The organism is Streptomyces sp. NPDC014656, from assembly GCF_043084305.1.
In the GTDB taxonomy this organism is placed as follows: Bacteria; Actinomycetota; Actinomycetes; order Streptomycetales; family Streptomycetaceae; genus Streptomyces.
This window is the reverse complement of record NZ_JBIBZN010000012.1, coordinates 164,697-222,367: the sequence shown is the minus strand read 5'-3', so window position 1 is coordinate 222,367 and position 57,671 is coordinate 164,697. Positions and strand designations below refer to the sequence as shown.

Genomic DNA, 57,671 nt, shown 5'->3' with positions numbered 1-57,671 from the left:
TTCGCCGAACGGACGGTCGTCAGGGCCGTACAGGCCGTGAAGATCCCCGAGGACGTGCCGTTCCCCTCCGCCGCCCTCCTCGGCTGCGGCGTGCTCACCGGCGTCGGAGCCGTGCTGAACCGGGCGAAGGTGGCGCGCGGCGACACCGTCGTCGTCATCGGCACCGGCGGCATCGGCCTCAACGTCCTCCAGGGCGCCCGGCTCGCCGGCGCGCTCACGATCGTCGCCGTGGACACCAACCCGGCCAAGGAGGAGACGGCCCGCCTCTTCGGCGCCACCCACTTCCTGCCCTCCGCCGACGGCGTGAGGGACGTCCTGCCCACCGGCGCCGACCACGTCTTCGAGTGCGTCGGGCACACCGGACTCGTGCGCACCGCGATCGACCTCCTCGACCGGCACGGCCAGGCCGTCCTCCTCGGGATGACCGCGCCCACGGCGGAGGCGAGCTTCCCGCCCGCCGCGATGTTCCTCGACAAGGCGGTCCTCGGCTGCCGGTACGGCTCCTCCCGCCCGCAGAAGGACATCCCGCTCTACGCCGAGCTGTACCGCACCGGCGCCCTCCTCCTCGACGAACTCGTCACCGCCTCCTACCCGGTGGAGGAGTTCGACCGGGCGCGCGAGGACGCCGGGGCGGGGAAGGTGGCCCGGGGCGTGCTGGTCTTCTAGGGACGGCCCGCCCCGCGGGGCCCGCGCCCTCCGCAAACCCGATCGCCCCCCGGCCGGTCCGCCAGTACGGTCGGCCGCATGGCGTACCGCGAACTCCTCACCCGGCCCGTCCTCACCTGGTGCGCCGTCACCGCCGCGGCCCGGCTGCCGGTCGCCATGGCGCCGCTGGCGCTGGTCTTCCTGGTGCGGGAGCGGCCCGGCGGGTACAGCCTCGGGGCGGTGCTCGCCGCCGTGTACGTGATCGGGGAGATCGTCGCCGCGCCGGTGCTCGGACTGCGGATGCGGGCCGAGCGGGCACGGCCGCAGATGGCGGCCGGACTGGGCGTGGGGGCCGCCGCGTTCACCGGCCTCGGCCTCGCGCAGGGCGCCCACCCCCTGTTCCTGGGGACCCTGGCGGTCCTGGCGGGGGCGGGGCCCGTCGCCGTCTCGGCCGGGCTGCGGGCGCTGCTCACCGCCATGGTGCCCGAGCGGTCCGTGACCCAGGCGCTGAGCCTGGAGTCCATGCTGACCTTCGGGATCTGGGCCGCCGCGCCCGCCCTCACCACCGGGCTCGCGCTCGGCGCCGGGCCCGGGGCGCCGCTCCTCCTCCAGGGCGCCCTCATGGCCCTCGGGCTCGCCGGACTGTGGCTGCTGCCCGCCGGATGGGCGGCGGAGCGGCAGGAGAAGGACGGCACGGCCCGGCGGGCGCTGCTCGCGGCCTGGCCGGTGTACGTCCTCGGGGCGGCGTCGCTGACGCTCCTCGCGCTCGCCGAGCTGATCCTGCCCGCCCTCCTCGAACAGCGCGGGATCGGCATCGGCTGGGCGGGCCCGCTGCTCGCCGGCTTCTCGCTCGGCTCGGTCGCCGGCTCCTTCCTGTACGGGCTCCGCCCCTCCTGGCCCGGGCCGCTCCCGGCGCAATCGCTCCTGCTCGTCCTCGGGGTGACCGCCGGGGTGGCGCTGGTGGCGCTGCTGCCGGGACCCCTCGCCCTCGGCACCGCCCTCGCCCTGGCCGGCCTGCTCCAGGCACCCGCCATGCTCACCCGGAACCTGGCCCTGCGGCAGGTGCTGCCGCCGTCCGCGCTGGCCGCCGGGTACTCGATGATGTACGCCGCCGTCGGCGCCGGTTACGCCGCGAGCGGCACCCTCGCGGGCGGCCTGCTGAGGGTCGTCGCCCCCTCGACGGCGATCCTGTGCGGCGTGGGCCTCACCCTGCTGCTCGTCACCGTCGCGGCCCTCGGCGAGCGGGGCCTCGTACGGAACCGGGAGCCTCGGGAGCCGCGTCTGGGGACCGGGAGCGCACCGGCGCCCGAGGAGCGGAGGAACCGCAGATGACGACCCGCAGGCCCCTGGTCCCGGCCGTTTCCCTGACCCTCGTGTCCCTGCTCGTGACGGGGTGCGGCGGGGCGTCGGCGCCACCGGCCGCGCAGGAGCCGGAGCCGGACCGGACCGCGGCGGGGGCGAGCGGGGCGGAGCGGGGGGACGAGTGGGAGCGGCGGGCCGTGGAGGCCGTCGACGCGGTCGCGGCGGAGGACGTCGGCTACGCCGAGGCCGGGGCCGGGCCGGTCGCCCGGGGCGTGCGCGTCCGGGTCGTGCCGCTGGAGGGGGAGGCGCACACGGTCTTCGTGGCGTGTGCCGGTGCGGGGGCCGTGAAGGTCGTCATCGGCGGCGCGGCCCCGTCGGCCGTGCCGTGCGACGCGACCGCCGTGCACCACCGGGTGCCGAGCGCCCCGGCCCAACTGCCGATCCAGGTCACGGCGGTGGGCGGGGCGACCGGCGCGATCGCCTGGCGGATCGAGTCCGTGGCCCTCGACGACGGCACGACCGGCTCGGCTTCCCCGGGCCCGGCGGCCGACCCGCACGAGGACGACGACGACACCGGTCACCCGGCGGGCAGGCCCGGGCGGAAGGTGCGCCGGTAGGCGGTCGGGGTGACGCCGATCGCGGCCATCAGGTGGACCCGCAGCGACTGGGCGGTGCCGAAGCCGGAGTCCTGGGCGACCCGGTCGACGGGCAGGTCGCTGGTCTCCAGGAGGTGACGGGCCCGCTCCACGCGCTGCTGGGTGAGCCACTGGCCGGGACTGACGCCGACCTCGTCGCGGAAGCGGCGGGTGAAGGTCCGGACGCTCATCGCCTCCCGCTCGGCGAGGTCCCGCAGCTGGATCGGCTCGTGGAGGTGGGCGAGCGCCCAGGCGCGGGCGGCGGTCGTGGCGCGGGCGGAGGCGTCCGGGACGGGGCGGGCGATGTACTGCGCCTGCCCGCCGTCCCGGTGCGGCGGGACGACCGTGCGGCGGGCCACGTCGTTGGCGACCGCCGCGCCGTGGTCGCGGCGCACGATGTGCAGGCAGAGGTCGAGCCCGGCGGCGACGCCCGCCGAGGTGAGCACGTCGCCGTCGTCCACGAACAGGACGTCGGCGTCGACCCGGACGCTCGGGAAGAGCCGCTGGAAGTGGTCGGCGGACGCCCAGTGGGTGGTGGCCGGGCGGCCGTCGAGATGACCGGCGGCGGCGAGGACGTACCCGCCCGTGCAGATCGCGACGAGCCGGGTGCCGGGCCTGATGTGCGCGAGGGCGGCGGCCAGTTCGGCGGGGAGCCTGCCCTCCTCGTAGACCGGGCCCAGCTCGTACGAGGCGGGGACCACGACCGTGTCCGCCGTGGCCAGCGCCTCCGGGCCGTGCTCCACGTACACGGCGAAGTCGGCGTCGGTCTGCACCGGGCCGGCGGCCACCGCACACGTCACGATCTCGTACAGCGGCCTTCCCCCGGAGTCCTTGGCGCGGCCGAAGATCCGGTGCGGGATGCCCAGCTCGAAGGGGAGCAGCCCGGGCAGGGCGAGGACGACGACGCGGTGGGGCTGCGGCGGCACGGGCACTCCCTCGGCAAAATCAGTGGTGGTCCAGACCACTCGGTGGTACGACTGGCTGTCCGTGACGGACAACACGTACAAGCCTGAGGCCGACGCGCTGATTCCCGTGCCCCTCGCGCCGCCCGCCCTCTGGAACCGTAACTTCCGGCTCTTCTTCACCGCGCGCGCCGCCGCCGTCCTGGGCGAGGGCATGGTCCCCGTCGCCTTCGCCGCGGGACTCCTCGGCGCCGGCCGGCCCGGCTCCTCCGTCGGCTACGCCCTCGGTCTGTGGACCGCCGCCTTCGCCGTCTTCGTCCTCTTCGGCGGCGTCCTCGCCGACCGCTTCACCGCCCGCCGCATGATGATCACCGCCGATCTGCTGCGGCTGCCCGGCGCCGCGCTGCTCGCCGTCGCCTTCGCGGTCGGCAGCCCCCCGCTGTGGGCGGTGTACGCGCTCTCCGTCGTCGCCGGCGTCGGCGCCGCGCTCTTCCAGCCGGGCGTCGCCTCCACCATCCCGCGCATCGCCCCCGACGTGCAGCGCGCCAACGCCGTCCTGCGGGTGGTGGAGGCGCTGATGACGATGGCGGGCCCGGCGCTCGCGGGCCTCCTCGTCGCCGTCTGGAACGCGGGCGCGGCCTTCGCCGCCAACGCCGCCACCTTCGCCGTCAGCGCCGTCTGCTTCCTGCTGATGCGGATCCCGCCCGCACCCCCCGGCGGGCGGGAGCGCGGCTCCTTCGCCTCCGAACTGGCCCTCGGGTGGCGGGAGTTCCGCTCGCGCAGCTGGCTGTGGGGAGTCATCTCCATCTGGACCGTGTACGGCCTGACCGTCGCCGGCCCGATGGTGCCGCTCACCGCGAGCCTGGTCACCGGCGCGCACGGCTCGGCCGTGTACGGCACGCTGATGGCCGTCAACGGCGCGGGCAGCGCCCTCGGCGGCCTCCTCGCCCTCCGGATCCGCCCCCGCCGCCCCCTGGCCTCCGGCGCCGTCGCCCTCCTCGGCCTGCCGGTGAACCTGGCGCTCCTCGGCCTCGGCGCGCCGGTCCCGGTGCTGGCGGCCGGGCAGTTCGTGGCGGGCACGGCCTTCGCGTACTGGCTCGTCATGTGGTCCACGGCCGTCCAGACGCACGTCCCGCAGGAGGCCCTGAACCGCATGCACGCCTACGACGTGGCCGGATCCCTGCTGATGATGGGCGTCGGACGCGCCCTGTCCGGCCCGGTCGCGGGCCTCGTGGGCACGGAGGCGGTGCTGCTCGCGGGGGCGGGCATCGCGGTCCTCGTGGTGGCGGCCCTGCTGTCGGTCCGGCCGATCAGAAACCTGCCGCGGGTGGGGTAGAGCGGGGGCGGGGTAGGGCGCGGGCGGGGCGGCGAGGGCCGGTGGGGAGACGGCGAGGGCCGGTGGCCGGGCCGTCGGCGGGTCCATCGGTCCGAACCATCGGTCCGAACCATCAGTCCGAACCATCAGTCCGAACCATCAGTCCGAACCATCGGTCCGAACCATCGGTCCGAACCATCGGTCCGAACCGCCGGTCCGATCCGTCGGCCGGGTCCACTGGCCGGATCCGTCGGCCCGATTCGCCGGCTGGGTCCACTGGCCCGATCCGCCGGTCCGATCCGTCGGCCGGGTCCGGTGGCCCGACCCGCTGGCCCGATCCGTTGGAAACGTGGCAGCCGGGCCAATGGCGGGGGGCGGGTCGTGGCCGGGATGCTCGGTGGCATGGCCCAGACAACGGAGCACCGCCCCTCCACCCCCGCCCGCGCACCCCGCGCACCCCGCTTCCACCGTGCCTGGTCCGTCGCCGCGGTCACCTTCGTCACGATCATCGGCGCGGCCGCCTTCGCCTCCCTGCCGGGCCTGCTCATCGAACCGCTCCACGACGAGTTCGACTGGTCGCGCGGCACGATCGGCTTCGCGGTCTCCGTGAACCTCGCCCTCTACGGCCTCACCGCCCCCTTCGCCGCCGCCCTCATGGACCGCTTCGGCATCCGCCGGGTCGTCGCCGTGGCCCTGACGGTGATCGCGCTCGGCTCCGTGCTCACGGTCTGGATGACGGCGGCCTGGCAGCTCGTCCTCTTCTGGGGGGTCCTCGTCGGCCTCGGCAGCGGCTCCATGGCGCTCGCCTTCGCCGCGACCGTCACCAACCGCTGGTTCACCGCCCGCCGCGGCCTCGTCACCGGCATCCTCACGGCGGCCGGCGCCTCCGGGCAGCTGGTCTTCCTGCCGCTCCTGTCCTGGCTGGTCGAGCACCACGGCTGGCGCCCGGCGGCCGTGACGGTCGCCCTCTCCGCGATCGCCGTCGTCCCGTTCGTCTGGCTGCTGCTCCGCGACCACCCGGCGGACGTCGGCCTCGCCCCGTACGGCGGGGAGTACGCCGAGAAGCCCGCCCCCGTCACGGGCGCGGCCCGCCGCGCCGTCACCGTCCTGGCCAAGGCCGCGAGGACGGGGCCCTTCTGGCTCCTCGCCGGCACCTTCGCGATCTGCGGCGCCTCCACGAACGGCCTGGTCAAGACGCACTTCGTGCCCGCCGCCCACGACCACGGCATGCCGGTCACGGCCGCCGCCGGGCTCCTCGCCGTCATCGGCGTCTTCGACGTCGTCGGCACGATCGCCTCCGGCTGGTTCACCGACCGCTTCGAGGCCCGCCGGCTGCTCGCCGTCTACTACGCCCTGCGCGGGATCTCGCTCCTCTTCCTCCCCGTGCTCCTGGCCCCCTCCGTCCACCCGCCGATGCTGTTCTTCATCGTCTTCTACGGCCTCGACTGGGTGGCGACCGTCCCGCCCACGATCGCCCTGTGCCGCGAGCACTACGGCGAGGACTCCGCGATCGTCTTCGGCTGGGTCCTCGCCTCCCACCAGGTCGGCGCGGCGGCCGTCGCCTTCGCGGGCGGCGTCGCCCGGGACGTCTTCGGCTCCTACGACCCCGTCTGGTACGCCTCCGGCGCGCTCTGCGCCGCGGCCGCCCTGATGGCCCTCGTCATCCGCCGCCCCGGCAAGGAGCGGGGTCTGCCGCTCACGGCGTGAACCGCCCGAACCGCCCCCGGTGGAACAGCAGCGGCTCCCCCTCGCCCTCCTCCGCGCCCAGCGCCTCCACCCGGCCCACCACGATCAGGTGGTCGCCGCCCGTGTGGACGGCGGTGACCGCGCAGTCGATCCAGGCGGGGACGCCGGGCAGGCGGGGGGCGCCGGTGACGGGGGCGGGGGTCCAGTCGACGCCCGCGAACTTGTCGGCGCCGCTGACCGCGAAGGCCCGGCAGAGGGGGCCCTGCTCCGCCCCCAGGACGTTGACGCAGAAGGTCCCGGCGGCGGCGATGCGGGGCCAGGTGGTGGACGTCCTGGCGACCATGAAGGCGACCAGGGGCGGGTCGAGGGAGAGGGAGGCGAAGGACTGGCAGGCGAAGCCGGTCGGACCGGCCCCGTCGAGCGTCGTCACGAGGGTGACGCCGCTCGCGAAGTGGCCCAGTACGCGGCGGAACTCCGCCGGGTCCACCGGCGCCCGCTCGTCCTCGCGCACGGCCCGCAGCGCGGGCCGGGGGAGGGGTTCGACGGCCGTGGGCGCCCCGGCCGCTCTCAGGTGTCGGACGGCGGTGGCCGCCATCCCCGCGTGTCCCATCATGTCCGCCATTGAAACTGACGGATCGTCAGATGGGAATGGCCGCGACGCCCTCCCTTGCCGCCCCTCCCTCACCGGCCCGCGCGCTCACCGGCCCGCGCGCTCACCGGCCGTCGAGCTCACCGGCCGTCGAGCCCACCGGCCGTCGAGCCCACCGGCCGCGCGCTCACCGTCCCTCGTACCGCGCCTCCCGGCGCTCCACGAAGCTCGCCACGCCCTCCTGGGCGTCGCGCGTCGTCATGTTCAGCTCCTGGGCGAGGGCCTCCGCCGCGAAGGCGGTCGCGCGGTCCACGTCCAGGGAGGCGTTGACCAGCTGCTTCGTCAGCATGAGCGCCCGGGTCGGGCCCTGGGCCAGGCGTTCCGCCCAGGCGCGGGCCGTCTTCTCCAGGTCGGCCGCCGGGACCACCCGGTTGACCAGCCCCATCGCGTGCGCCTCCGCCGCCGGCAGCGCGTCGCCGAAGTACATCAGCTCCTTCGCCCGCTGCGGCCCGATCAGGCGGGGGAGGAGGTACGCGCCGCCGCCGTCGGGGACCAGGCCCCGGCGGGCGAAGACCTCCACGAAGCGGGCGGATTCGGCGGCGAGCACCAGGTCGCAGGCGAAGGCCAGGTGCGCGCCGATGCCCGCCGCCGTGCCGTTCACCGCCGCGACCACCGGCTTCTCGCAGTCCATGACGGCGGCGACGAACCGCTGCGCGCCCCGCCGGATCATGCGGGCCGCGTCCCCGGCGGCCCTGTCCCCCGTCGGGGGGGAGCCCCGCAGGTCCGCGCCCGCGCAGAAGCCGCGCCCGGTGGCGGTGACGACCACGGCCCGTACGGCGGGGTCGGCGGAGGCGTCGGCCAGCAGGGCGATGATCCGCTCCCGCTGGTCCCAGGTGACGGCGTTCATCGCCTCGGGGCGGTTGAGCGTGATCCACGAGACGCCGTTCTCGACGGAGTGGAGGACGTCGGGCGCGTCGGGTACGTCGGGTACGTCGGGCACGGCACGGGCTCCTATCGGCAGACGGCCAGCGCGTCGAGGGCCACCGCGCCCTGGCCGCGCGGCAGCACCATCAGCGGGTTGATGTCGAGTTCGGAGAGGTCGCCGTCGAGTTCGAGGGCCATCCGCTGGACCCGGAGCACGACCTCGACGAGCGCGTCGACGTCGGCGGGCGGCGCGCCGCGCACGCCGTCGAGGAGGGCCCGGCCGCGGAGTTCGTCCAGCATCGAGCGGGCCTCGCGCTCGCCGAAGGGCGGCACGCGGACGGCCGTGTCGTTCAGGACCTCCACCAGGACCCCGCCGAGGCCGACGGTGACCGTCGGGCCGAACAGCTCGTCGCGGGTCACCCCGACGACCATCTCGACGCCCTTGCCCACCATCTGGCAGACCAGGACGCCGTCGAGGTCGATCCCCTCGTAGCGGGCGATGTCGGTGAGGTCGCGGTACGCGTCGCGGACCTGGCTGGCCGAGGTCAGGCCGACCTTGACCAGGCCCAGCTCGGTCTTGTGGGCGAGCTGCCCGCCGGACGCCTTCATCACCACCGGGTAGCCGACGAGCCCGGCGGCCCGGACGGCCGCCGCCGCGCTCGTCACCAGCTGCTCGCGCGGGACGCGGATGCCGTACGCGCGCAGCAGTTGCTTGGCGGCGTGCTCGCTGAGCCGCTGCCCGGGGCGCATCAGGGCCTGGGCCTTGCGGAAGGACGGGGAGGGGGTGCGGGGGGCCTCGTCGAAGGGGGAGCGGTAGCCGGTGGTGAAGCGGTGGTGGTCGAGGTAGGCCTTCACGGCGCCGATGCAGTTGGCGAAGGTGCGGAAGGTGGCGACGCGGGAGGAGCCGAGGAGGGTGGTGCGGTAGGCGTCCTCGGTGCCGACGGGCGAGCCCCACACCACGCACACCAGCTTGTCGGTGGCCTCGGCCGCCTCCACCAGGTCCTGGGCGAGCTTGTCGCTCATGGGCGGGAAGGGGCCGGTGATGGGACAGATGAGGACGCCGACGGAGGGGTCGGCGAGGATCGCGTCGATGATCTTCCGGCCGCGCCAGTCGCCGACCGGGTGGCCGCCGTTGTCGACGGGGTTGGCGACGTTCAGGTACTCCGGGATCCACTGGTGCAGCTCGTCCTGCCTGGCCTGCGGGAGGGTGGGCAGGGTGAGCCCGGCGGCCGTCGCGAGGTCGGCGAAGTGGGCGCCGGTGCCGCCGGAGATCGAGTAGACGACGACGCCGTCCGCGAGCGGCTTGCGGGCGCGGGCGAGCAGGGCCGCGGTGTCCTGGAGCTGGTCGAGGCCGTCGACGCGGATGACGCCGAACTGCCGCATGGCCGCGTCCACGACCCGGTCCGCGCCGGTCAGCTTCCCGGTGTGGGAGGCGGCGGTGCGCGCGCCGGTCTCGGTCCTGCCGACCTTCACGGCCACCACGGGCACGCCCTCGCGGGCCGCGCGGTCGGCGGCGAGGAGGAAGGACCGGCCGTCCTTGAGCCCTTCCACGTAGGCGGCGATGGCGCCGACCTCGGGGAGGGAGGCGAAGTAGGAGAGGAAGTCGGCGGTCTCCAGGTCGGCCTCGTTGCCGGTGGGCGCCCAGTGGGAGAGGCGGACGCCCAGCTCCTGGAGGGTGAAGACGGGCCGGCCCTGGTGCCCGGACTGGGTGATGAGGGCGACGGCGGGGCCTTCGAGGTCGTCGCGGAAGCGCTCGAAGGCGTTGAGGTTGGTGTTGGGCCCGAGGAGGCGGACGCCGGTGCGGCGCACGGCCTCGGCGAGCCGTTCCTGCGCGGCGGCCCCGGTGGCGCCGGTCTCGGCGAAGCCGGAGGCGAAGGCGACGGCGAAGCGCACCTTGGCCTCGCCCAGCTCCTCGATGACGGGCAGCGGGTCGGCGACCAGGAGGACGGCGAGGTCCACGGGTCCGGCCAGGTCGCGGACGGACCGCACGCAGGGGAGGCCGAAGACGCCGGCGCGGGTCGGGTGGACGGGTACGAGCTCCGCGCCGACCCGCTCGGCCCAGGCGAGCAGCTGCCGGGTGATGCCGGTGTTGGGCCGTCCCTCGGTGTCGGAGGCGCCGACGACGGCGACGGACCGGGGCCGGAAGAAGCGGCCGAGGTCGGGGACCTCGGCGTACAGCGCCCGCCCGCTGACGTCCCGGTCGCCGGGCGCGGCGGCGTGCCCGTGGACGGCGGTGCGGGGGGATTCCCCGCAGGCGTCCACCCGGGCGCGCAGACCGGTGGTGAAGGTGCCGTGAGTCGATCCAAGCATCGTTCCGCTCCGCCCTTCCGTGCAGGACGCGTCCCGGACAAGTGACCTGACGCCTAGTCAGATTACAGAACTGACACCCAGTCAGGAATGGGGCGGGCCGCAGGAAGCGCGAAGGCCCCGCCGGAAGGGGCGGGGCCGTGCGCGTCGCTGTCCGGAATGGTCCCTACTTCCGCTTCTGTTCCCGTCCGGGCCTGGTGCGGGCGATCCGGCGGGCGATCCGGTGCGCGTCCCGGGAGAGTTCGCGCAGCATGCCGCTGATGGGGTTGGTGAAGCCGGTGAAGTAGAGCCCGGGGGCCTGCCGGGAGCAGCGGGGGCCGCTGACGCGGGGCCGGCCGTGGGGGTCGAGGACGTCGAGGTGGCCGACGAGGGGTTCGAGGGCGCGGCGGTAGCCGGTGGCGGCGATCACCGCGTCCGGGGTGATCCGGGTGCCATCGGCGAGGAGCACCTCGCGGCCCTCCAGGGCCTCGACGGCCGCGACGACCTCGACCTTCCCGGAGCGGACGGCGTCGACGAGGCCGACGTCCTGGACCGGGATGGCCCCGGCACGCGCGCGCGTGGCGAGGCCGGTGTCCGGGCGGGGCAGGCCGTGGGCGGAGAGGTCGGGGACGGCGAGCCGGTTCATGCCGGTGCCGAGGAGGTCCACCAGGGCGGGCGGGAGGCGCCGGATCAGGATGCCGGTGCGCTGGGCGGGCCAGCCGGCCGTGGTGCGGCGGACGATGTGCGGGACGGTCCTGACGGCGATCCGGACCCGCGCCGCGCCGCCCTCGGCGAGGTCGGCGGCGATCTCGGCGCCGGTGTTGCCGACGCCGACGACGAGCACGTCCCTGCCCGCGTACGGCTCCGGGTTCCGGTACTCCCGCGCGTGGACGAGGTCCCCCTCGTACGTGCCGAGGCCCGGCCAGTCCGGCAGCCTCGGGGTGTGGTTGAAGCCGGTGGCGACGACCACGGCCCGGCCGGTCAGCCGCCGCCCGCCGGTCGCGTGCAGCACCCAGCCCCCGGTCCCGTCCTGCGCGCGCTCGATCCGGTGCACCTCGACGCCGGTGACGACGTCCAGCTCGTGCTTCTCGGCGTACGCCTCCAGGTAGCGGACCACGTCGGCGCGGGCGACCCAGCGGCCGTACGCGCGGGGTATCCGCAGTCCGGGCAGGGCGGAGAGGCGGCGGGTGGTGTGCAGGCGCAGCCGGTCGTAGTGGCCGCGCCAGGAGGTGCCGACGGCCCCGGACTTCTCCAGGACGACGGCGCGGACGCCCCGGGCGCGCAGGGTGGCGGCGACCGCGAGCCCGCCGGGGCCGGCGCCGATGACGTACACCGGTTCTTGGGGGGTGGTGACCATGACTGCTGAGCGTAATGACGTGTACACGTAGTGGGTCTCGGTCAAGAGGGGTTTCGGTTGCGAAACGGTCACGCGCTCCGACCCCTTGCGGAGGGCGGGGGCGCTGCGCTGAACTGACGTGCCGTCAGATATCGAGGTCCATCGAGGAGGACCACGCATGCAGACCGTCTGGCTCACCGGCGCCGAATGGCTCGCCGTCCTCCGCATCGGCCTCGGCCTGTGGTGGCTGGAGAGCTGGCGCCACAAGGACAAGAAGGGCTGGTTCGAGCGCGGCACCGGCATCGCCTGGGCCGCCGAGGTCGCCGGCAAGCACCGGTGGCCGCAGGTCGGGAAGGGCTTCGACGCGGTCGTCGCCCCCCGCCCCAAGCTCATGGCCCACGTCGTCGTCCACGCCGAACTCGCCCTCGGCCTCGGCCTGGTCACCGGCTTCCTCACCCCGATCGCCCTCGTCGGCGGCCTCCTCCTCAACCTCCTCTACCTCGTCCTGATGATCCACGACTGGGCCGAGCAGGGGCAGAACGCGATGATGGCGCTGATCTCCCTGGTCGCCCTGTTCGCGATGGCCTGGCAGACCTGGTCCCTGGACTCCGCGATCGGACTCTTCCTGTGACGGCCACCCCCGACATCGACGCCTTCACCCGCCCCTACTGGGACGCCGCCGCCGAGGGCCGCCTGCTGATCCGCCGCTGCCGGGCCTGTGCGCGCCCCCACCACTACCCGCGCGAGTTCTGCCCCCACTGCTGGAGCGAGGACGTCGTCTGGGAGACGGCGAGCGGCCGCGCCACGCTCTACACCTGGTCCGTCGTCCACCGCAACGACCTGCCGCCCTTCGGGGAGCGGGTGCCGTACGTGGCGGCGGTCGTCGACCTGGCGGAGGGGCCGCGCATGATGACGGAGGTCGTGGACGTGGCGGAGGGCGACCTCCGGGTGGACATGGGGCTGGAGGTCGCCTTCCGGACGGGCGCCGACGGGGTGACGGTGCCGGTGTTCACGGCGCCGGGCCGGGCGGGCGGCGCCTAGGACGTGTCCGGTCGATCATGACGGGCTGCTCGGCGATCAAGGTGGTTCGATCATCGGCCGGCCTGTCCATGCTCCCCCGCTGATGCGCGAGAACAGGCTTAGGGTGACGGGCGTGGACATGCGAACGGTCATCGAGGACCTGGTAGAAGAAGCCGAACGACAGCTCCGCGATCGGACCTGGATCCCGGAACCCGCCGACCGCACCGTCGCCGCGAAGGCCGCCGCCGACCTGGGCGCCACCGTCGGCGACCCGGAAGACCAGCAGGCCCTGCCCACGGTCGACCGGCTGGCACACCTGCGGGAGGCGCTCGCCAATCTGGCCATCGCCCTCGCCCACGTCCACGGACGCCTGGCCTGGTTCCTCGGCGCGGCCGCCACCGCGCTCACGCCCATCCTGCACTGGCGCGCCCTGCCCGCCGAGGACGGCACCACCTTCGGCGCCGTCCGCCCGACCCTCCAGCAGTACATGGAGGCCGAAGAAGCGGTCCGCCGCCTCCAGAGCACCCTCACCGACATCAGCACCGCCTGACATCACCCGGCTCGGCTGGGGAGGGACATGAACGTCCGGACAAGTCCTAGAGGGCGCCGATGTTGCGCCAGAACTGCTGCGCGTAGGTGCTGCTGCACGCGAAGGACGACACGGCGCCCGGGTTGGCGGTCAGGCACTGGCCGTTGCCCGCGTTCTTGAACTGCCGGCCCGCCGACGTGGAGGACGCGACCTTCCAGGACTGGGAGCTCGCGCCGTTGCACGGGGCGACCGTGACGGCGATGCCGCTGCCGGGCTGGAGGCACTGGTCGGACCTCTTGCTGACCAGCCGGAAGGAGCCGTCGGAGTTGGCCCGGTACGTCCAGGAGTAGTTTCCGGCGCTCGGGTTGGAGCCGCACTCCATCGCGTTGACCGTGACCACCCCGTACGGCTGCTTGTACTCCGTCAGGCAGTTGCCGGTGTTCCCGTTCTCCAGCGCGTACGTCCCCGAGGGCCCCGACCCGCCCCCGCCGGAGGTGGGCTTCGGCGTGGGCTGCGGGGCGGCCGTGGTGGGGCGCGGGGCGGCGGTCGTCGGACGGGTGGTGGTGCCCCCGGAGGACGAGCCGCCGGAGGACGTACCCCCGGAGGACGAGCCGCCGGAGGTGGACGAGCCGCCCGAGGAGCCGTCGCCGGATCCTCCGACGGAGCCGCCGGTGGACCCTCCGGTGGACCCGCCGGAGGACGTCGAACCGCCCCCGCCGCCCCCGCTCCCGCCCCCCGGGCCGTCCCCGGGGGGCGGCAGCTGGCCCGGCGGCACCGCCGTCGTGCTCGCCGCGCCGGACGGCGTCCCGGACGACGGTTTCGCGGACCCGGACGCCGAGCCGGACGGCGTCCCGGAGGACGGCTTCGCGCCCGGCGCCGCCGAGGACGTGCCCGGCCCCGCCGGGGAGGCGACCTCCGTCGGGGACCCGGAGGGCCGTCCCTGCGCGCCGGCCCGCCCGAGCTCGTACGGCCCCAGGGTCAGCGTCAGCGTCGTACCGGTGGTGATCACGACGGGCACGGCCAGCATGACCAGCCGGTTCCGCCGCCTGCGGTCGTTCCCGCCCGCCGGCTTCCCCGTGAGGGCGTACGCCGGGTCCGTCGCCGGTGCCTGCGGGGTCAGGGGAGCGGTGGCCACGTCCTGGGAGGGGTCGACGGCCTCCAGCTCGGCCAGCGCCTCGGCGGTCGGCGCCCCGGCCGCGAAGGCCGACCGCTCCGCGATCCGCGCGGCGACCGGCTCCGGCCACTCCACGCCCGCCGCGCGCGCGTCCGCGTGCCCGACGAGCTCGGTGGCGGACGGCCGGTCCTCCGGGTCCTTGGCGAGACACGTCCGGACGAGGTCGGCGAGGCCGGGGTCGGCGTCCGTCAGGCGGCCGAAGTCCGGCTCGCCGTGCACGACCCGGTAGAGCAGGTCGTGCCCGGAGCCGTCGCCGAACGGCGGCCGTCCGTTGGCCGCGTAGAGGACGAGGCTGCCGAGCGCGAAGACGTCCGCGGCCCCGGTCAGCACCTTGTCGGCGACGGCCTGCTCGGGCGCCATGTAGGCGGGGGTACCGATGATCATGCCGGTCTTCGTCAGCCGGCTCTGGTCGGCGGCCCGCGCCACCCCGAAGTCGATGAGGGAGAGCCCGTCGCCGGTGAGCATCACGTTGGACGGCTTGAGGTCCCGGTGCACCATCTCGGCGGCGTGCACGGTCCGCAGCCCGGCCGCCGCCTCCCGCAGCAGCCGCCACAGCGCGTCCACCGGCAGCGGCCCGCCGTTGAGCCGCAGCGCGTCGTTGAGCGTCACGCCGGGGATGAAGGCGGTGGCGAACCACGGCGGCTTCGCGAGCCGGTCGCTCGCCAGCAGCCGGGTGCTGGCCCCGGCGGGCAGCCGCGCCAGGTTGTCCAGCTCGTGCCCGAAGTGACTGAGGAAGTCCTTGTCCTCGGCGAGCGCCGGCAGCACCCTCTTCACGGCGGCGTACGTCCCCGGGACCGCGCCCAGGTACACCCGCCCCATCCCGCCGGAGCCGAGCACGCCGAGCAGGCGGAAGGCGCCGATGCGGCGCGGGTCGTCCGCGTCGAGCGGGATCGCCCCGCTCCCGGTCAAATTAGAGTCGTTTTCCAATTCCCCCTGCATGGGCCACAGGGTAGCCCAGTGCGATCAGCATCTGAACGGCCGTCAAGCCGTCGTTACCGTGCTGTGGTTGAAGGTTGTGTGAAGGGGCGCGGCGTACGCCCGGAGTTCTTCCCTCCGTCACCGCCGGGCCCGACCCTGGCCCCATGCGACCCGCACCCGGCGACATCGTCCACGCCTACCGCAAGACGAAACCCCCCTCCCGCCGCCGCCTCAGCCTCCGCCTCGGCGTCCAGCACCCCGTGCTGCGACTCTCCCCCATGTCCTTCACGGACGAGCACGGCCACGACTGGATCGAGGTCCTCCCCGTCCCGTACGGCGCCCTGGAGACCCGCCTCGACCCGGAAGCGGTCGTCCTGATCCCCGTCCTCGACGTCGTGAGCCACAAGGAGTCCCTGGCGCCCGAGGCGCCGGCCGTCATCCTGGAGGTCATGGAAGACGGAGAGCCTCCCTGGCCGACGCTCAGGGAGGCTCTCCGGAGGGGACGGGGCGGCTCTACGCCCGCGCGGTGACCCCGACGAACGCGGCCCAGGCCGCCGGCGCGATGGCGAGCTGCGGCCCGTGGGGGACCTTGGAGTCACGGACGTGGACGAGGGTGGGGTGGGCGGCGACCTCTACGCAGTTGCCGCCTTCGGCGTCGCTGTAGCTGGACTTGCGCCAGTTGTAGGCGACCTCGATGCAATTGCCGCCCTCGGGGCCGCTGTAGCTGCTCTTGAACCAGGCAAGATCCGCGGTGCTCATCGTTCTCCCAGCAGTTTCTCGATCCAGGTCAGGGACTCCCGCTTGGTGAGTGCCTGTGAGCGCAGGATTCCATAGCGCTCGGAGTGCTGGCGAACCTCTTCCGGGTCGGTGATCAGCCGCGAGTGTCCGTACAGCTCGGTGTACGCGACCTCTCGCCGTCCCGGGGGCGTTAGCAGGGTGAATGCTCCGCCCAGATAAGGGTGTTCCTCGCTTTCCAGGGGAAGGATCTGCAGCTCTACGGTCCGCCGTTGGCCGATCTCCAGGATGCGACGCAACTGCTCCCGGTGGATCTCCCATCCGCCGAAGGGCCGGAGAAGGGCACCAGCCTCCAGTAGGAAGGTGAGCGTCGGGGCGGGCCAGCGTTCGAAGATCACCTGTCGTGAGATCCGCCCGGCGAGGCGCTTCTCGATGGTCTCCTCGTCCAGCATGGGTCGACTGTGCTCGAACAGCGAGCGCGCGTACGCAGGCGTCTGCAGAATGCCCGGCACCGCCTGCACCTCGTAATAGTGCGCCGCCAGCGCCCGCGCCTCCTCGTTCGCGAAACTCTGGAACCAGTCCGGATGCCGCACCCGCGCCCGCGAGATCGCCCGCTCCGTTTCCTCCACGGCCGCCGCCAGCACACCCCCCGCCTTCAGCACCTCCTCCGCGCGCAGCAGGAAGTCCGGCTGGGGGTTTCGTACCCCCCTCTCGATCGACGAGACCAGGTCCTCGCTGCAATGCGTGTCCGCCGCGAGCTGTGCCTGGCTCAGGCCCGCGTTCGTCCTCAACACCTTGATGATCTTCCCCAGCGCCTTGAACAGGTGCGTCGTACCGTCTACTTCGGAGGGCTTCTCCGGCCGCTCCTCGTTTTTCCCCGACATCCGTACCGCCCTCTTGGCGTACTCGTACAGTTACCCAGCGTCGTGGCGTCGCTGCTGGTCAGGGTAGGGCGCTGGTTCCATCCTCGGAGCCATGAAGCCGGAAAACACCACTCCAAGAAGTGAGTACGCGCCGGAGTTCACGCTCCGTCTGACCCCCACGCCCCGGGGCGCACGCCTGGCGCGTCTGCTGGCGGCGCACCAGTTGGGCGACTGGGGGGTGGCGGGCCCGGCGCTGGAGGCGGCGGAGCTGGTGGTGGCCGAACTGGCGAGCAACGCGGTGCGGCACGGGCGGGTGGCCGGGCGGGACTTCGAGCTGCGGATGGAGCGGGACGGGGACCACGTACGGATCGAGCTGTCGGACGCGCGGGGCGAGCGGCGGCCGTTACCGTCCGGGGAGCCCGACGAGGGCGGCTACGGGCTGCTGCTCGTGGCCACCCTCGCGACGACCTGGGGCGTCAAGGACCGCACGGTCGGCAAGACGGTCTGGGCGACCGTCCCCCGTCAGTAGAGGTACAGGCTCGTGGGCTCGCTGTAGCTCCTGAACGGCTGCCGGGGGGAGAAGGGCGTGGCCCGCTGTCCGGTGCCGAGGTAGACGTAGGGCTCGTGGTACTTCGACACGCTGAACAGGTCGGCGTGCCCGTCCCGGTTGACGTCGCCGAAGCCGGTGACGTGGTGGTAGCCCTGCCAGCCGCCGCCGATCCGGGTGCGGGTGGTGAAGGTGCCGTCGCCCTTGCCGAGGTAGAGCCAGAGGACGCCGTCCTTGTCGCGGGCGACGAGGTCGCCGGCGGCGGCGCCGGCGACGTTCCCGACGGCGGCGAGGTCGTTGTAGCCCTGCCAGCCGCCGCCGACCTTGGTCCGCTTGGCGAAGGGCGCGGACGCGCTGCCGGTGCCCTTGTACAGCCACAGGACGCCCGCCTTGTCGGCGGCGAGGAGGTCGGTGCGGCCGTCGCCGGTGAGGTCGGCGGCGCTGGTGATCCTGTCGTACGCCTGCCAGCCGCCGCCGACCTGCACGCGCTTGGTGAAGCCGGTTCCCGTGCCCTGGTAGAGCCAGAGGACGCCGCTGCGGTCGCGGGCCAGGAGGTCGGACTTGGGGGCGCCGGCGAGGTTGCCGGTGGCGACGATCCGGTCGTAGGCGTCCCATCCGCCGCTGCCGAGGACCATGGGGGCGGACTCGGAGGTGCGCCGGCCGTCGAGGGGGTCGACGGGGTGGTGGGCCCAGAGCTGGCCGCCGGCCTGCTGGACCAGGTCCGGGACGCCGTTGTCGTCGTAGTCGTGGGGGACGGGGGCGCGCCGGACGGTGAAGCCGCCGGACTTCTCCAGGACGGGGCCGACGCCGCTGGAGGGCTCGGCCGTCAGCTGCCAGGTGTAGGCGCCGTTCGGGACCGGGGCGTAGGCGGGGGAGCCGACCGAGCTGCCGAACCGGCCGTTCCACAGGGTGCGGTACACGCCGCCGCCCTCGTACGTGGGGCTCCAGGTGACCGACTGCCCGGTCGCCGTGTGGGTGAGCTTCACCTTGACGGCCGCGTTGGTGGCGCTCAGGCGCCACGACAGGGGCACCTGCGTCTGCCGGTCGAGGTCGACCAGGTCCGGCACGTCGTGGCCCAGCAGCGTGAGCGCGGTGGGCCGGCCGGTGGTCGCGACCTGCGTGGCCTCCGGGACGCCTTCCGGGCCGGGGCCGATCCGGTAGACGCCCTCGCCGCGGGCGAGGGTTCCGCCCTGGGCGAGGAGGGCGTCGCCGGGACCGGGGGTCATCGCCGTGAAGCTGTCGAGGACCTTGACCGTCCTCCCGTCCGTCAGGGACCGGGCGGTGAGGGCGTACAGCGGGTTCGGCCGGTACGCCTCGTGGGCGCCGTCCTGGCCGTAGAGGACCCAGCCGTCGAGCAGTCCGACCCGGAGGTTCGACGTGCCCCGCAGCGGGATGCGCAGGGCGTCGGCGGGGGTCTTGCCGCGGGGCATGACGAGCACGGTGGCGGTGGTGTCCGTCGTCATCTCGACCCAGGCGAGGTGCGTGGGGGAGACGGCGAGGCCGCTGATCGCGTACGGGGGCGCCACGTCCTCGACGACCGCGCGCCGCTCGACGTCGACCACGGTGTGGTGGTAGGCGGCCGTCGGCTTCGCCGGGTCCGAGTAGTACACCAGGACCGTGCCGGGGGAGTCCGTGACGACGGCGGTGATGTTCGCGAGCTCGGGGAAACCGGTGATCTTCTCGGCGCGCAGACCGGTCGCCGTCCTGGTGACGAGGTGCAGTTCCTCGCCGCCCTCGGGGTCGGTCCACACGGCGACGGCCGAGGACGGGCCGACGGCCTGGCCGGTCTGGTAGCCCGGTGCGACGTGGCCGAGGTCGATCACCACGGGTTCGCCGTCCGAGCCCATGTCCCGGATGGTGAGGACGCCGCTGTCGACCTGGGTGAGCAGGTCGCTCCGCCTGGTCGGCAGGTAGGTCCCGGTGCCGGGCAGCGTGAGGGTGGAACCGTCCGCGTACCTCGTCCACAGGGAGGAGGCGGTGTCTTCGGTGTAGTGCACGCTCAGGAACCCGGAGGGTCCGGCGGAGGCCAGGTTTCCGCCGTCCTTGATCAGCGGGACCGGCGGCTGGGCGTCGGCGGGGGCCGTCACCGCCGTCGGCGCGGCCGCGACCGCCGGGGCGGTCAGGGCGCCGCCGGTCACCGCGAGGGCGACGGCCACGGCGGCGGCGAGCCGACGCGTGCGGGGCGTGCGGGTGATGCGGGCGGTACGGGCGGTACGGGACAACGGAGACGTTCCTCCCCATGAGCGCGGGCGTGGCGCGACACGCCACGCCCGCATGACTCACGAGGAGATCGAAAGGTTGTACGTCAGCGTCAGAGGACGTTCACGTACTTCCCGTCGGGGTTGTCCAGGTCCAGTTCCTCGGGGGTGCCGTAGGGGGCGTCCACGAGGCCCGTGGTCGGGTAGTACCGGGAGCCGGCGGTGTCGATGGCGAACAGGTCCACCCGCCCGTCCCCGTTCTGGTCGCCGAGGCCGGCGAGGTGGGTGAACCGCTGCCAGCCGCCGCCGACCTGGCGGCGGGCGGTGAAGGTGCCGTCGCCCTTGCCGAGGTAGAGCCAGAGGACGCCGTCCTTGCCGCGGGCGAGGAGGTCGCCGCCGGTGGCCCCGGCGATGTTCCCGGGCGCGGTGAGGAGGTTGTACTGCTGCCAGCCGCCGCCGATCTGCACGCGGGGCTTGAAGGGTGCCGCGGCGTCGCCGGTGGAGGCGTAGAACCACAGGACGCCGGAGGCGTCGGTGGCGAGGAGGTCGCCGCGGCCGTCGGCGTTGAGGTCCGAGCCGCCGGTGATCTTGTTGTAGACCTGCCAGCCGCCGCCGATCTTCGTGGGCGGCAGGAACTCCTGGCCCTCGCCCTGGTGCAGCCAGAGCACGCCGTCGCCGTCCCGCGCGACGACGTCGGGCGAGCCGGAGCCGCCGAGGTCGCCCGGGGCGGCCGTCAGCGTGTACTGGCGCCAGTCCGGGCCGGACAGCCCGATCGGGAACTCGTACCACGGCCCCCGCCAGTCCGCGTGCAGCCGGCGCAGCCACTCGGTGTCGTACGCGGTCATCCACCCGTCCGCGGACTGGATGAGGACGTCGGGGACGCTGTTGGCGTCGTAGTCGCGCGGCGCCGGCGGCCGGTTCAGGGTGAAGCTGCCCGTCCGCTCGACGGAGTTCCCGGCCGCGTCGTAGGCGAGCATCCGCCAGGTGTACTCGCCGGCGAGGGGCGACATGCGCTTCGGGGTGTAGCTGGCCAGCTCGAAGCGGTGGCTGGAGGAGAGCTCTCCGGTGTTCCCGAGCGCCCACATGTGGGCCTCGGTGTCGTGGTACAGCGTGAAGTCCTCGACCGTCACCGGTCGGTCGAACTCCCAGACCATGGAAGCCCGGTCGCCCGGCTCGTCGAAGTCGATGACCGTGGGCATCTCCACGCGCGTCACGACGGGGACCTCGGCCGTCGCCTGCCCGGCCGCCGACGGGGTGGGCGCGGGCGCGGCGACGGCCGCCGGTGCGGTGAGCAGGGCGCCGGTGACGGCCGCGGCGGCGAGGACGGCGGCGGCCGCGTGGCGCCGGATCCGCGCGTTCACGACGGTCCTTTCGGCGAGCGGGCGGAACGGGAGGGGGGAGGCCATCAGAAGACGGTCCCGGAGTTGAGGGCGTCCGGCAGGTGGTGCAGCTGCTCGGCGGGCTTGAAGGGGCCGTTCACCGAGTTCGCGCTGGCGTAGTAACGGCCTCCGTCGGGGCCGATGGCGTACAGGTCGACCCGGCCGTCGCCGTTCTTGTCGCCGAAGGGGGCGAGGCCGGTGTACTGCTGCCAGCCGCCGCTGACCAGGCGGCGGGCGGTGAAGGTGCCGTCGTCCTTGCCCAGGTAGAGCCAGAGGACGCCTTCCGCGTCGCGGGCGACGAGGTCGCCGCCGGTGGCGCCGGCGAGGTCGCCGGTGGCGGTGATCTGGTTGTAGATCTGCCAGCCGCCGCCGATCTTCACGCGGGGCTTGAAGGGCGCCGTGGCGTTGCCGGTGGAGGCGTAGAACCACAGGACGCCGGAGGTGTCGCGGGCGAGGAGGTCGTCCCGGCCGTCGGCGTTCAGGTCGGAGCCGCCGATGAGCTGGTTGTAGATCCGCCAGCCGGTGCCGATCTTCGTGCGGGGGAGGAACCCCTGGCCCTCGCCCTGGTGGAGCCAGAGCGTGCCGTCACCGTCCATGCCCACGACGTCGTCCGCCGGGGTGCCGGCGAGGTCGCCGGTGGCGGTCGTCAGCGTGTAGCCGCTCCACTCGGTGCTGAGGACGGTCGGGGTCAGCGGCTTGTCCGGCCCGAAGAAGCGCAGCTGGTTGGTGTCGTACGCGGACAGCTGCCCGGCGGCGTCGCGGACGAGGACGTCCTCGGAGCCGTTGCTGTCGAAGACGCGCTTCTTCGCGGGGCGGTCGAGGGTCAGGGTGCCGGTCCGCTCGACGCCCGGGCCGGTCCGCTCCTCGTTCTCGGCCGTCATCTTCCAGGTGTACTCGCCGCTGTAGCCGGCCAGGCCGTCCCACCAGTCGCCGTTGGCGCGCAGCCGGAAGCTCCACACGGTGCCGGCGACGGTGTCGGTGATCGTCCGCTGCTTCCCGCTGGCGGTGTGGGTCAGGGTGAGCGTGACCCAGGCGGGGCGGTTGAACTCCCAGTTCGCGTAGGCGATGTCGTCCGGGCTGTCGAAGTCCAGGACGGCCGGGACCTCTTCGCGCGTCACGGCGAGGTCGGGCAGGTCCTCGCCGCTCGACGCGGCCGTGGGCGCGGGCGCGGCGAGGGCCGCGGGGGCGGCGAGGAGGGTGCCGGTCACGGCCGCCGCGGTCGCGGCGGCGAGGGCGGCGGCGGCCGTCAGGCGCCGCCGGGAGGTGTGCTGCTTCATGTCGGCTCTTTCGGTCGTGACGGGTCGCGACGAGTCGTGACGAGTCGTGTCGGTTCGTGGCGTTTCGTGACGTTTCGTATGAGGTGGTGCGAGGCTCAGAAGACGGTGCCGGAACCGAGGACGGTCCGCTGGTGGTGGAGCGTGACGCCGGGCTTGAAGGGGGCGTCCACCAGGCCCGAGGTGGCGTAGTGGCGGCCCTCGGCGGCCCCGATGGCGTACAGGTCGACCAGGCCGTCCTTGTTCTTGTCGCCGAAGGGGGCGAGGTCGGTGAACTGCTGCCAGCCGCCGCCGATCTGGCGGCGGGCGGTGAAGGTGCCGTCGCCCTTGCCGAGGTAGAGCCAGAGGACGCCGTTCGTGTCGCGGGCGAGGAGGTCGCCGCCGGTGGCCCCGGCGATGTTGCCCGGCGCGGTGAGGAGGTTGTACTGCTGCCAGCCGCCGCCGATCTGCACGCGGGGCTTGAAGGGCGTGGCGGTGTCGCCGGTGGAGGCGTAGAACCACAGCACGCCGGCCGTGTCGCGGGCCAGGAGGTCGCCGCGGCCGTCGCCGTTGAGGTCCGAGCCGCCGGTGATCTTGTTGTAGATCTGCCAGCCGCCGCCGACCTTCGTGCGCGGGAGCAGCTTCTGGCCCTGGCCCTTGTGGATCCACAGCACGCCGTCGCGGTCGCGGCCGACGACTGTGCGCTCGGACGGCGAGGCCATCAGGGTGTACGTGTTCCAGCCGGTGCCCAGGACGGTCGGCTCCAGCGGACGGTTCCACTCCTCGTAGATGCGCTGCAGCTGGTTGGTGTCGTACGCCTTCAGCGTGCCCTCGGCGTCGCGGACGAGGACGTCCGCGACGCCGTTCTCGTCGTGGTCGCGGGCCGCCGCCGGGCGGTTGACGGTGAAGGCGCCGGACAGCTCGACGCTCGGGCCGACGTCGTACAGCTCGGTGGCCGTCAGCTTCCACGTGTACGCGCCGCCGTACAGGCCCATGTTGTTCACGTCGGTGTTGCTCAGGAGGATGGAGAGCGGCGGAGTCGGGTCGGAGCCGTACCGGGTGTACTCGCGTCCGGTGGCGGTGTGGACCAGCTTGAGGGTTCCCGCCACCGGGCGGTTGAACGTCCAGTCGAATTCCTGGTAGCCGTACGGCTCGTCGAGCGTGAAGGTCTCGGGCACCTCCTGGCTCACCAGGGCGAGGTCCGGGAGGCGTCCGCTGCTCGCCACGAGCTCCGCGGCGGGCTTGCCGTCCGCGCCCACGGTCACCCGGTAGACGCCCTCCTCGCGCGCGAGCGCGCCCTTCACCAGGAACGAGCCGTCGGCGCCGAGCCTCACCTCGTCCGCGCGGTCGAGGACGTACTGGGTCTGGCCGCCGGCCAGCGGGTGGAGGCCGAGCGGCCTGCCCTTGCCCGCCGGGGCCGAGCCGGTGAGGAACGCCATCCACTCCTTCGACAGGACGGGCTCGGAAACGGAGTTGCCCTCCGGCACGATCCGCGCCTCGTCCGTCGCCACGTCGAGGATGTGGAAGTTGCCGCCGTCGTCCGCGGGCGTCCAGTCGTACCAGGCGAGGTGGGTCTTCGAACCGGCGACCGCGCCGAAGCCCAGGATGCTGTTGTCGGCGGCGGCGGTGGCGATCACCTTGGCCGCGGCGACGTCCACCAGGTAGAGGGTGCTGGTGAGGTTGGACACGGTGAACGTCTCCGCGCCGATGGGCGTCCGGAAGTCCGTGGCGTCCGCCGGAAGGCCGGCGACGTCGCGGCGGACGTCCTGGTCACCGGCCTTGTCCAGCAGGTACGCCCCGTTCGCGTCGCGCATCACGAGCGTCGAGCCCGAGACGCCCAGGAGCGTGCCGGCGCCCTTCATGACGACGGGCTCGGCGCCCGAGCCCATGTCGCGCAGGACGACCGTGTCGTCCGGGCCGTCCTGCGCGATCGTGTCGGACCCGGCGGCGCCGACGTAGCCGCCGCCGGTCAGCGGGGTGACGGTGCCGTCGTACCCCCTCCAGGCGAACGGCGCCTCGGCCACGCCCGTCTTGTACAGGAAGCCGGTCTTCCCGGCGCTGACGAGCTTGCCCTCCTTCGGGAAGGGGGCGACGTCCTGGGCGGCCGCCGGGAGCGCGGTGACCGGCGCGGCGGCCATGGCGGCGGGGGCCGCCGTCGCCGGAGCGGCGAGTACGCCGGAGGCCGTGGCGGCCACGGCGACGGCGACGGCCGCGGTGAGCCGGAGCCGGGGGGTGCGGGCGCGGGACATGCGGAGGGCCTCCTGGTGGCACAGGGTCTGTCGGGTGCGGTGAGGAAGGACCGCACCCGATAGACCCCCGGGAGGTTCGAATGGTTGTACGCCGTACGGAACGCGTTTTCCGTTCGTTCACCCGAACGGGCCGGTCACGCCACGCTGTTGGACTTCCCCGCCTCGCCCGCGCACAGGCTGTTGCCGACGCGGACGAAGGGGCGGGAGGAGGAAGCGGAGGACCTAGAAGACGGTCTTGAACGTGTCGTCGGACCGGAGGTTCAAGGTCCGGGGGGTCCCGTAGGGGCTGTCCACCCGGCCCGTGGTCGGGTAGATCCGGGCGCCGTCGGGGCCGGTTGCGTACAGGTCGACGCCGCCGTCCACGCCCTTGTTGCCGAAGGGGGCGAGGTGGGTGAACCGCTGCCAGCCGCCGCCGACCTTGCGGCGGGCGGTGAAGTTCCCGTCGCCCTTGCCGAGGTAGAGCCAGAGGACGCCGTCCTTGTCGCGGGCGAGCAGGTCGCCGCCGGAGGCCCCTGCGATGTTGCCGGGCGCGAGGAGGAGGTTGTAGGTTCCCCAGCCGCTGCCGACCTTGACGCGGGGCTTGAAGGGCTTGGCGGCGTCCCCGGTGGAGGCGTAGAACCACAGGGCGCCGGAGGTGTCGGTGGCGAGGAGGTCGCCGCGGCCGTCGCCGTTGAGGTCCGAGCCGCCGGTGATCTTGTTGTAGATCTGCCAGCCGCCGCCGACCTTCGTGCGCGGGAGCAGCTTCTGGCCCTGGCCCTTGTGGATCCACAGCACGCCGTCGCGGTCGCGGCCGACGACGGTGCGCTCGGACGGCGAGGCCATCAGGGTGTAGGTGTTCCAGCCGGTGCCCAGGGTGGTCGGGATCAGCTGCTTGCCCGCCCAGTCCTGGATGTTGCGCACCTGCTTGGTCTCGTACGCGGACAGCACGCCGGCGCTGTCGCGGACCAGGAGGTCCGGGTAGCCGTTCTCGTCGTGGTCGCGGTCCACCGGGGGCGCTTGAGGGTGAGGGTGCCGGTCTGTTCGAGGGTCGGGCCGACGTGGAGCGTCTCCGTGGCCGTCAGCTTCCAGGTGTATTCGCCGCTGTAGTCGCCGACACCGGCCAGGTCGCCGTAGCTGTCCCACGAGAAACGGTAGGTGGGCGGCGGGGTGTGGGTGCTGTACGAGAGGCTCCGCTGCCGTCCGGTGGCCTTGTGGGTCAGCGTGAGCTTGGGACGTACGGAGTGGTTGAAGTCCCAGGACATGGTCGCCCAGTGGTCCACGTCCGCGGGGAAGTCGACGACGGACGGCATCGTTCCGTGGGTGACGGCGAGGTCCGGGAGGCGTTCGCCGCGCGCCACGAGTTCCGCGGCGGGCTCGCCGTCCGTGCCGACGGTGACCCGGTAGACGCCCTCCACCCGGTCGAGGATGCCGTCCACGAGGAACGCGCCGCCGGCTCCGGTCCGTACGGAGCGGACGGTGTCGAGGATCTTCGTCTTCCGGCCGTGGGACAGCGACTGGAGGACGAGCGGACGCGCCGCCTCCCCGTACGCTCCGCCCTCGACCGCCAGCCAGTCCTCCGAGAGGGCCACCGACCGGCCCGCGCCGATCTCGTCCATGACCTTGACCTCGTTGGTCTTGAGGTCGAGGACGTGGAACGATCCGCCGTCGTCCGAGGGCGTGTAGTCGTACCAGGTCATGTGCGTCGGCGAGCCGGCGACGGAGTCGAAGCCCAGGAGGGGGTTGCGGGCGCCGACGGTCCTGGTCACCGAGGCCGTGGCGACGTCGACGAGGGAGAGCTGCGCCGAGGTCCGGGCGTACACCGTCACCGTGAACGCCCCCGGCGCGGTGCTGCCGAAGTGCCGCGTGCCGTCCGGCAGTCCGGTGACCGCCCGGCGGACGACCTCGTCCCCCGCCTTGCTCACCAGCCGGATCTCCTGCCCGTCCTGCATCACGAGCACCGAATCCACGACGCCCAGGAGCGTGCCGGGCGTCGTGATGACGACCGGCTCGGCGCCCGACCCCATGTCGCGCAGGGTGTACGTGCCGTCGCCCCCGTCCCGCACGACCGTGTCGGTCCCGGCGGAGCCGAAGTACCGGCCGCCGTCCAGCGGGGTGACGGTGCCGTCGTACGCCGTCCAGGAGTACGGCGCGTCGCCCGTGGGTGCCTTCGTGAGGAAACCGGTCTTCCCGGCGCTGACGAGCGTGCTGCCCTTCGGGAAGGGCGCGACGTCCTGCGCGACGTCCTGCGAGGCCGCCTGCGCGGCGGTCACCGGGCTCCCGGCGGCGGGGGCCGCCGTCGCCGGAGCGGCGAGCACGCCGGAGGCCGTGGCGGCCACGGCCACGGCGACGGCCGCGGTGAGCCGGAGCCGGGGGGTGCGGGCGCGGGACATGCGGAGGGCCTCCTGGGGGCACGGCGTCTGTCGGGTGCGGTGAGGGCACCGCACCCGATAGACCCCCGGGAGGTTCGAATGGTTGTACGCCGTACGTGACGCGTTTTCCGTTCGTTCACTCGAACGGGCCGGTCACGCCACGCTGTTGAACTTCCCCGCCTCGCCCGCGTACAGGCTGTTGGCGACGCGGACGAAGGGGCGGGTGGCGGAGCCGGTGGAGAGGTAGACGGACGAGCTGTTCGGGCCGGTCGCGAAGAGGTCGGGGCGGCCGTCGCGGTCGACGTCGCCGACGCCGACGAGCTCGGTGAAGACCTGCCAGCCGCCGCCGACCTTCACCCGCGTGACGAAACCGCCGCGGCCGTTGCCCTGGTAGAGCCAGAGGACGCCGTCCTTGTCGCGGGCGACGAGGTCGCCGCCGGAGGCGCCGGCGATGTTCCCGACGGCGGTGATCTGGTTGTAGACCTGCCAGCCGCCGCCGACCTTCACCCGGGGGGCGAAGGGCCTGGCGACGTCACCGGTGCCCCTGTAGAACCACAGCACCCCGGTCCTGTCGGTGGCGACCAGGTCGGAGCGGCCGTCGCCGTTCAGGTCGGAGCCGCCGGTGATCTTGTCGTAGACCTGCCAGCCGCCGCCGACCTGCTTGCGGCCGGTGAAGGCGCTGTGATCGCCCTTGCCGAGGTACTGCCACAGCACCCCGTCGCCGTCCACGGCGACGAGGTCGCCGGTGTACTCGCCCGCGATGTCCCCGACGGCCTCGATGTGCTCGTACTTCTGCCAGCCGGATCCCACCTGGTACCGCTCGTACGCCTGGTAATTCTCCGTGATGTCGTTGCGCCACAGGACCCCCGAGGCGTCGCGGGCCAGCACCTCGGGCTGGCCGGAGCCGTCGAAGTCGTGCGGGCCGGGCACCTGGAGGACCTTGAACGAGCCCGATGCGCTCGCCGGGGCGCCGAGGCCGTCGAGCGGCTTGGCGGTGACCTCCCACGTGTGCAGGATGCCCGGATCGGGCTTCCCGTCGAACAGGCCGTCCCACACGAAGACGTAGGGGTCGGAGACCCCCGCCCCGGAGTGCGGAACCGGGACCGTGAGGGTCGCGCCGGTGTGCGAGGACCTGATCTTCAGCTCGACGGCGACCCCGCCGCGGTTCAGGGTCCACTGCATCGGGGCGGGCCCGCCCGGTGTCCGCAGGTTGATCGTGCCCGGGACGGAGCTCGACACGATCTTCACCGCCAGTCCCCGGTCCGTGTCCGCCACCCGCGTGACGACCGGCCGCCCGGTGCCCTTCGAGATCCGGAACAGCCCCTCCGACTCGGTGTCCCGGCCGCGCACCAGCAGGCTGCCGTCGGGCGCGTGGGCCACGCTGGAGAAGTCCTCCAGGAGCCGGTACGAGGCGCCCTCGGCCGCGTCGAGGTCCCGTCCGTACAGCGGGAACCACTCGTCCGGCGGCATCTCGACGTGCGGCGCCGCGCCGTAGACGACCGTCTGCCCGAGGACCCCGGCGAGCAGCGGGGCACCCAGGGAGGGACCGGACGGAATCCTCCGCTCGCCGGCGGACGACGCCACCACGAGCTGGTAGTCGTCGTTCGCGTCGCGCGTGGTCCACGCCTGGTGGTCGGCGGTGAGCGCGCCCGACGACCCCCGCCAGCCGTCCTCGCCCAGGTCCCGTGCCCCCTCGCCGTCGACGGTCACACCGCCGCCGAGGGTCGCGGTGGACCGCCAGTACGCCCGGGGGCTCAGGTTCTCGGTCACCTGGTTGGAGCCCAGGATCAGCACCCGGTCGCCGTCCGAGGCCGCGACGGTGAAGGCGAGGCCCCGGGCGCGGGAGGTCAGCTTCGTCTTCCGCACCTCGCCCCCCGCCCCGGCGGGCGCGTACAGCTCGTACAGGTCCCGGAAGCCCTCGTCCGTCGGGACGGTGACGAACAGGTGCCCGCCGACCGCGTCGGTCAGCCGGGCGCCGGGCCGGAACTCCTGGGCCAGGTCGTAGGAGGCGGACCAGGTGGCGCCGGGCCGCATGTCCCGGACGGACACCCGGCGGCCCTCGCCGTCGCTCGTCACGGCGAAGTCGGAGGCGCTGTCGTACGCCACCGTCCCCACCGCCCCCTCCGCCCCCGTCGCCAGGACCGTGACCGACCCGCCGGCGATGCCGCGCCACTCCACGACCGTCTTGCCCGCCGCGTCCTGACGGGTGGTCATGAATCCGGTGGTACCGGCGCTGACCACCTGCGCGGTCACGGGCAGCGGGGAGGCCTCGGCGGCGGCCGTGACGGCGGCGGCGGTGGCCGTGACGGCGGCGGTGGCAGCCGGGGCCGTGACGAGGGCCCCCGTCACGGCCGTGACGGTCGACAGGGTGAGGATCGCGGCGGTGAGCCGCCGTCCGGAGCGGCGAGGGTTCACGATGCCGTCCTTTCTTCGCGGGGGAGGGGAGCGGGGTGTCCGTGCGGGGAGGGGCAGAGGGGAGGAGCGGGGGCGGGGGATCCGCCGTCAGGCGACGTGGTCGTAGGCGTTGCCCGCGAAGACCGTGGTCTCCCTCCTTCCCGCGAAGGGAGCGACGCGACCGGTGCCGGTGTAGAAGTAGAACTTCTTCTCACGGGCGTCGTACGCGAACAGGTCGCCGTGGCCCTGGTCGTCGGCGTCGCCGGCCGCGATGAGCTCCGTGTACGCCTGCCAGCCGCCGCCGATGCGGACGGGGGCCTTGAAGTTGCCGTCGCCGTTGCCGAGGTAGAGCCAGAGGACGCCGTCCCGGTCGCGTGCGAGGAGGTCGTCGCCGCTCCCGTACGCGAGGTCGCCGGTGGCGGTGAGGAGGTCGTACTTGCCCCAGCCGCCGCCGATCCGGGTCTTGCCGGTGAAGGGCGTGGTGCTGTTCCCGGTGCCCTTGTAGTACCAGAGCACGCCCGCCTTGTCGGCGGCGAGGAGGTCGGCCTTGCCGTCGCCGTTCAGGTCGCTGCCGCCGGCGAGCTTGTCGTACACCTGCCAGCCGCCGCCGATCGACCGCCGGGCGCCCGTCCCGCCCTTGCCGTCGCCCGGGTAGTACCAGAGCACTCCGGACTTGTCCCGGGCGACCAGCTTCTGTCCGCCGGCGCTCTCGATCCGGTCGTAGACCTGCCAGCCGCCGCCGATCCGCCGCGTCGGGGCGTTCAGCTGCATGTGGGCCCCGGCGACGCTGTCGGTCCACAGGACGCCGGAGGCGTCACGGGCGAAGAGGTCCGGCAGGGCATTGCGGTCGAAGTCGTGCTGCCCGATGACGCGTTCGACCTTGAAGGTGCCCGAGACGGTCGTCGCCGTGCCGATGCCGTTCATCGGGGTGAAGGTGAAGGAGGCGGCGTAACTGCCGGTGGAAGCACCGGTGTAGCGGCCGTCGCCGGTGCCCAGGAAGTGACTCCAGTCGTAGGTGGCCTCCTGGCCGGAGCACGGGTTGTCGGAATCCGTACGGGTCGTGGCGTTCCAGGTCTCCCGGAGCGCCTTCCCGTAGCTGTCCCGGATCACCGCGTCGACCTTCACGTTGCACCGGTTGAGCGTGAAGGCGAAGCGGGTGGGGACGGCGCCGGGGACGGCGTCCGGACGGACCGTCTCGCCCTGGTGCGGGAGGACGGTGGAGTCGGGACGCACTCCGGTGGGACTGCCGGTGGTCGCTTCGAGCACGGCCCGGGGCACGCCGTCCGCGCCGGGGGCGATCCGGTAGACGCCCTCGCCGCCGGCCCCGGCGGCGACGCTGCCGCCCCGGACCACCAGGCCCATCGGGTTGTAGGTCTCGAAGTCCCTCGCGTCCTCGAAGTGGTCGAGCAGACGGACCGCCGGGCCGACGGTTCCGTCGGACGACACCTGGCGGGCGGTCAGGGCGTGGAACTCCGAGGGGGCGTCCGTGCGGATGCCGCCGGGGCGGCCGGTCAGCAGCCAGTCGCCGGCCAGGGCGACCTGGAGGTCCTGGCTCTTCCAGCCCGTGTCGAGCGGTACGGAGACGGTCCTGCCGGTGGCCAGCTCGCGGACGACCACCTTCGCGGTGTCGAGGGTCGGGTGCTCGACCCATGCCATCCGCGTCTCGGAGAGCGTGAAGTTCTGCCGGTCGAACGGGGCGGGGTAGGTCCGCACGACCTTCGCGGCCGCCAGGTCCACGAGCGACCAGACCTTCTGTCCGTCCGCGTTCCTGGTGCGGATCACGGCGTGGGAGTCCGTCGCGTCCTCCACGGCGGGGAACAGGTCCGTCCCCGGTATGCCGGTGACCTTCCGGGCGCCCCCGGCCGCCGTGTAGTACGTGATGGTTCCGCCCTCGGTGCGGGCGAGCAGGCCCTTGCCCGCGATCTTCAGGGGGTTGACCTCGTTGTGCGTGGTGCCGTCGAGCTCCAGGGTGGTGGAGGTGCCCTCGGCCGCGTCGACGAGGACGACGGTCTTCTCGCCGGACCGGACGACCGCTCCGACGTCCCCGGAGACCATGGGCCGGGAGGTCGCCCCGACGAGGTCGTACTCCTTCTTGGTGCCGTCCGCGTACCGCGTCCAGGTCAGCCTGCCGAAGGTGGAGTCCTGATCCCCGTCGGCCCCGCCGTCGATCGAGTAGAAACCCTCCTTCCCGCCGCCGAGGACCCAGTGGTCGGCGGGGATCGCCGCCGGCTCGTCCGTCGCGTCCTCCGCGGCGAACCCGCTGGCGGGCGCGGCCGTGACGGCGCCGGCCGCGGGGGCACCCGCCAGGGCGCCCGCGCCGAGGGTCACCGAGAGGGCGGTGGCGACGGCGGCGCCGAGCCCGCGGCGGCGGGCGGGGTGGGTGGGCGTCACGCATTCCTCCTGGAACGGGAACGGACGGCACGCACATCGGTGCGTACCGTCCGATGAGACTGCTGATCCCTCTATATGGTTGTAAAGACAGAGGGGTTGACTTCTGGAAGAAGGCTTTGGCCGGGGCGGACCGAGGAGGGGGCTGCCCGCCGTCAGGCGATGTGGTCGTACGCGTTCCCGGTGAAGACGGTGGTCACGTTCCTGAGCGTGAAGGGCCGGATGGGGTCGCCGGTGCCGCCGTAGAAGTAGACCCTCTTCTCACGGGCGTTGTAAGCGAACAGGTCGGCCTTGCCGTCGTGGTCGGCGTCGCCTCCGGCGACGGTCTCGGCGTAGGCGTTCCAGCCGGCGCCGACCCGGGTCGGGGCGGCGAAGGTGCCGTCGCCCTTGCCCTGGTAGAGCCAGAGGACGCCGTCCCGGTCGCGGGCGACGAGGTCGCCGGCGGCCCCTCCGGCGAGGTCGCCGGTGGCGGTGATCTGGTTGAACTTGCCCCAGCCGCCGCCGATCCGGGTCTTGCCGGTGAAGGGCGTGGTGCTGTTTCCGGTGCCCTTGTAGTACCAGAGGACGCCCGTCTTGTCGGCGGCGAGGAGGTCGGCCTTGCCGTCGCCGTTCAGGTCGCTGCCGCCGGCGAGCTTGTCGTACACCTGCCAGCCGCCGCCGACCGCCTTGCGGGCGCCCGTCCCGCCGTTGCCGTCGCCCGGGTAGTACCAGAGGCCCCCGGTCTTGTCCCGGGCGATCAGGGTCTGGCCGCCGGCGCTCTCGATCCGGTCGTAGACCTGCCAGCCGCCGCCGATCCGCCGCGTCGGGGCGTTCAGCTCCCCCGTGGAGGTCATGACGGTGCTGTCGGTCCACAGGACGCCGGAGGCGTCGCGGCCGAAGAAGTCCGGGTCGGCGTTGCGGTCGAAGTCGTGCTGCCCCTTGGCGCGTTCGACCTTGAAGGAGCCCGAGACGGTCGCCGCGGGACCGATGCCGTTGCTCGGCGTGAAGGTGAAGGTGGCGGTGTAACCCCCGCTGGGGGCGCCGGTCGCGCGGCCGTCGCCTGCGTCCAGGTAGTGCTCCCAGTCGAAGGAGGCGGTGTCGGTCCTGGTCGTCCAGGTCCGGCGGAGGGTCTTGCCGGAGGAGTGCCGGATGACGGCCTCCGCCTTCGCCCCCGGGCGGCTCAGGCGGAAGGAGAAGCGGGTGGCGGTGCCGGGGGCGGCGTCGGGCCGGAGGGTCTCGCCCTGGTGGGGGAGGACGGAGGAGACCGTGCGCAGGCCGGTGGCCACGTTCGTCGTCGCCTCCAGCACCGCCTTCGGCACCGCGTCCGTGCCGAGCGCGATCCGGTAGACGCCCTCGCCCCTGGCGCCCTCGGCGACGCGGCCGCCCCGCATCACCAGGCCGGTCCGGATGCCGGCGGGGTAGCGGGTCCTCTCGAAGTGGTCGAGGAGCTTGACCGTCGCGCCGGTGCTCACCCGGCGCGCGGTGAGCGCGTGGAGGGCGGAGGGAGCGGTCGCGGCGAGCCCGCCGGGGCGTCCGTACGTCACCCAGTCGCCGATCAGGGCGACCTCCACCTTGTGGCCCGTGACCTTGCCGAGGGGCACGGTCCTGAGCGTCTTGCCGGTGGCCCGGTCGCGGACGACCACCGTCGTGGTGTCGTCCGTCGCGTACTCGACCCAGGCCATGCGGGTGTCGGTGAACGCCAGGGACTCCGGGTCCGCCCCGGCCGGGACGGTGTACGACCGGACGACCTTGGCGGTGGCCAGGTCCACGACCGCCCAGTAGGGGACCTTGGTCTCCGGGTCCCGGGTGAACAGCACGGCCTGCGAGTCCGTGGCGCCGAGCAGGTCGGGGTAGGTGGTCGTCGTGGGCATGCCGGTGACCACCCGCATGCCCTCGTTCGCGGTGTAGTACTTGACGGTCGTTCCGGAGTGGCCGAGCAGTCCCCGGCCGGCGACGCCCATCATCTGCACGCCGAAGTGGGTCTCGGTGTCGAGCGGCAGGGTGATCGTCGTGCCCCGGGCGCCGTCGAAGAGCTTGACGGAGGACGAGAACGCCTTGACCAGGGCGCCGACGTCACCGGTGGCGTGGGACATGTCCTCCGCCGTCATCAGGCCGAGGTTCGTCACCGCGTTGTCCGCGTACCGCGTGAAGGTCAGCTGGTCGAAGGACGGGTCCTGGCCCCCGTAGTTGATGCCGTCGATCGAGTAGAAGCCGTGCTCGCCGCCGCCGATGACCCAGCGGGTGGGGGAGATCGTCGCGGGCTCGTCCGTCGTGGCCTCCGCGGCGAACCCGGTGGCCGGCGCGGCCGTGGCCTCGGGGGCTCCCGCCAGGGCGCCCGCGCCGAGGGTCACCGAGAGGACGGCGGCGACGGCGGAGCCGAGCCCGCGGCGGCGGGTGGGATGGGTGGACGTCACGCATTCCTCCTGGAACGAGATCGGACGGCACGCACATCGGTGCGTACCGTCCGATTGGACTGTCAATCCCTCTATATGGTTGTAACGGAACCGGGAGATCTTCTAGAAGAAGGTCTTGAACCGGGTGGAGTCCGTGCGCAGCGGCAGGGTGTGGGCGGCTCCGAAGGGGCGGGTGGTGCTGTTGGTGCCGGAGTAGTGGGCGGAGCCGGCGGCGCCGACGGCGTACAGGTCCGCCACGCCCTTGCTGTTGAGGCCGGCGGGGATGACGTGGCTGTACTTCTGCCAGCCGCCGCCGATCTGGCGGCGGGCGGTGAAGGTGCCGTCGCCCTTGCCGAGGTAGAGCCAGAGGACGCCGTTCGCGTCGCGGGCGAGGAGGTCACCGCCGGTGGCTCCGGCGACGTTCCCGGGGGCGGAGAGGAGGTTGTAGGTCTGCCAGCCGCCGCCGATCTTCACGCGGGGCTTGAAGGGCGTGGCGGTGTCGCCGGTGGAGGCGTAGAACCACAGGACGCCGGAGGTATCGGTGGCGAGGAGGTCGCCCCGCCCGTCGCCGTTCAGGTCCGAGCCGCCGACGATCTTGTTGTAGACCTGCCAGCCGCCGCCGACCTTCGTGCGCGGCAGCAGCTTCTGCTTCTCGCTCCGGTGCGTCCACAGCACGCCGTCACGGTCGCGGCCGACGACGGTCCGGTCCGAGGGCGCGGCCATGAGCGTGTACGTGTTCCACCCGGTGCCCAGGACGTCGCCCTCGGGGTCGGTCACGGGCAGAGGGGGGCAGCCCTCCTCGTGGCAGTCGTGGTCCTTCATGGCGAGGAGCTGGCTGATGTCGTACGCGGAGACGTTGCCCGCGCTGTCGCGGACGAGCGCGTCGGCGCCGCCGTTGTCGTTGAAGTCACGTGGTGCGCCGGCGCGCTGCACGGTGGTGGTGCCGGTCTTCTCGGCGTTGGGCAGGCCGTTGCCCGCATAGGCGCGCAGGGTCCAGGTGTACGCGCCGTTGTGAGCACCGATCTGCTGGTCGAGGCGGCCGTCCCAGCGGATGGAGGCGTCGAGGTTGCTCCAGAGGGTGACCTTGCGGCCGGTGGCCACGTGGGTCAGCTCCAGGCTGACACCGCTCGGCGTGGAGGTCTCCCAGGACACCAGCGGGTCGCTGCCGTCGAACCGGAACACGGACGGGACGTCCGCCTTCTCGATGACGAGCGCCAGCGCCTTCTGCCGGTCCGCGACCATGGTCGCCGTCGGCGTGCCGCTCGCGTCGAGGGCCACGCGGAAGAGGCCCCGGCCCTCGGCGTAGGTGCCGCCCTCCACGAGGAGGGAGCCGTCGCCGGTCTGCTCCACCCTGGACGCGAGGTCCAGGAGCGGAACCTTCCGGTCGTCCTCCAGCGACTTGAGGACGACCGGCCGGTTCGGGTACGTGACGCCGTCGACCACGACCTTGCTCTCGGGGCTGGGGCCGCCGATGACCGCCAGCCAGTCCCCGCCCAGGGCGAACCGCGCCGCGTAGGGGTACGTCACGCCCTGCTTCGTCGTCCGGTCCACGACGCGGGTCTGGTCGTACCCGGTCCCGAAAAGCACCCGCCCGGGCGTCACCTGCGCGTAGCCGCTGTGCGAGGTGAGGGCGTACGACTCGAAGACGGCGGCGGTGGCCACGTCGATCAGGAGGAGGCGGAACTCGCCGGACTTCGTGGAGGTCTCCATGAGGAGGGTGCCCGGGGTGGAACCGTAGAAGTACCAGGGGACCGCGCCCGTCCCCAGGCCGCCCACCGTGCGGTCGACGCGCCCGGCGCCCGGCGTCCGGCTGACGAGGTGGAGCTCCTTGGTGTTCTCGTCGACCATCACGAGCGTGGACCCGACGACCTCGCGCAGCTCGTACGACGCGGGCGTGTCGATGACGACGGGGTCGCCGCCCCCGGCCATGTCGTGGACCGTGTGGCGGGCCCCCTCGCTCCGTACGACGACGTCGGCCCCGGTGGCGCCCCGGAAGCTCACCCCCTCGCCCTTCGGGAACGTGGTGGCGGCCCCGTCCGCGTACCGCGTCCACACCACCTCGGCCGTACGGTCCGCGAGGAAGCCGGTGGGCCCCGCGCTCTGGACGACGCCCAGCGGGAACGGGAAGGCGGTGCCCTCCTGCGCGGTCACGGCGACGGGCGCCGCGGCGACGGCCGGGCCGCCGAGCGCCCCGATGGTCGCGCCGGCCAGGACGGCGGCGGCGACGGCGGTGGACAGCCGGATCCGGGTGGTGCGGGAGTGGTGCAAGGCTGCTGTCTCCTCGGGGCGGTGATCGGGGAAGGCGTCAGGAGACGCTGGTGAACTTGGTGCCCTCGCCCGCGTAGAGGTTGGTGCTCGCGCGGGGGGCGAAGGGGGAGGTGGTGCTGCCGGTCGACCGGTACACGTACGTGCCGCCCGCCCCGTACGCGATCAGGTCCGGGCGCCCGTCGCTGTCGACGTCGCCCGCTCCGACGAGCTGGGAGTAGCCCTGCCAGCCGCCGCCGATCTGACGGCGTGCGGTGAAGGTGCCGTCGCCCTTGCCGAGGTAGAGCCAGAGGACGCCGTTCTTGTCGCGGGCGACGAGGTCGCCGGCGTCCCCGCCCGCGATGTTCCCGACGGCGGTGATCTGGTTGTAGGCCTGCCAGCCGCCGCCGAGGCTCACGCGCTTCTTGTAGGGCCCGGCGGCGTTGCCGGTGCCCGCGTAGAACCACAGGACGCCGGACCGGTCGGTGGCGAGGAGGTCGGCGCGGCCGTCGGCGTTGAGGTCGGAGCCGGCGGTGATCTTGTCGTATCCCTGCCAGCCGCCGCCGACCTGCTTGCGGGCGGTGAAGGTGCCATCGCCCTTGCCGAGGTAGGTCCAGAGCACGCCGGCGCCGTCGACGGCGACGAGGTCGCCCTGGGCGGCGCCGCCGATGTTCCCGGCGGCCTCGATGTGCTTGTACGTGTTCCACCCGGAGCCGACCTTCGACCGCTGGGCGGTCCTGGTCTGCCCGCCCACCGGCCGGTCCCGCAGGTCGTCGCGCCACAGCACACCGGAGGCGTCGCGGGCGAGGAGGTCGGTGGAGCCGTTGTTCGTGAAGTCGTGCGGGTTGGCCGTGCGGGTGACGGTCATGAACCAGGACCCGCTGTCGGCCGGCTCGTCGCTGTCGACCGGCATCGCCGTGGCGGTGACGTTGTAGGTGCCGTTGGGGGCGTCGACGCCGTCGATGACGCCGTCCCAGTCGAAGGAGAAGCGCTCGTCGCCGGTGGGGGAGTCCACGAACCGCGTGTACCGCCGGCCCGTGGACGCGTTCTGGATCACGACCTGCAGGCGGGCCTCGGGGCGCGACAGCGTCCAGCCCAGGGACGCCTTGCCGCCGGTGGAGTCGAGGTTCACCCGGGCGGGGACGTGGACCGCCTCGATCGTCGGCCCGTCTCCCACGACGATGTCCGCCACCCGGGTGAGGACCGGGGCGCCGTCCCCCGCGGCGGTGACCCGGAAGTACGCGCCGCCCTCCCCCGCGCGGCTGTCGGCCAGCAGCACGCTGCCGTCGCTCGCGGTCGACAGCTGGGTCGCGTTGGCGGCGACGACGGCCTTCCTGCCGTCGACGAGGGAGAGGGCGGTGGCGGTCTCGCCCTCCTTGCCGTAGATGAACCAGTCGCCCACCACCGCCGTCCGCAGCGGTCCGGTGACGCCGAGGGCGGTCTCCTTGCGCTCACCGGTCTCGCGGTCGACGGAGACGACGCGGACACCGGTGGCGTCGCTCTCCGTCCAGACCTGCGGCGCGTCGGGGAAGAGGAGGGGGGAGCCGTAGGGGGAGGTCTTGACGACCTTCGCCTCCCGGAGGTCGATCAGAGCGAGGGTCGAGCCGTACAGGACCTTGGCGAAGCCGCCCCGGACCGCACTGAACCAGAAGTAGCTGACGTCGTCGGGCAGCCCCGCCACCTTGCGGGTCGTCGTGGTCTCCCCGTCCTTGGTCACGATGTGCAGTTCCATGGGGCCGCCGGCCGGACCTATGTTCGCGAGGACGCTCGTGGAGCTCACGGCGCCGATGAAGGAGGCGTCGAGCGGGAGGAGCTTGATCTCCACGCCCGGGGCGGACGGGGTGGCCATGTCCCGCAGGGTGACCGTGTGCCAGGTGTCCTCGTAACGGCCCTCGCCGAGGACGACCACGTCGTTGTCCGAGAAGGCCGACCCGCCGTACCTCGGCTCCTCGAGGACCGTCTGCCGTCCGCTCGCGTACTCCGTCCAGAGCAGCTGGCTCGAACCCTTGGGCTGCGTCAGGAAGCCGCTGGGGCCGGCCCCCTTGAAGTAGCTCTCCTCCGGGACCGTGGGCAGGTCCGTGGCCTCCGTCGCCCCGGCCGTGACGGTCGGAACCGGCGTCGCCGCGAAGGCGGCCGGGGCGGTGGCCAGGGTGCCCGCGCCGAGGGCCGTCACGGCGAGGACGGCCGCGACGGCGGTGGCGAGGCGGGCGGAGCCGGCGGTGCGGTGCTGCAAGTGAAACCCCCACGAGAGAAAACCGGGCACGGTGCGTACGCGCATGCCGTGCCCGGTCAGACTCACGAGGGGACCGAGTGGTTGTACACGGTCCGTCCCGGCGTCAGGAGACGCTGGTGAACTTGGTGCCCTCGCCCGCGTACAGCGAGGTCGCCTGCCGGGTGAAGGGGGACGTGACCGTCCCGGTGGAGCGGTACACGTACGTGCCGCCCGACCCGTAGGCGATCAGGTCCGGGCGCCCGTCGTTGTCGACGTCGCCCGCGCCGACGAGCTGGCTGAACTTCTGCCAGCCGCCGCCGATCTGACGGCGGGCGGTGAAGGTGCCGTCCTCCTTGCCGAGGTAGAGCCAGAGGACTCCGGAGGCGTCGCGGGCGACGAGGTCGCCGCCGTCCCCGCCCGCGATGTTCCCGACGGCGGTGATCTGGTTGTAGACCTGCCAGCCGCCGCCGACCTTCACGCGCGGCTTGTAGGGCTTCGCCGTCTCGTCGGTGCCCGCGTAGAACCACAGGACGCCGGAGGTGTCGGTGGCGACGAGGTCGGCGCGGCCGTCGCGGTTCAGGTCGGACCCGCCGGTGATCTTGTTGTAGATCTGCCAGCCGCCGCCGACCTGGGCGCGCCGGCCGAAGGTGCCGTCGCCCGTGCCGAGGTAGGTCCAGAGCACGCCGGCGCCGTCCACGGCGACCAGGTCGCCGTGGGGGAGACCGCCGAGGCTCCCGACGGCCTCGATGTGCTTGTACGTGTTCCACCCGCCGCCGATCCGGACGCGCTCGGACGGCTTCGTCACGCCGTCCACCGGGCGGTCCCACAGGTCGTCGCGCCACAGGACGCCGTCGGCATCGCGGGCGAGGACGTCGGTGGAGCCGTTGGCGGTGAAGTCGTGCGGGTTGGCGTCGCGGGAGATGGACACGACGCTCTGGAAGGTGACCGGGGCCTCGCTGCCGTCGAGCAGGACGGCCTTGGCCTCCAGGTCGTAGTCGCCGTTCGGCGCGTCCGCGTTCCCGGCCACGGCGTTCCAGCTGAGGGGGAAGGTGGTGCCGGTGGCGGGGGCCCGCAGGCGCTCGCCGTACGTCCTGCCCGTGCCCCGGTGGACGAGCTCGACGTCGATGTACGCGTCGCGCCGGGACAGGGTCCAGGCCATCTCGACCCGGCCGCCGGTCCTGTCCAGCTGCACCACGCCGTTCGGGACCGCGGGCAGGACGAAGGAGAGCGGTGCCGCCGGGCCCGCCACCTTGGTGAGGGTGAAGGTGCCGTCGGCCGCCGGCGCGACCCTGAACAGGCCCTTGCCGTCGGCCGCCGTCCCGCCCCGCAGGATCAGGGTGCCGTCGCCGAGGGACGCCGCCGCCGACCCCTCGGGGGCGAGCTCACGGGTCTCGCCGGTGGTCAGGTCGACCGCCGTCACGGGCTTCGTGGGGTCGCCGTGCACCAGCCAGGAGCCGACGAGCCCGGCGTAGGACTCGCTGTCGCGGGCGCCGAGGACGGTCTTCCTCCGCTCCTTCGTCACCCGGTCGACCGAGGTGATGTACAGGCCGGAGGCGCTGTCGTAGTCGAGCCAGGCCACGTGCGAGGCGGAGAACTGGAGCGAGCTGAAGTCGTGGCCGGACTCGGCGGACCCGTACGTCTCCGACACCGTCCCGGCCGCCACGTCGACGACGGCCCGGCCGCCGGTCCGCGCGCCCTCCGGCCCCGTCGCGTACCCGACGAGCGCGGTGCCGTCCTGGACGTCGGAGGCGAGGAACTCGGTGGCGTCGGCCGGCAGGCCTTCGATCTTCCGGTGGGTCGTCTCGGTGCCCCGCTTGGTCACGACGTGGAGCTCCGTCGCGCCCTCGGCGGTCGTGAGCCGCGCGAGCACGCTGTCCGGGCCGACGACGGCGACGTAGGTGCCGTTCAGCGGGGCGAGGTCGATGTCGACGGCGGGCGCGGCCGGGTCGGCCATGTTCCGCAGGGTGAGCGCGGTCATCTCGGCGGTCCAGCCCGCGTTGCCGAGGACGACCACGTCACCGCCGCCGAGGCTCCATCCCTCGGGCTCGCCCAGCGACGTCGGGGCGCCTCCGTCGAACGGCGTCCACAGCAGCTTCCTGTTGCCGTGGGCGTCGAAGGAGTACGTGAGGAAACCGGCGGGCGAAACGCCCCCGAGGTCCGCGCCCGCCGGCAGGACGGGCAGGGGTTCCGACTGCTCGGCGGCGACGGCAGCGGCGACGGCGGCCGGAGCGACGGCGGCCGGCGCGGCCGCGAAGGCGCTCGGCGCGGTGGCCAGGACACCCGCGCCGAGCGACGTCACGGCGAGGACGGCCGCGACGGCGGTGGCGAGGCGGGCGGAGCCGGCGGTGCGGTGCTGCAAGTGAAACTCCTACGAGAGGAAACCGGGCACGGCACGTACGCGCGTGCCGTGCCCGGTCAGACTCGTGAAAGCGCCCGCTGGTTGTACGCGCCGGTCAGACGATGTGGTCGTACGCGGCCCCCGCGTGGAGGTCCGTGAGGGCCCGGACCCGGAAGGGCGCCAGCCGGTCGCCGGTGCCGCTGTACAGGTACGTCCGGTCGGTCGCGGGGTCGTGGGCGAGGAGGTCGGCCCTGCCGTCGCGGTCCACGTCCCCCGCGCCGGTGATCTGGCCGTAGACCTGCCAGCCGCCGCCGATCCTCGTCCGGGCCGTGTAGGTGCCGTCGCCCTTGCCGAGGTAGAGCCAGAGGACGCCGTCCTTGTCGCGGGCGACGAGGTCGCCGCCGGAGGCGCCCGCGATGTCGCCGACCGCGGTGAGCTGGTTGTAGACGCCCCAGCCGGTGCCGATCTTCTTGCGGGGCTCGTAGGGGCGGGCGGGGATGCCGGTGCCCTGGTAGAGGTAGAGGCCGCCCGTGGTGTCGATGGCGACGAGGTCGGCGACGCCGTCGCCGGTGAGGTCGCTGCCGCCGGCGATCTTGTCGTAGGTCTGCCAGCCGCCGCCGATCTTCACCCGGGGCCCGAAGCCGTTGCCGTTGCCCTGGTGCAGCCAGAGGACGCCGGAGGCGTCGCGCGTGACGACATCGGCGGGGTAGGCGTGGAGGGGGGAGGACAGCCCGACATCGCCGACGACCTCGATCTTGTCGTACCCCTTCCAGCCGGTGCCGATCGACACCCGAGTCCGGTTGTCCCCGGCACTGTCCCGCCACAGCGCGCCCGCGGAGTCCCGGCCGAGCAGGTCGGGGAAGCCGTCGGCGTCGATGTCGTGGACGAAGGAGGAGGCGGTGCCCTTCCGGGCCAGGAGCCGGGCGACGGGCTTGCCGTCCGTACCGAGCGCGACGTGGTGCATGCCCTCGCCGTTCCCGGCCGTGCTGCCCTGGACGACCGCGGCCCTCCTGTCGGGGGCGGGGGTCAGGGTGTCGACGCGGTCGAAGAGGGTGACCGTCTCGCCGGTCACCAGATGCCGGGCCGACGGCCCGTACAGCAGCCAGTCGCCGAGCAGGGCGATCGGGAGGTGGGCGTCCGCGGAGGGCATCGGGACGACGGTCTCCGCGCCGGAGGCCCGGTCGCGCACCACCACCCGGCGCGGGGTGGTGCCGGCGGCCGCCTCGGTCCACGCCACCCGGGTCGCCGAGACGGCCTCCACGTGCGCGTACGACTCGGTGACCTTGGCGGTGGCCAGGTCCACGAGCCCCACGAGCCGCTCGCCGGCGGCGGTCTTGTGGTCGAGCAGCCCGACCGTGTCGGTGGCCGGACGCAGATCCCCGTACGTGGCCCCCGCGGGCAGCCCCGTGATCTCGCGGGGCGCCGCGTCCTTCGTGTCCAGGTACACCTTGTGGAAGGCGCGGACACCGAGGGCCGACCCGGCGGTGCCCGCGTACTCGGCGTCCATCCAGCCCGGCACGGCCTCCATGCCGAAGGACTCCCCGGTCGCCATGTTCCGGAACGAGCCGTCGTACCCCTCCAGCGACGCGGTCACCACGTCGCCGGACTGCCAGGTCCTCCACTCGAAGGAGCGGTGGTCGTCGCGGGCTTCCCCGCCCGCGTACGGGATCCAGCGGAGGTGCTGGGAGTCGTTGTCCGTGGGGATCGTGACGATGTAGCCATATGCCCCGGCGCTCCTCAGCGACGCCCCGGCCGGCAGCGAGCGGACCGGCCCCAGGGCCGTCGAACCGGCCGACGCGGTCGCCGACGGCGCGGCGGGCGCGGCGAGCGCGGCGGGCGCGGCGAGCACGCCCGCGCCGGTGGTCAGCGCCAGGACGGCGGCGACGGCGGTGGCGAGCCGGGTGGTGGCGGTGCGGGTGGTGGCGGTGCGGTACCGCAAGGGAGACCCCCAGGGAGAGGACCGGGCACGGACGCGCCGTGCCCGGTCGGGCGGAACGGTTGTACGGATGGCCCGCGCCGGGGAGGTGCGCACGCGGTGCGCACCTCCCCGGGGACCGCCGGTCAGGTGAGGTGGTTGTACGAGCCGCCGGAGAAGACCGTGCTCGTCCGGCGCGGCTCGAAGGGCTTGGCGCGGTCGCCGGTGCCGCCGTAGAAGTAGGTCTTCTCGTCGCGGGCGCTGTACGCGAAGAGGTCGTTCTTCCCGTCGTGGTCGGCGTCGCCGCCGCCCATGATCTGGGTGTACGTCTGCCAGCCGCCGCCGATCCGCGTCCGGGCGGTGAAGGTGCCGTCGCCCTTGCCGAGGTAGAGCCAGAGGACGCCGTCCTTGTCGCGGGCGACGAGGTCTCCGGCGGGGCCTCCGGCGACGTTCCCGACGGCGGTGATCTGGTTGTAGACCTGCCAGCCGCCGCCGACGCGCTTGCGCGGCCTGAAGGGCTGGGGCGGGTGGTAGTACTCGTTCGTCTCGTAGAGCCAGAGGACACCGGACCCGTCCACGGCCAGCAGGTCGGGGGAGGCGTTGCCGATGACGTCGCTGCCGCCGGCGAGGTGGACGTACTGCTGCCAGCCGCCGCCGACCTTGACGCGGGTGCCGTACGAGGCGCTCTGGTAGTGCCAGAGGACGCCGTCCCTGTCGCGGGCGACGACCTTCCAGCCCTGCAGGTGCTCGATCTTGTCGAAGGCCTGCCAGCCGCCGCCGACCCTGGTGCGCGGCGCGTCGAGGTCCTGGCCCGCCGGCATGACCGTGCTGTCGGTCCAGAGGGTGCCGGAGGCGTCGCGGGCGAAGAAGTCCGGGGAGCTGTTGGCGTCGACGTCGTGGAAGTTGTCGTGCCGGTCGATGGCGAAGCTCTCGGCCTGCGACCACCGGAGCACGGGGCCGACGCCGCCGAGCGGGGTGGCGGTCAGGTGGAGGGAGTAGGTGCCGTCGAACGCCTCGATGTACTGTCCGCCGTCCAGCTGGTGGACGCGGTCCCAGTCGAGCTTGACGTCCCCGTCCTTCGTGACCCAGGACTTCTGGTAGCTCCTGCCCGTCCGGCGGTTCTTGACGGTGACCTCGACCCGCGCGTTCCCGTGGTTCAGCTTCCACGTGAACGGCATGGGGCCGTAGGTCTCCTCCACCCGCACGAGCCCCGCGTAGCCGCCGTACCGGGCGTGCCCGGTGAAGCCCTTCACTGCGAGCGCGGTGCCCTCCCCGGTGGTGGCGACCAGGGTGGCGGCCGGCTTCCCGGAACCGTCGAGGGCGATGCGGTAGTTCCCCTCGCCGTTCTCGCCGGCGGCGACGCTGCCGCCGCGCACGAGGTGGCCGCCCTCGGGGACGAGGACCGTGCCGGCCGTGTGGTCGAGGAGGCGGAGGGTCTCGCCGGTCTTCACGTTCCGGGCGGTCAGCGCGTGGAGCGGCGACGGGGCGGTCGCCTCCATGCCGCCGGGGCGGGTGGAGGTCAGCCAGTCGCCGAGCAGCCCCAGGGTGATCCGCCGGCCGGTGCCGTCGCCGAGGGGGGTGGCGGAGGAGGCGCCGGTGGTGACGTCGCGGACGACGGCCGAGGCGGCGTCGGTGCCCGCCTCGTACTCGACCCAGGCGATGCGGGAGCCGGAGAGCGTGACGGAGGACTTGTCCGCCCGGGCCGGGACCGGCACGTCCGCGACGACGTCGGCGGTCCTGAGGTCGACGACCAGCCAGTTGTACCCGGAAGGGGAACCCGACCTGTAGATCTCCACGAGGGCGTGGGTGCTCGTGGCGGCCCTCATGACCGGGAACAGCCGCTCGGAGGGCATGTGCGTGACGAGGCGGGTGCCGTGCTCGGGGGTGTTCAGCTTGAGGCTGATGCCGTTCCGCTCGGTGCGCAGCTGAGTGAGGGCGCCGCCCGCCACGAGCCCGACGACGCTCCGGTCGACGGTGTCCTCCAGCGGCACGGTGTACGTGCCGCCCTTCGCCCCGTCGTAGACGTCGAGCTTCTTCTCGCCGGGCACGGCGACGGCGGCCAGGTCGCCGGAGACGAACGCCTCCGCCGTCCTGGAGTAGCCGCTGGGCCACTCGATGTCGTGGGTGGCGCCGTCCGCGTACCGGGTCCAGCGGTAGCGGCTGACGTCGCCCCCGTCGATCTCGGTGAAGAAGCCGCGCGCGCCGGCCGCCACGAGGGTGGAGCCCGGTTCGATCGGGGGGAGGGCGGCCGTCGTGGCCTCGGACGCCGTGGCGGCGGCGGGTTCGGCCAGGGCCGCCGGCGCGGTGAGGGCGCCCGCGCCCAGGGTCACGGCGAGGACGGTGGCGACGGCGGCACCCAGACGGCGCGGCGGGCGTACGGGGACGGGCGGGCGTACGGAAGTCAAGGAAGTCCCTCCAGAAAAGGCACCGGGCGGCCCGCACACCAGTGCGCGCCGCCCGGTTGGACCCCCGGCCGGGACCAAAGGTTGTACGAACCGCCGAGGGGTCTCCGTCAGCCCCGCCGGGTGCTTCCGTCAGCCCCGCCGGGTGCTTCCGTCAACCCCGCCGGGGTGCTTCCGTCAGCCCCGCCGCTCCACCACCCCCCGCACGTACCCCGCCTGCCCCGCGTGCTGGAGGTCCTCCGCGATGACCGAGACCAGCCGGACGCCGAGGGTCACCGGCGGGTCCCAGGCGGTGTCGACGACCCGGTCCAGGTCCGCGTTCGTGACCGGGGCCAGCAGGGAGGCCGTCCGGTCGTGGACCGCGTCGTGGTAGCCGAGCAGCAGCTCCTCCGGCGCCCGTACGGCTCCGACCTGCGCGGACGTGTGTCCGTAGCCGGTCGCGGCGGGCGGGAACGGCAGCCCGAAGCGGCCGTGCCAGCCGTCTGCCCGCCACAGCTGCTCCGTGCCGAAGGCGCCCGCGAGGTGGTCGTCCTGGATGCGGGTGAGGTGCCAGACGAGCCAGGCGATCGAGTTGGCGTCGGGGTCGATCCTGGCGGCCAGTTCCTCCTCGCCGAGGCCGGTCACCGCCTGGTGGACGGCCTCCCGGATCCGGCCGAAGGAGTCGAGCAGCAGACCGGCGCTGTTCATCACGCCCCCTCGGGGTCGCGCGCCTCCCGCCACCGGGCCAGCTCCGCCTCGACGTCGAAGGGCGTCAGGTTCAGCGGGGGACCGGCCGGCGGGCGGCGCAGGGCTTCCGCGATCTTGGTGTTGATCTCGCCGAGGATCCGGCGGACCCGGCTCTCCGAGACGGCCGCCGCGACCGCCTCCGCCGCGTCCTCGGCCTCCTTGCGCAACTGGAGGGCGGGCGGCAGCACCGACATGCCCTCGCGGTGCATCTTCTGCTTGACCCACCACAGCTCGTCGTAGGGGGCCGCCTCGTCGGGGAGGGGCTTGCCGAAACCGGCGAGTCTGCTGAAGTCGCCGCGCTCGGCCGCCTCCCGGATCTGCTTGTCGACGAAGGACTCGAAGCTGACGCCGGGCGGTTTCCGTTCGGTCATGTGTCCAGCGTACGTACCGGGGCCCGCCGGCATGTGGGAAAGGCCGTCTACTGCGCCGGCCGGACTTCCGGCACCCTGTGGTCGGTCAACGCGCGTAAACCCCTGCCCCCTCACGTCCCGGAGGACGCATGCGTCACCTGCGTACGACGAAGACCACCGCCCGGATCCCCGCCCTCGGCGCCCTGCTCGCCCTCCTCGCCGGACTGCTCACGGTCCTGGGCACGGCGGGCACCGCCCACGCGGCGCCGCTCTTCAAGGCGCCGTTCCCCTGCGGCCAGAAGTGGACCTACAGCCACCACTCCGCCGAGGTCCGCCAGGCCCTCGACTTCGTCCGCTCCGACGGCGGCGCCACCGCCGGCGCCCCCGCCCTGGCCTCGGCCTCCGGCACCGCCTACCGCTACTCCCAGCCGTCCGGCGCCGGGAACTACGTCGTGGTCGACCACGGCGGCGGCTGGAAGACGTACTACTTCCACCTGAACGCCTACTCGGTGGCGAACGGCGCCGCCGTCTCCCAGGGCCAGCAGATCGGCACCACCGGCTCCACCGGCAACAGCTCCGGCGCCCACATCCACTACGAGCAGCTCTACAACGGCGTCGGCCAGTCCATCGTGATCAACGGCGCCTCCCTCGCGCCCTACCCGGGCTCCTACGGCTCCAAGCACCTGACCAGCGACAACGGCTGCTCGGGCGGGGGCGGCGGGAAGTACTGGGTGGACACCTTCGCCAACGCCACCGGCTACGCGGGCGCCAACACGAACGACGCCCAGGGCGTGCTGAACGCCGGCACGAACTACGTCTACTGCAAGGTCTGGGGCCAGGAGGTCCGCGACGCCTCCGGCAACTACAACCACTGGTGGCTCCGCACCGACCTGGACACCGTCTACGCCGGCAAGAACGGCTACGGCGCCTACGTCTCGGCGTACTACCTCTCCCGCTGGGGCAACGACGAGGCCCGCGACAACAACGGGACCGTGATCCCGAACTGCTGAGCCCCCCGCCGGCACCCCGGCCCCGGAACGGGCAGGAGCCCCGCTCGTGCCGCACCTGCGGCACGGAGCGGGGCTCCTTGGGTACTGCTCTAGGAGATCAAGATCGCCACTACGGCGTTCAGATCGTGGTGACGTTCTCCGCCTGCGGACCCTTCGGGCCCTGCGTGACGTCGAAGCTCACCTGCTGGTTCTCCTCAAGCGAACGGAAGCCGTTCGCGTTGATCGCGGAGTAGTGGACGAAGACATCCGGGCCGCCGCCTTCCTGGGCGATGAAGCCAAAGCCCTTTTCAGCGTTGAACCACTTGACGGTTCCGGTAGCCATGAGCCCTCCTATGGGCCAAAGGGTCGCCCTGCTCCAGAACCTGCAAACAAGTCTGAAAACTACAAAAGCCTGCGGGTCACATGCTCCGCAGGCTCTGTACTGCAAGGGAAACCAAACTGCAACTTGCGTCGAGCGTAGCACGCAGCGTGCTCGTGGCGATAGAGGGAAAGATCACGTCACTCTCATGTTTGACCGGCCCTCCGGATGCTGACGCGCCGCGCCGATCTGCCCCGGATGTCCCCCGGCGATGTCCACCACGCGAGACGGGTCTAGCCTCGCGTTGTGGACAATGCGAACGACGAGCACCAGCGCAGCCGGCCCCGGGTGGGGCACATCCAGTTCCTGAACTGCCTGCCCCTCTACTGGGGCCTCGCCAGGACCGGGACGCTCCTCGATCTGGAGCTGACCAAGGACACCCCCGAGAAGCTGAGCGAGCGGCTCGTCCGCGGCGACCTCGACATCGGCCCCATCACCCTCGTCGAGTACCTCCGCCACGCCGACGAGCTCGTCGCCCTGCCCGACATCGCGGTCGGCTGCGACGGCCCCGTCATGTCCTGCGTGATCGTCTCCCAGCGGCCCCTGGAGGAGCTGGACGGCGCCCGCGTCGCCCTCGGCTCCACCTCCCGGACCTCGGTCCGCCTCGCCCAGCTGCTGCTCGCGGAGCGGTACGGCGTCGCGCCCGCCTACTACACCTGCCCGCCCGACCTGGGCCTGATGATGCAGGAGGCCGAGGCGGCGGTCCTCATCGGCGACGCCGCCCTGCGCGCCTCGCTGCACGACGCGCCCCGGCTCGGGCTCCAGGTCCACGACCTCGGCCTGATGTGGAAGGAGTGGACGGGACTCCCCTTCGTCTTCGCCGTCTGGGCGGCCCGCAAGGACTACCTGGCGCGCGAGCCGGAGACCGTCCGCGACGTCCACCGGGCCTTCCTCGCCTCCCGTGACCTCTCCCTCGAAGAGGTCACCAAGGTCGCGGAACAGGCCGCCCGCTGGGAGGCATTCGACGCCGAGCTGCTGGAGCGGTACTTCCGCACGCTCGACTTCCGCTTCGGCCCCGGGCAACTCGCCGGAGTGCGCGAGTTCGCCCGCCGCACCGGACCGACGACCGGATTCCCGGCGGACGTCGCCGTCGATCTGCTGCCGCCGGAATAGGCCCGCCGCCGTTCCGGGCAATTCACGCCGCATTTCCCGCCCGGACCCGCGTCGCGCACCCCCATTCCCCCCACGGGAATCGCGCAAGGGGACGTTCATCGGAAATTCACGCCGACGCGGACCCCGGCCCGGTCCCGCACCGCCCCTGGCGTACGCTGGTTCGGTCTGTCAGCAACCCTCCGAAAGGGACGAAACGGTGACCGAGAAGGCCGACCTCCAGTCCGCTCTCGACCGTGCCGCCGCGGGTGGCCGGATCACCCCCGAGGAGGCGCTCGACCTGTACCGCTCGGCGCCCCTGCACGCCCTCGGCGCCGCCGCCGACGCCGTGCGCCGCCGCCGCTACGCCGGTACCGAGCACATCGCGACGTACATCATCGAGCGGAACATCAACTACACCAACGTCTGCGTGACGGCGTGCAAGTTCTGCGCCTTCTACGCCGCCCCCAAGGACACGAAGAAGGGCTGGACCCGCGACCTCGACGACATCCTGCGCCGCTGCGCGGAGACGGTCGAGCTCGGCGGCACCCAGATCATGTTCCAGGGCGGCCACCACCCGGACTACGGCGTCGAGTACTACGAGAAGCACTTCGCCGCCATCAAGAAGGACTTCCCGCAGCTCGTCATCCACTCCCTCGGCGCCTCCGAGGTCGAGCACATGGCGCGGATCTCCGGCGTCTCCGTCGAGGAGGCCATCACCCGCATCCACGCCGCAGGACTCGACTCCTTCGCCGGCGCCGGCGCCGAGCTGCTCCCGGAGCGCCCCCGCAAGGCCATCGCGCCCCTCAAGGAGTCCGGCGAGCGCTGGCTGGAGATCATGGAGATCGCCCACGGCCTCGGCGTCGAGTCGACCTCCACCATGCTCATGGGCACCGGCGAGACCAACGCCGAGCGGATCGAGCACCTGCGGATGATCCGCGACGTACAGGACCGGACCGGCGGCTTCCGGGCTTTCATCCCGTACACGTACCAGCCCGAGAACAACCACCTCAAGGGCCGTACGCAGGCCACCCTCTTCGAGTACCTGCGGATGATCGCGATCGCCCGGATCTTCCTCGACAACGTCGCCCACATCCAGGGCTCCTGGCTGACCACCGGCAAGGAGGTCGGCCAGCTCTCCCTCCACTACGGCGCCGACGACCTCGGCTCGATCATGCTGGAGGAGAACGTCGTCTCCTCCGCCGGCGCCAGGCACCGCTCCAACCGCCTGGAGATCATCGACCTCATCCGCAAGGCCGGCCGCGTCCCCGCCCAGCGCTCCACCACCTACGAGCACCTGGCCGTCCACGACGACCCGGCGAACGACCCGGTCGACGACCGCGTCGCCTCCCACATCTCCTCCGTGGCCATCGAGGGCGGCACGGCCCACCCCGAGCTGAAGCTCCTCGACGCCAACTGAGACCGGTGCTCACCCTCCACGCCGCCGAGGCGTCCCCCGAGACCGCCGTCCTCGTCGACGGCGCGCGGATCGCCGCCGTCGGCCCGTACGAGGAACTGGCGGAGGCGCACCAGGACGCCCGCCTCCGCCGCTGGCCCGGCATCCTGCTGCCCGGCCTGCTCAACCCGTACGCCCCCGAGCTCCTGGAGCTGACCTACCACCCGGACCCGCGCGAGGCCGACGCGTACGGCACCGCGCCGGTCACCGGGGAGCGGGCGGCGGAGATCCTCCGCTCCGGCCCCGCCCGGCTCGGCGCCAGCGCCCGCCGGGGCGTCCAGCGGATGCTCGCCCACGGCACGGTCGCCGTCGCCGGAGAGCTCCGCACCCGCGCCGCCGCCGACGCGGTCCGCCGCGCCGGTCTCGCGACCGGACAGCGCCCGCCCCGGCTCCCCGGCCCCCCGTCCCTCTCCCCGACCCCCCTGATCCTCCTCCCGCGCCTCACCCCCGGCGCCCCCGCCCGCTTCGCCGTCTTCGACGTCCCCGCCCCGGCGGAGCTCGTCCGCCGGGGCGCGTCGACCTGCGTCGCCACGGTCATCGACGGCCGTCTGGTCCACCGGGCCCGCTGAAGGGTCAGCCGCCCACGACGGGCGGCAGCAGCTCCTCCTCCACCGGCCGCGCGTCCGCGTCCTTCACCAGGGCGAGGAAGCGCGGGTCCTCGACGACGGCGAACAGCTCCCGCGGGGTCACCGGCGACGACACGCCCTCGGGCTCGACGGAGAGCCGCACGCGGCTCCCGCCGTACGGGAACCGCACGTACGCGGCCGAGGTGCCCGGCTCGTTCGCCCACATCGACAGCAGCTGCGCCTCGTGGTCCCCGTCGAAGACGGCGGTCTCGCACACGATCCTCGGGTCCGGCCTGTCCGGGCATTCGTCGGGGGCGCGGTCGGCGCTCCGCCGCACCGACACGGTCATCCAGAAGGACTTCCCGCCCGCCGTGATGCGGTACGCGTGCACCTTGTCCTTGACCGGCCGGATCCCGGTGACCTTCGCGGGCAGCAGTTCGTCGAGCAGCGCGGCCACGCGCTGCTGGTGGACCGCCCGGCGCTCCCGCTCGGCGGCGGACAGCCCGTCCGGGTTGTCGGGCGGGGTGACGCCCGGCGTCTCCTCCACGACCACCGGGGGATAGCTCGCGTCCGGTTTCGCGCTCGGGCTCGCGCTCACCCCCGGCGACGAGGGCGGGGCGGCCGGCACCGCGGGCGCCGGGCCGTTCCCCGGCAGCAGAGCGAGGCCGAGGGCCCCCGCGGTGACCACGCCGAACGCGGCCGTCACGGTGGCGAACCGGGCCCTGGCCCGCCGCCTGCGCCCCTCGCGCACGGCGAGCGGCACGAGGTCGGGCAGCGGCGGAAGCTCCCCGACCGCGCGGTCCAGGGCGTCGCGGAGCGGAAAGGTCTCATCGGTGTCCACGGCGGACCTCAGCTTCCTGTGATCGAGAGCCCGGCGTCGGCCAGGCGTACGCGGAGACGGGCGAGGGAACGCGAGCACTGGCTCTTCACGGTGGCCTCGCTGCACCGCAGCAGCGCGGCGACGGAGGCCACGCTCTGGTCGTCCCAGTAGCGCAGCACCACCATGGCCCGGGCCCTCGGCGGCAGTTCGGCGAGCGCGGCGAGCAGCGTCACCCGCAGCTCCGGGTGGTCGGCGGCGGGCTCCGGCACGGTGCCGCCGGTACGGGTGAGGAGGAGCAGGTCCCGCAGCCGCCTGCGGCGCTCGGCCAGGAAGGTCCGGGTCAGCACGGTCTTGGCGTAGGCGTGCGGATGCTCGGCCGCCCCCGCCTTCCGCCAGTGCTGGTACAGCTTCGCCAGCGTGGTCTGGGTCAGGTCCCGCGCGTGCTCCGCGTCCCCGCAGAGCAGGTACGCCGTCCGGTACAGCCGCTGCTGCGCGGCCCGCGCGAACGCCTCGAACCCGGCGGCCGACCCCACGTCCGGCGCCCCGTCCGCGACCGCCCCCGGGTCCCACTCGGTCGTCAATGCCATCGCACTCCCGCTCTCCTCGCTGCCGCACGGCGCTTCCGACCCTCCTTGAGCACGCCCGGGGCCGAAAGGTTGAAGCGGTACGGGAGGAGATTCGGGCGGCTGCTTGAATGGGACGCGTGACCCGAGCCAATCTGGACAAACAGCCGCACGAAGTCGCCTCCATGTTCGACGGCGTGGCGGCCAACTACGACCTCACCAACGACGTGCTGTCGCTCGGCCAGGACCGGCGCTGGCGCAAGGAGGTCGCCAAGGCGGTCGACGCGCGGCCCGCGCAGAGGATCCTCGACCTCGCCGCCGGCACCGCCACCTCGTCACAGCCCTTCGCCCGCGCGGGCGCGTACGTCGTCCCCTGCGACTTCTCCCTCGGGATGCTGCGGGTCGGCAAGCAGCGGCACCCGTGGATGCCCTTCACCGCCGGCGACGGCACGAAGCTCCCCTTCAAGGACGACGTCTTCGACGCGGTGACGATCTCCTTCGGCCTGCGCAACATCCAGGACACCGAGCAGGCGCTGCGCGAGCTGTACCGCGTGACGAAGCCCGGCGGCCGCGTGGTCATCAGCGAGTTCTCCCACCCCACGTGGGCCCCGTTCCGCACGGTGTACGAGGAGTACCTGATGCGCGCCCTGCCGCCGGTGGCCCGCGCCGTCTCCTCCAACCCCGACGCGTACGTCTACCTCGCCGAGTCCATCCAGTCCTGGCCCGACCAGCCCGCACTGGCCGCGCTCCTCCAGAAGGCCGGCTGGTCCAAGGTCGCCTGGCGCAACCTCACCGGCGGCATCGTCGCCCTCCACCGGGGCTTCAAGCCGGCGTAGCGAGGCGCGGGCGCGGCCCGCGGGAGGGGCGGGGTCGGCCGGCCAGGCCGGGGAGCACGCCCCTCCGGTCCGGCCCGCACCGGTCGTCCTAGACTTCGCTACGACCCTCTTCGCCGACCTTTCGGGAGATTCGCCGTGACCGAGAAGCCCCTCTCCGAACACAGCGCAGACGTGATCGTCGTCGGGGCGGGCCCGGCCGGCTCCACCACCGCCTACTACCTGGCCAAGGCCGGTCTGGACGTCCTGCTCCTGGAGAAGACCGCGTTCCCGCGCGAGAAGGTCTGCGGCGACGGGCTCACCCCGCGCGCCACCAAGCAGCTCGTCTCCATGGGCATCGACATCTCCGAAGAGGCCGGCTGGCTGCGCAACAAGGGCCTGCGGATCATCGGCGGCGGCGTCCGGCTCCAGCTCGACTGGCCGGACCTCGCCTCGTACCCGGACTACGGACTGGTCCGCAAGCGCGACGACTTCGACGAGCAGCTGGCCCGGCAGGCGCAGAAGGCGGGCGCCCGGCTGTACGAGCGCTGCAACGTCGGCGCCCCCGTCATCGACGACCGCACCGGCCGCATCACCGGCGTCCACGCCAAGCTGGGCGAGGAGAAGACCGAGGTCACCTTCCACGCCCCGCTGGTCGTCGCCGCCGACGGCAACTCGACGCGCCTCTCCCTCGCCATGGGCCTGCACCGGCGCGAGGACCGGCCGATGGGCGTCGCGGTCCGCACGTACTTCACGACCCCCCGGCACGACGACGACTACCTGGAGTCGTGGCTGGAGCTGTGGGACAAGCGCGGCGCCGAGGACCGTCTGCTGCCCGGCTACGGCTGGATCTTCGGCATGGGCGACGGCACCTCCAACGTCGGCCTCGGCATCCTCAACTCCTCCTCCGCCTTCCGCGAGCTGGACTGGCGCGAGGTGCTGAAGGCGTGGTGCGCCTCGATGCCGGAGGACTGGGGCTTCACCCCGGACAACATGACGACGCCGATCCGCGGCGCCGCCCTCCCGATGGCGTTCAACCGCCAGCCGCACTACACCAAGGGCCTGCTGCTCGTCGGTGACGCCGGCGGCCTGGTCAACCCGTTCAACGGCGAGGGCATCGCCTACGCGATGGAGTCCGGCCAGATCGCCGCCGACGTCATCGTGCAGGCCCACGCCCGGGCCACCCCGGCCCAGCGCGAGCTGGCCCTGCACAACTACCCGAAGATCCTCAAGGACACCTACGGCGGCTACTACACGCTGGGCCGCGCCTTCGTGAAGCTGATCGGCAACCCGAAGGTCATGAAGATCGCGACCCAGCGCGGCCTCACCCACCCGGTCCTGATGAAGTTCACCCTCAAGATGCTGGCGAACCTCACGGACCCGACGGGCGGGGACGCGATGGACCGGATCATCAACGGCCTGTCGAAGGTCGCCCCGAAGGCCTGACGCCTCCGCGTTCCGCACGGCACGCCGAAGGGCCGTCGCTCCCCCGAGGAGTGACGGCCCTTTCGTACGGCTCCGATCGCGGGGATCAGAGGATGCGGACGGCGCCCGACGGCGGGTCCCAGTCGAGCGAGCGCTCGACGACGCCGGTCGAGGAGTTCTGCGCGCCGACGTACTTGCCGCCGCCGACGTAGACGGCGACGTGGTACGAGCCGCTGCGGCTGCCCCAGTAGAGGATGTCGCCCGGCTGGAGGTTGCTCAGGGAGACCGAGGTGCCCATGCTCGACTGCTGGTACGAGATGCGCGGCAGGTCGATGCCCGCGGCGGCGTAGGCGGCCTGGACGAGGCCGGAGCAGTCCCACGAGTTGGGGCCGGTGCCGCCGGTGACGTACGCGTCGCCGACCTGGGCGCGGGCGAAGGCCACGATGGAGGCGGCGGTGCCGGAGGAGACCTGGGTCGACTCGGAGGAGGAGCCGGCCGAGGAGCCGCTGTCGTTCGACGAACCGGAGCCGGAGTCCGACTGGGAGGACGCCGACGTGGCGGTCAGCTGGGTGCGGGCGGCGTCGCGGGAGGCGCGGGCCTGGGCCTCAGCGCGGGCCTGGGCCTCGGCGCGCTCGCGCTCGGCCTTCGCCTCGGCCTCCTGGCGGGCCTTCTCGGCGCGCTCGGCCTCGGCCTTGCGGTCGGCCTCGGCCTTCGCCTTCTTGGCCTCCTTGGCGGCCTTCTCCAGGGCGGTGGCCTCCTGGGCCTCCAGGCTCTGGTCGAGGGCCTCCTGCTGGGACGCCTCGGCGGAGGCGGCCACGGCGCTGGAGAGGTCAGTGCCGAGCGAGCCCAGCGTGGGCATCTCGATGGTCTCGGTCACCGGCTCGGCACTCGCCGGGCCGGCGGCACCGGCCACCGCGATGGTGCTGAGGACGCCACCGGCAACTCCGGCGCGGAGCGCGAGCTTGGAGGCGCTGCGGCGGGGCTTCCGGTGGCTGGGTATGTGAGCGGTGTGGGACATGGGTACAACCGCTATCAGGGCTTCACGGTTCCCTTCAAGAAACGTGGGTTGCGCCACAGTTACGACCGGAACCTTCCAATCCGCTTTCCTGTCGCCCTTATTGACGCCGTAACGGGCAAAACGGACTCGGCTCATTGCGCCCTTGATCACGGGTTTTCGATGAGATGCCCTAATTGCCCTTCGCTTACCACCTCTTCACGCCGATGGCCAAGCCCCGTTCTTTTCGGGTCCCAGATGCGTGACGCAGGTCACACCTCCGTCTCGTGAACGCGTGCACACGGAGTCGGGGCGTCCACTTCCATCCCGCCGACCCCTCGGACGGGCGATGCGGATGCCTATATCACCCGGTCGCGTCCACTGCCAATTTGCTTGCATGGACCATCTCTTGATAGAGCGCCACCCGCTCCCACCAGCGATTTCCGGTCCGAATGTCACACCTGGTGATCACCTGGGCGCTTCACGCGACAAGATCACCGCTCATCCGACTTCATGATCCTTCGTCAGGTGGTAGAGATCACAAATCCGTTGGCGACCCCCGTGTCGCAGATCACAGAGGGGCGGGCTTAAGATACGCGGACGTCAGGCTTGTGAACTGCCTCACATGTGGGCGATCTTCCTGGAGGTCGCTCCGGAGGTTCCGCGAGCCGGCAGTGCGGTCCAACGGTCAAGGACGACTGGAAGGAGCGAGGAGCGTGAATGCGTACGCGCCCATCCTCGTGCTCGGTGCCCTGGGTGCGGGGTTTGCGATCTTCTCCGTGGTCATGGCCACGCTAATCGGGCCAAAGCGGTACAACAGGGCAAAACTTGAGGCGTACGAGTGCGGCATCGAGCCGACGCCCACTCCCGCCGGTGGCGGCCGCTTCCCCATCAAGTACTACCTGACGGCGATGCTCTTCATCGTCTTCGACATCGAGATCGTCTTCCTCTACCCCTGGGCGGTCACCTTCGACGCCCTGGGGCTTTTCGGGCTCGTGGAGATGCTGCTCTTCGTGCTCACCGTCTTCGTCGCCTACGCCTACGTGTGGCGTCGCGGCGGCCTGGAATGGGACTGAGGGGCTGAGGAGCACCCATGGGACTCGAAGAGAAGCTGCCCAGCGGTTTCCTGCTGACCACCGTCGAGCAGGCCGCGGGCTGGGTCCGGAAGGCATCCGTCTTCCCCGCGACCTTCGGCCTCGCCTGCTGCGCCATCGAGATGATGACGACCGGCGCCGGCCGCTACGACCTCGCCCGCTTCGGCATGGAGGTCTTCCGCGGCTCCCCGCGCCAGGCCGACCTGATGATCGTCGCGGGCCGGGTCAGCCAGAAGATGGCGCCCGTCCTGCGGCAGGTCTACGACCAGATGCCCAACCCCAAGTGGGTCATCTCCATGGGCGTCTGCGCCTCGTCGGGCGGGATGTTCAACAACTACGCGATCGTGCAGGGCGTCGACCACATCGTGCCGGTCGACATCTACCTGCCCGGCTGCCCGCCGCGCCCGGAGATGCTGGTGGACGCGATCCTCAAGCTCCACCAGAAGATCCAGGGCTCCAAGCTCGGCGTGAACGCCGAGGAGGCGGCCCGCGAGGCGGAGGAGGCGGCGCTCAAGGCGCTGCCGACCATCGAGATGAAGGGTCTGCTGCGGTGACCGACGCACGCGCGGCCACCGGGCCGCAGCCGACGACGAAAGCCGCGCCATCGCGCCGCGCGGGCGGAGAAGGGAACGGGACGACACCGTGAGCGACGAAACCCCGAACCCCGAGAAGGAGCTGAGCGAGCAGAACCTGCCCGGTCAGCGCGGCGAACACGGGGAGGAGGTCCGGCTCCAGCGCGGCATGTTCGGCGCGAACAACGGCGGCGACACCTCCGGCTACGGCGGCCTCGTCCGCTCGATCCGCCTCCCCGGCCCCGCCGCCCGCCCCTACGGCGGCTGGTTCGACGAGGTCGCCGACGAGCTCGAAGGCGCCCTGGAGGAACAGGGGCTCGTCCCCGGCAACGCCATCGAGAAGACGGTCGTCGACCGCGGCGAGCTCACCTTCCACATCGAGCGCGAGCACCTCGTCCGGGTCGCCCGCACCCTGCGCGACGACCCGGCGCTCCGCTTCGAGCTCTGCACCGGCGTCTCCGGCGTCCACTACCCGGGCGACAAGGGCCGCGAGCTGCACGCCGTCTACCACCTGCGCTCGCTCACCCACGGCCGGCTGATCCGCCTGGAGGTCTCGGCCCCGGACGCCGACCCGAGGATCCCCTCGCTGACCGCCGTCTACCCGACGAACGACTGGCACGAGCGCGAGACCTACGACTTCTTCGGAATCGTCTTCGAAGGCCACCAGGCCCTCACCCGGATCATGATGCCGGACGACTGGCAGGGCCACCCGCAGCGCAAGGACTATCCGCTCGGCGG

46 protein-coding genes (2 of these 46 cut by a window edge) are annotated in these 57,671 nt (G+C 73.0%); 19 read left to right on the top strand and 27 right to left on the bottom strand.

The genetic code is table 11. The features are described 5' to 3' along the window. The 3 genes from ACF1ED_RS26160 to ACF1ED_RS26150 form a co-directional block, all read left to right on the top strand. Positions 1-666 carry the 3' portion of a Zn-dependent alcohol dehydrogenase gene (locus tag ACF1ED_RS26160; RefSeq protein ID WP_391764387.1) on the top strand. Its footprint begins 384 nt before the window's first position, so only the last 666 of its 1,050 coding nucleotides appear in the window; the start codon falls outside the window, past its left edge; it ends in the stop codon at positions 664-666. A 78-nt stretch (positions 667-744) separates the two neighbouring features. Beyond that, the gene (locus tag ACF1ED_RS26155; protein WP_391764385.1) at positions 745-1,977 is read left to right on the top strand and encodes an MFS transporter; all 1,233 of its coding nucleotides are present in this window, start codon (positions 745-747) and stop codon (positions 1,975-1,977) included. Beyond that, the gene (locus tag ACF1ED_RS26150) at positions 1,974-2,564 is read left to right on the top strand and encodes a hypothetical protein (RefSeq protein ID WP_391764383.1); all 591 of its coding nucleotides are present in this window, start codon (positions 1,974-1,976) and stop codon (positions 2,562-2,564) included. The genes ACF1ED_RS26155 and ACF1ED_RS26150 overlap by 4 nt, the downstream gene beginning before the upstream one ends. Here ACF1ED_RS26150 and ACF1ED_RS26145 read toward each other — a convergent pair. Beyond that, positions 2,525-3,508 carry a GlxA family transcriptional regulator gene (locus ACF1ED_RS26145; protein ID WP_391764381.1) on the bottom strand — a complete coding sequence of 328 codons (984 nt, stop codon included), beginning with the start codon at positions 3,506-3,508 and terminating at the stop codon, positions 2,525-2,527. The two genes, ACF1ED_RS26150 and ACF1ED_RS26145, sit on opposite strands and share 40 nt — an antisense overlap. A 97-nt stretch (positions 3,509-3,605) precedes the next feature. Between ACF1ED_RS26145 and ACF1ED_RS26140 the strand changes: the two genes are divergently transcribed. Both ACF1ED_RS26140 and ACF1ED_RS26135 read left to right on the top strand, forming a co-directional pair. Beyond that, positions 3,606-4,820 carry an MFS transporter gene (locus ACF1ED_RS26140; protein WP_391764496.1) on the top strand — a complete coding sequence of 405 codons (1,215 nt, stop codon included), beginning with the start codon at positions 3,606-3,608 and terminating at the stop codon, positions 4,818-4,820. A gap of 381 nt (positions 4,821-5,201) precedes the next feature. Next, a complete protein-coding gene (locus tag ACF1ED_RS26135) occupies positions 5,202-6,506 on the top strand; it encodes an MFS transporter (protein WP_391764379.1) in 1,305 nt (434 codons plus the stop codon). Here the strand turns inward: ACF1ED_RS26135 and ACF1ED_RS26130 are convergent. From ACF1ED_RS26130 to ACF1ED_RS26115, 4 genes are all read right to left on the bottom strand, one after another. Then, positions 6,496-7,098, bottom strand: coding sequence for a flavin reductase family protein (locus ACF1ED_RS26130; RefSeq protein ID WP_391764377.1), 603 nt, complete (start codon positions 7,096-7,098; stop codon positions 6,496-6,498). The genes ACF1ED_RS26135 and ACF1ED_RS26130 overlap by 11 nt on opposite strands. A 163-nt stretch (positions 7,099-7,261) precedes the next feature. Next, positions 7,262-7,981: an enoyl-CoA hydratase/isomerase family protein gene (locus tag ACF1ED_RS26125; protein WP_391764494.1), complete on the bottom strand. Its 720-nt coding sequence runs from the start codon at positions 7,979-7,981 to the stop codon at positions 7,262-7,264. 104 nt (positions 7,982-8,085) lie between these two features. Beyond that, positions 8,086-10,308 carry an acetate--CoA ligase family protein gene (locus ACF1ED_RS26120; RefSeq protein ID WP_391764375.1) on the bottom strand — a complete coding sequence of 741 codons (2,223 nt, stop codon included), beginning with the start codon at positions 10,306-10,308 and terminating at the stop codon, positions 8,086-8,088. Positions 10,309-10,471: 163 nt separating this feature from the next. Then, positions 10,472-11,641 carry a flavin-containing monooxygenase gene (locus ACF1ED_RS26115; RefSeq protein ID WP_391764373.1) on the bottom strand — a complete coding sequence of 390 codons (1,170 nt, stop codon included), beginning with the start codon at positions 11,639-11,641 and terminating at the stop codon, positions 10,472-10,474. Between the two features lie 157 nt (positions 11,642-11,798). Here ACF1ED_RS26115 and ACF1ED_RS26110 point away from each other — a divergent pair, with 157 nt between their 5' ends. From ACF1ED_RS26110 to ACF1ED_RS26100, 3 genes are all read left to right on the top strand, one after another. Then, complete coding sequence (locus tag ACF1ED_RS26110; RefSeq protein WP_391764371.1) at positions 11,799-12,251, top strand: DoxX family protein; 453 nt, start codon at positions 11,799-11,801, stop codon at positions 12,249-12,251. After that, on the top strand, positions 12,248-12,661 hold the full coding sequence (locus ACF1ED_RS26105) for a Zn-ribbon domain-containing OB-fold protein (RefSeq protein WP_391764369.1): 414 nt from the start codon (positions 12,248-12,250) through the stop codon (positions 12,659-12,661). Before ACF1ED_RS26110 ends, ACF1ED_RS26105 begins: the two co-directional genes overlap by 4 nt. A 118-nt stretch (positions 12,662-12,779) precedes the next feature. Beyond that, the gene (locus tag ACF1ED_RS26100; protein ID WP_391764492.1) at positions 12,780-13,190 is read left to right on the top strand and encodes a hypothetical protein; all 411 of its coding nucleotides are present in this window, start codon (positions 12,780-12,782) and stop codon (positions 13,188-13,190) included. Positions 13,191-13,236: 46 nt separating this feature from the next. Here ACF1ED_RS26100 and ACF1ED_RS26095 read toward each other — a convergent pair whose 3' ends face one another. Further along, positions 13,237-15,252 carry a protein kinase gene (locus ACF1ED_RS26095; RefSeq protein WP_391764367.1) on the bottom strand — a complete coding sequence of 672 codons (2,016 nt, stop codon included), beginning with the start codon at positions 15,250-15,252 and terminating at the stop codon, positions 13,237-13,239. Between the two features lie 173 nt (positions 15,253-15,425). On the opposite strand from ACF1ED_RS26095, the gene ACF1ED_RS26090 reads away from it, so the two are divergent. Next, positions 15,426-15,791, top strand: a complete 366-nt coding sequence (locus tag ACF1ED_RS26090) for a hypothetical protein (protein WP_391764365.1) — start codon at positions 15,426-15,428, stop codon at positions 15,789-15,791. Here the strand turns inward: ACF1ED_RS26090 and ACF1ED_RS26085 are convergent. Together ACF1ED_RS26085 and ACF1ED_RS26080 are read right to left on the bottom strand one after the other, a co-directional pair. Continuing rightward, positions 15,775-16,020 carry a DUF397 domain-containing protein gene (locus ACF1ED_RS26085; protein ID WP_391764363.1) on the bottom strand — a complete coding sequence of 82 codons (246 nt, stop codon included), beginning with the start codon at positions 16,018-16,020 and terminating at the stop codon, positions 15,775-15,777. The two genes, ACF1ED_RS26090 and ACF1ED_RS26085, sit on opposite strands and share 17 nt — an antisense overlap. Beyond that, positions 16,017-16,880 (bottom strand): Scr1 family TA system antitoxin-like transcriptional regulator, encoded by an 864-nt coding sequence (locus ACF1ED_RS26080; protein ID WP_391764361.1) that lies wholly within the window; start codon positions 16,878-16,880, stop codon positions 16,017-16,019. The genes ACF1ED_RS26085 and ACF1ED_RS26080 overlap by 4 nt, the downstream gene beginning before the upstream one ends. A 91-nt stretch (positions 16,881-16,971) precedes the next feature. Here ACF1ED_RS26080 and ACF1ED_RS26075 point away from each other — a divergent pair, with 91 nt between their 5' ends. Next, the gene (locus ACF1ED_RS26075) at positions 16,972-17,388 is read left to right on the top strand and encodes an ATP-binding protein (protein WP_391764359.1); all 417 of its coding nucleotides are present in this window, start codon (positions 16,972-16,974) and stop codon (positions 17,386-17,388) included. Here the strand turns inward: ACF1ED_RS26075 and ACF1ED_RS26070 are convergent. The 15 genes from ACF1ED_RS26070 to ACF1ED_RS26000 form a co-directional block, all read right to left on the bottom strand. Continuing rightward, a complete protein-coding gene (locus ACF1ED_RS26070; RefSeq protein WP_391764357.1) occupies positions 17,382-19,628 on the bottom strand; it encodes an FG-GAP repeat domain-containing protein in 2,247 nt (748 codons plus the stop codon). The two genes, ACF1ED_RS26075 and ACF1ED_RS26070, sit on opposite strands and share 7 nt — an antisense overlap. Positions 19,629-19,717: 89 nt before the next feature. Continuing rightward, positions 19,718-21,010: an FG-GAP repeat domain-containing protein gene (locus ACF1ED_RS26065; RefSeq protein ID WP_391764355.1), complete on the bottom strand. Its 1,293-nt coding sequence runs from the start codon at positions 21,008-21,010 to the stop codon at positions 19,718-19,720. Next, the gene (locus ACF1ED_RS26060; RefSeq protein WP_391764353.1) at positions 21,010-22,260 is read right to left on the bottom strand and encodes a hypothetical protein; all 1,251 of its coding nucleotides are present in this window, start codon (positions 22,258-22,260) and stop codon (positions 21,010-21,012) included. The genes ACF1ED_RS26065 and ACF1ED_RS26060 overlap by 1 nt, the downstream gene beginning before the upstream one ends. Before the next feature lie 95 nt (positions 22,261-22,355). Beyond that, positions 22,356-24,485: a hypothetical protein gene (locus ACF1ED_RS26055; RefSeq protein WP_391764351.1), complete on the bottom strand. Its 2,130-nt coding sequence runs from the start codon at positions 24,483-24,485 to the stop codon at positions 22,356-22,358. 863 nt (positions 24,486-25,348) lie between these two features. Further along, entirely contained in the window at positions 25,349-26,854 is a 1,506-nt protein-coding gene (locus tag ACF1ED_RS26050) for a hypothetical protein (RefSeq protein WP_391764349.1), read from the bottom strand. A 132-nt stretch (positions 26,855-26,986) separates the two neighbouring features. Beyond that, positions 26,987-29,248, bottom strand: a complete 2,262-nt coding sequence (locus ACF1ED_RS26045) for an FG-GAP repeat domain-containing protein (protein ID WP_391764347.1) — start codon at positions 29,246-29,248, stop codon at positions 26,987-26,989. A gap of 87 nt (positions 29,249-29,335) precedes the next feature. Further along, a complete protein-coding gene (locus ACF1ED_RS26040) occupies positions 29,336-31,618 on the bottom strand; it encodes an FG-GAP repeat domain-containing protein (RefSeq protein WP_391764345.1) in 2,283 nt (760 codons plus the stop codon). A 152-nt stretch (positions 31,619-31,770) separates the two neighbouring features. After that, entirely contained in the window at positions 31,771-34,008 is a 2,238-nt protein-coding gene (locus tag ACF1ED_RS26035; RefSeq protein WP_391764343.1) for an FG-GAP-like repeat-containing protein, read from the bottom strand. A 102-nt stretch (positions 34,009-34,110) separates the two neighbouring features. Then, entirely contained in the window at positions 34,111-36,255 is a 2,145-nt protein-coding gene (locus tag ACF1ED_RS26030) for a hypothetical protein (protein ID WP_391764341.1), read from the bottom strand. A 37-nt stretch (positions 36,256-36,292) separates the two neighbouring features. Beyond that, positions 36,293-38,464 (bottom strand): FG-GAP-like repeat-containing protein, encoded by a 2,172-nt coding sequence (locus ACF1ED_RS26025; protein ID WP_391764339.1) that lies wholly within the window; start codon positions 38,462-38,464, stop codon positions 36,293-36,295. 103 nt (positions 38,465-38,567) lie between these two features. Next, positions 38,568-40,802: an FG-GAP repeat domain-containing protein gene (locus ACF1ED_RS26020; protein ID WP_391764337.1), complete on the bottom strand. Its 2,235-nt coding sequence runs from the start codon at positions 40,800-40,802 to the stop codon at positions 38,568-38,570. Between the two features lie 94 nt (positions 40,803-40,896). Beyond that, positions 40,897-42,720, bottom strand: a complete 1,824-nt coding sequence (locus ACF1ED_RS26015) for an FG-GAP-like repeat-containing protein (RefSeq protein WP_391764335.1) — start codon at positions 42,718-42,720, stop codon at positions 40,897-40,899. 122 nt (positions 42,721-42,842) lie between these two features. Continuing rightward, complete coding sequence (locus ACF1ED_RS26010; RefSeq protein WP_391764333.1) at positions 42,843-45,101, bottom strand: FG-GAP repeat domain-containing protein; 2,259 nt, start codon at positions 45,099-45,101, stop codon at positions 42,843-42,845. Between the two features lie 174 nt (positions 45,102-45,275). Further along, entirely contained in the window at positions 45,276-45,785 is a 510-nt protein-coding gene (locus ACF1ED_RS26005; RefSeq protein ID WP_391764331.1) for a DUF664 domain-containing protein, read from the bottom strand. Further along, complete coding sequence (locus tag ACF1ED_RS26000; protein ID WP_391764329.1) at positions 45,785-46,195, bottom strand: DUF1992 domain-containing protein; 411 nt, start codon at positions 46,193-46,195, stop codon at positions 45,785-45,787. The genes ACF1ED_RS26005 and ACF1ED_RS26000 overlap by 1 nt, the downstream gene beginning before the upstream one ends. A gap of 128 nt (positions 46,196-46,323) precedes the next feature. Here ACF1ED_RS26000 and ACF1ED_RS25995 point away from each other — a divergent pair, with 128 nt between their 5' ends. After that, the gene (locus ACF1ED_RS25995) at positions 46,324-47,184 is read left to right on the top strand and encodes a M23 family metallopeptidase (protein ID WP_391764327.1); all 861 of its coding nucleotides are present in this window, start codon (positions 46,324-46,326) and stop codon (positions 47,182-47,184) included. 118 nt (positions 47,185-47,302) lie between these two features. Here the strand turns inward: ACF1ED_RS25995 and ACF1ED_RS25990 are convergent, their stop codons facing one another. Continuing rightward, a complete protein-coding gene (locus tag ACF1ED_RS25990) occupies positions 47,303-47,506 on the bottom strand; it encodes a cold-shock protein (RefSeq protein WP_043227793.1) in 204 nt (67 codons plus the stop codon). A 282-nt stretch (positions 47,507-47,788) separates the two neighbouring features. Between ACF1ED_RS25990 and ACF1ED_RS25985 the strand changes: the two genes are divergently transcribed. The 3 genes from ACF1ED_RS25985 to ACF1ED_RS25975 all read left to right on the top strand — a co-directional run bounded on the left by ACF1ED_RS25985 (position 47,789) and on the right by ACF1ED_RS25975 (position 50,656). After that, a complete protein-coding gene (locus ACF1ED_RS25985; protein WP_391764324.1) occupies positions 47,789-48,655 on the top strand; it encodes a menaquinone biosynthetic enzyme MqnA/MqnD family protein in 867 nt (288 codons plus the stop codon). 196 nt (positions 48,656-48,851) lie between these two features. Next, the gene (gene mqnC, locus ACF1ED_RS25980) at positions 48,852-50,051 is read left to right on the top strand and encodes a cyclic dehypoxanthinyl futalosine synthase (protein ID WP_391764322.1); all 1,200 of its coding nucleotides are present in this window, start codon (positions 48,852-48,854) and stop codon (positions 50,049-50,051) included. Positions 50,052-50,056: 5 nt separating this feature from the next. Next, on the top strand, positions 50,057-50,656 hold the full coding sequence (locus tag ACF1ED_RS25975) for a hypothetical protein (protein ID WP_391764320.1): 600 nt from the start codon (positions 50,057-50,059) through the stop codon (positions 50,654-50,656). 4 nt (positions 50,657-50,660) lie between these two features. On the opposite strand, the gene ACF1ED_RS25970 is transcribed toward ACF1ED_RS25975, so the two are convergent. Continuing rightward, positions 50,661-51,494 carry a hypothetical protein gene (locus ACF1ED_RS25970; protein WP_391764318.1) on the bottom strand — a complete coding sequence of 278 codons (834 nt, stop codon included), beginning with the start codon at positions 51,492-51,494 and terminating at the stop codon, positions 50,661-50,663. A gap of 8 nt (positions 51,495-51,502) precedes the next feature. Then, positions 51,503-52,060: a SigE family RNA polymerase sigma factor gene (locus ACF1ED_RS25965; protein WP_391764316.1), complete on the bottom strand. Its 558-nt coding sequence runs from the start codon at positions 52,058-52,060 to the stop codon at positions 51,503-51,505. A 116-nt stretch (positions 52,061-52,176) separates the two neighbouring features. On the opposite strand from ACF1ED_RS25965, the gene ACF1ED_RS25960 reads away from it, so the two are divergent. Together ACF1ED_RS25960 and ACF1ED_RS25955 are read left to right on the top strand one after the other, a co-directional pair. Beyond that, positions 52,177-52,872, top strand: coding sequence for a demethylmenaquinone methyltransferase (locus ACF1ED_RS25960; protein ID WP_391764314.1), 696 nt, complete (start codon positions 52,177-52,179; stop codon positions 52,870-52,872). A 135-nt stretch (positions 52,873-53,007) separates the two neighbouring features. Continuing rightward, positions 53,008-54,294, top strand: a complete 1,287-nt coding sequence (locus tag ACF1ED_RS25955; RefSeq protein ID WP_391764312.1) for a geranylgeranyl reductase family protein — start codon at positions 53,008-53,010, stop codon at positions 54,292-54,294. 85 nt (positions 54,295-54,379) lie between these two features. On the opposite strand, the gene ACF1ED_RS25950 is transcribed toward ACF1ED_RS25955, so the two are convergent. Next, entirely contained in the window at positions 54,380-55,291 is a 912-nt protein-coding gene (locus ACF1ED_RS25950; protein ID WP_391764310.1) for a C40 family peptidase, read from the bottom strand. A gap of 692 nt (positions 55,292-55,983) precedes the next feature. Between ACF1ED_RS25950 and ACF1ED_RS25945 the strand changes: the two genes are divergently transcribed. The 3 genes from ACF1ED_RS25945 to ACF1ED_RS25935 form a co-directional block, all read left to right on the top strand. Further along, positions 55,984-56,343: an NADH-quinone oxidoreductase subunit A gene (locus ACF1ED_RS25945; protein ID WP_030494815.1), complete on the top strand. Its 360-nt coding sequence runs from the start codon at positions 55,984-55,986 to the stop codon at positions 56,341-56,343. 17 nt (positions 56,344-56,360) lie between these two features. Further along, positions 56,361-56,915, top strand: coding sequence for an NADH-quinone oxidoreductase subunit B family protein (locus ACF1ED_RS25940; protein WP_351844686.1), 555 nt, complete (start codon positions 56,361-56,363; stop codon positions 56,913-56,915). 88 nt (positions 56,916-57,003) lie between these two features. Continuing rightward, positions 57,004-57,671: the 5' portion of an NADH-quinone oxidoreductase subunit C gene (locus tag ACF1ED_RS25935; protein WP_391764307.1), read on the top strand. It continues 64 nt past the right edge of the window; the window shows 668 of its 732 coding nt (coding positions 1-668); the start codon lies at positions 57,004-57,006; the stop codon falls past the right edge of the window.

Excerpts from the sequence above, each read along its gene's own strand:
- ACF1ED_RS26000 (WP_391764329.1), bottom strand. The coding sequence starts at position 46,195 with ATGACCGAACGGAAACCGCCCGGCGTCAGCTTCGAGTCCTTCGTCGAC.
- ACF1ED_RS26050 (WP_391764349.1), bottom strand. The coding sequence starts at position 26,854 with ATGTCCCGCGCCCGCACCCCCCGGCTCCGGCTCACCGCGGCCGTCGCC.
- ACF1ED_RS25965 (WP_391764316.1), bottom strand. The coding sequence starts at position 52,060 with ATGGCATTGACGACCGAGTGGGACCCGGGGGCGGTCGCGGACGGGGCG.
- ACF1ED_RS26005 (WP_391764331.1), bottom strand. The coding sequence starts at position 45,785 with ATGAACAGCGCCGGTCTGCTGCTCGACTCCTTCGGCCGGATCCGGGAG.
- ACF1ED_RS25940 (WP_351844686.1), top strand. The coding sequence starts at position 56,361 with ATGGGACTCGAAGAGAAGCTGCCCAGCGGTTTCCTGCTGACCACCGTC.
- ACF1ED_RS26100 (WP_391764492.1), top strand. The coding sequence starts at position 12,780 with ATGCGAACGGTCATCGAGGACCTGGTAGAAGAAGCCGAACGACAGCTC.
- ACF1ED_RS25950 (WP_391764310.1), bottom strand. The coding sequence starts at position 55,291 with ATGTCCCACACCGCTCACATACCCAGCCACCGGAAGCCCCGCCGCAGC.
- ACF1ED_RS26120 (WP_391764375.1), bottom strand. The coding sequence starts at position 10,308 with ATGCTTGGATCGACTCACGGCACCTTCACCACCGGTCTGCGCGCCCGG.
- ACF1ED_RS26055 (WP_391764351.1), bottom strand. The coding sequence starts at position 24,485 with ATGTCCCGCGCCCGCACCCCCCGGCTCCGGCTCACCGCGGCCGTCGCC.
- ACF1ED_RS26080 (WP_391764361.1), bottom strand. The coding sequence starts at position 16,880 with ATGTCGGGGAAAAACGAGGAGCGGCCGGAGAAGCCCTCCGAAGTAGAC.
- ACF1ED_RS26060 (WP_391764353.1), bottom strand. The coding sequence starts at position 22,260 with ATGAAGCAGCACACCTCCCGGCGGCGCCTGACGGCCGCCGCCGCCCTC.
- ACF1ED_RS25995 (WP_391764327.1), top strand. The coding sequence starts at position 46,324 with ATGCGTCACCTGCGTACGACGAAGACCACCGCCCGGATCCCCGCCCTC.
- ACF1ED_RS26110 (WP_391764371.1), top strand. The coding sequence starts at position 11,799 with ATGCAGACCGTCTGGCTCACCGGCGCCGAATGGCTCGCCGTCCTCCGC.
- ACF1ED_RS26155 (WP_391764385.1), top strand. The coding sequence starts at position 745 with ATGGCGTACCGCGAACTCCTCACCCGGCCCGTCCTCACCTGGTGCGCC.
- ACF1ED_RS26090 (WP_391764365.1), top strand. The coding sequence starts at position 15,426 with ATGCGACCCGCACCCGGCGACATCGTCCACGCCTACCGCAAGACGAAA.
- ACF1ED_RS26150 (WP_391764383.1), top strand. The coding sequence starts at position 1,974 with ATGACGACCCGCAGGCCCCTGGTCCCGGCCGTTTCCCTGACCCTCGTG.
- ACF1ED_RS26065 (WP_391764355.1), bottom strand. The coding sequence starts at position 21,010 with ATGGCCTCCCCCCTCCCGTTCCGCCCGCTCGCCGAAAGGACCGTCGTG.
- ACF1ED_RS26085 (WP_391764363.1), bottom strand. The coding sequence starts at position 16,020 with ATGAGCACCGCGGATCTTGCCTGGTTCAAGAGCAGCTACAGCGGCCCC.
- ACF1ED_RS26115 (WP_391764373.1), bottom strand. The coding sequence starts at position 11,641 with ATGGTCACCACCCCCCAAGAACCGGTGTACGTCATCGGCGCCGGCCCC.
- ACF1ED_RS25990 (WP_043227793.1), bottom strand. The coding sequence starts at position 47,506 with ATGGCTACCGGAACCGTCAAGTGGTTCAACGCTGAAAAGGGCTTTGGC.
- ACF1ED_RS26135 (WP_391764379.1), top strand. The coding sequence starts at position 5,202 with ATGGCCCAGACAACGGAGCACCGCCCCTCCACCCCCGCCCGCGCACCC.
- ACF1ED_RS26130 (WP_391764377.1), bottom strand. The coding sequence starts at position 7,098 with ATGATGGGACACGCGGGGATGGCGGCCACCGCCGTCCGACACCTGAGA.
- ACF1ED_RS26125 (WP_391764494.1), bottom strand. The coding sequence starts at position 7,981 with ATGAACGCCGTCACCTGGGACCAGCGGGAGCGGATCATCGCCCTGCTG.
- ACF1ED_RS26075 (WP_391764359.1), top strand. The coding sequence starts at position 16,972 with ATGAAGCCGGAAAACACCACTCCAAGAAGTGAGTACGCGCCGGAGTTC.